Genomic DNA, 57,671 nt, shown 5'->3' with positions numbered 1-57,671 from the left:
GTTGGAGTGCACCACGGCAAGGTAGAAGCCGAGCGCGCCGGCATCCACGAAACCGGCAAGCTCGGGTGAGGGCGGGAACTGCGCGGTACGTTCCAGAGCGGCACGCATCAGCGCACGTCGACGCTCTTTCAGCGCCCCATCAGCGGCTTCTGCGTCCTGCGATGCATCATAGTGTGCGTCCAGGCGGGCGAGCTCCACCATAACCGACAGCATCGTGGAGGGCACCATCTGCTCCCCCACACTGGCGCGAATACGCTCAGCCGCGAACGCCATCGCGCGAGCCTCCGCGTGGGCGTACTCCAGCTTCACTTCGCGATGCTTCGGCAGGGAACCGCCAGCCAGCACACGCTCGTAGTCTGCTTCCAGGGCGCGCACGAGCGGCAGCTCATCGCCCGCGTCGCCGAGCTCCCGAGCGAGGTTCCCGGGCAGGAACCAGTAGCTCCTCACCGCCTCCAGCGCCCAAGCGCAAAGCAGGGTACCGGAGTTGCCGCGCGCCACGCGGGATGCACGCATAATCGCATGCTCGTAAATACCGCCCAGCTGAATCCACAGGTGGGCGAGGGTTTCTTCTTCGGAGGTGCCCGCCGCCTCGGGCACGCATGTGCCCTCCCCGCCGGGATTTTCGCCAGCGGGAAGAACCTCGCAGGGCAGAACCTTACTGGGCAGAGCCTCACTGGGCAGAACCTGTTCCATGCCCCGCTCAAACTCTTCGGTCAGGGTCAGCAGGGTGTGGGCGATATTGGAGCCGGTGTCCTTATCGGGCACGGGGAACCCGTTGAGCTCGTTGAGCGCATCGCGGTAGCGTTCGATGGTGGTGCGGGCGGCGGTGGACCACGCTACTCCGAAGCGGTAGGCGCGCACGCAGGCGCGGCGGTAAATCTCGCGTTCTTCGGTGCGCTGGTTCTGTTCTGCGTTCACGCTACCCTCCTCGTCAGTTTCGTCGGTTTCGTCAGTTTCGCGCGGTTCCCGACTGATTTCTCAGTGCCCGCGGCACGGGCAGAATCCAGCCTATTTCGTACTTCTATTCTAGGCAATTTCGGTTAAATGTACGGTATTGCCCGTCGTCTATCCCGCGAGCTGAAAACACCTCGCGGCACTCGGTGGAACTCCTACGCAGAAGCTCCTACGCGGAAGCCCCGTAGTGTTCCCAGCCCATACCGTCCAGGGAGCGGCCATCCATGACCACCGCCGCGCCGGTCACCGCATTGTGGCGGCGCTCGGCACCGTAGAGCTCGGCGCTCAGACCGCGCTCCGGGGCGTCCGCAACACAGGTGCCCAGGGGCACGAACTCTTCGGGCACCTCACCGGGGAAGGTCGCCAGCAGGCCGTGGTCCTCTCCGCCAACCAGCACGAAGGTGCGCGCCAGGGATGCGGGGCTCTCCCCCGCCTCGTTGCGCTCACCAATCGCCAGCAGCAGGCGCGCCAACGGTAGCAGCGGCTCGGCGAACGCATCCACGGCGGCACGGTCGAGGCGCATCTGCACCCCGGAGGCGGCGGCAACTCGCCCGGCGTCCTTGACGAGTCCGTCAGAAAGATCCAGCATGGAGCTTGCCTTATGCTGGCGTGCCACCTCACCGGCGGGGATGGGGCTGACCGGGTGGTGCTGCGATGCGACGGCGCGCTCGCAGACCGCAATCATGTGCGCGGCATCTTCCGGGGTGAGGGTGCGGGCAAGCTCGATGAGCCCTTCGGGAAGAGGAGCTGAGCCTTCAGCTTGCTTCTCAACATGCTTCTTTTCCCACGCCTGTCCCACCGCATCCAGCGCCGCTTCGACTTCCTGGCCTGCGGCGATGGCACGCAGCAGTGCCGTGGCGGGCAGGGAGAGCGGGTTGAGCAGCAGGCGCAGACCGGCATCGGACCAGGCAGTACACCCCGCCAGGGCGATAGTGTCGCCGGTGCGCGCACCGGAGCGTAGCACGGCGCGATCCGTGTAGCCGAGGGCGGTGACGGTCACCGACATTTCGGTGGAGTCGCCAATATCGCCGCCGCCAATCACGCATTCGGTGGCTCCGCAGGCGTTGATTCCGTCCACAATGCCGTGGGCGAAGCCGTCAATCCAGCCGTAAGGAGTGCTACCGGGCAGGCTCAAGGAGATGAAGAGGCTCGCCGGGCGCGCACCCATGGCGGCAACGTCGGCAAGGTTCTGGGTCGCGGCTTTGCGCCCCACATCGTAGCCGCTACTGCAGGCGGGTTCCAGAATGAGCTCACCGTCTTCACCCGCCCGTGCGATACCGCCGGGCCACAGGTTCATGAAGTCCTGGTCCTCGACGAGAGTGTCGGTGGTGACCACGGTACGCTGACCGGGCGCGGCGAGGACGGCACAGTCGTCGCCGGGGCCCACCTCGAGGGGTTCGATATGCCCCGCTTGGCGTGCCGCAGCGGCAACCTGCTCGTTGTGGGCGTTGATAATCGGCATAAAAGCGCGCAGAACGCGGGACTCGCCCAGCTTTGAGAGAGGTGTCTCTCGCATGGGGTTGTCCCGCGTTTCGCTAAAAGTCTGAGGATTCACATCCTCTATTATCGCGTATTCTTACGCGTTATGTTTGCCTTATGCTCCGCGGCTGAAGTAGCGGATTGCCAGAGCAATCAGCACCAAACCGATGAGCGAGAAGAGGATCAGCGGTGCAATACCGGAAAGTCCGGAATCGTCCGCGTCCGCGTTCTTCACGGCCTGCTCCTGGGCGGCGTTTGCGCCGTCAGCCTTTGCCACGCTCTTTGCGGAGCGGCTGGCGCTAGCCGAGGTGGAGGAGCTAGGCGACTTCGAAGCCGATACCGAGCTTGAGGAGCTCGAGGGGCTTACCTCGCGGGAGTGGTCCTCGTCGGTCTTATTGCGCGAGAGGTATCCAGCAACCCAGTCAGCCGCACCCGGAATGGAGTCATTCGAGCCGTTATTAGCTGCGATTCGTCCGAGGGTGGTGCCACCAGAACGCAACGGATCGTCATCCTCGCCATCAAGCCTGTCGCTCGGTGCCTTGCTCGGTGAAGAGCTCGAAGATCCCGAAGAGGAACTTGCGGATTCAGAGGAGTTGCCCGGTCGCGGAAGCTCAATGGAGATGATGACATCTTCCCCAGAGACTTCCTGACGATTGCCGGGGACGGTCACCGGGTTGTTCGCCGGAGGAATCGGAGCAACAGGTTCGGTCTCGATCGGGGTAACCGATTTGGAGTCCGAGCTGTCCTTGTTATCCTCTACCGGAGCTACCGGAATCACGGGGATGACCGCGTCCTTGGTCGGCTCGTTAGTCGGCTCCTGCTTAGCTTCCTTGGAGGGCTCCTGAGTCGGATCCTGAACCGGGGCCGGAACAACTGGAACCTGAGAGGGCTCCTGAGTAGGCTCCGGGGTTACGTCCTTAGTCGGCTCGGGAACCGGGACGGGATCCTGGGTCGGCTCCGGATTCGGTTCCGGAGCGGGGTCCTGGGTCGGCTCCGGGGTCGGTTCGGGAGTTACGTCCTTGGTCGGCTCAGGAGTGGGCTCCGGGTTCGGTTCCGGAGTGGGGTCCGGATTCGGCTCGGGAGTGGGCTCCGGGGTGGGCTCTACCGTAGGCTCAGGGGTCGGATCCTGAGTAGGCTCAGGAGTTGCATCCTTGGTGGGTTCCGCGGTGGGCTCCACAGTAGGCGCAACGGTCGGTTCCGGAGTGGGAGCAACAGTAGGTTCTGCCGTCGGCTGGACCGTAGGCTCCGCAGTCGGAGCTACAGTCGGCTCAACCGTCGGAGTTGCGGTAGGAGCAACACTCGGTTCGGCACTTGCGCTAGGAGCTACGGTCGGCGTAGCGGTAGGTTCAGCGGTCGCATCCTTAGAGGGCTCTACGCTAGGACTCGCCGTAGCACTCGGGCTTGCAGTCGCACTAGCTGAAGCGGTGGGCTCGGCAGTAGGCTGCGCGGTAGCGTTCGGGGTAGGAGTCGCATCCGGGCTGGGCGTAGCACTTGCGGAAGGCTCGGCGCTAGCGGTGGGCTGAGCGCTCGAAGAAGCGCTAGGCTGAGCGGTGGGCTCTGCCTGCGCTTTGTCAGTCTTATTGTCCCCCTGAGCGGTGGGCCATGCGCTCACGGTTGCGAGCGTGGGTACTGCCGTCTGAGAGGAAGATGCCGCGTTTGCGGTGGGGTCCAGGGTTTGGCTTGCGGTGCCGACAGGGTTGGGCGGAACCTGAGACGCTGCCTCCTGCACATCTTGAGCAAATGAGGCTACGTAGGGGCTTCCGGAAGCAACCAGTGCTGTCGCCAGACTCGCAGAGACCACCTTACGGTTTCGTTTTCCCAAAGGTTGTCCTTGACTTTCTGATACGTTGTGAGTGAATAGATACCCAATCGCTAGGGCAGATTGGATATACCTTCATCTATTCTACCGAATCGGCTTTTTCTTCATTACTCATTTTAGCGCTTTCATACCAATCTTTGAGCTTCAAGATGTGCAACGACCATCAACAACATCTTTTCATTACCTAGAAGCATCATTTCATGCACTTGTGAGCAGAATTACGTTTTGCCTTATCAATACCACTTTAAAACTTGCACTCCACCATCCAAGCGACCCCGAGGCGAATATAAGTGATTTTTCTCATGAGTGAAAAACGAGCGATTCTCATAAGCTTTTGGGGCTCAATATGTACCAATTACCCATCCCACAAAGGCATTAACTTGCCCACCGCGCAAAAAGCGCCCCGGCGCGAATCCCTCAAGAATCCGCACCGAGGCGCCTTACAACAGGGGCTACTCCCCCGCCGTTACGTATTCAATAACTGAGCGCAGTCAAAACGACGGCGCGCCCAAGAACTAGCGCTACCTCAAGAACTAGCGCAGACCCAGGGGGCGTTCCATCGCCAGGGTCAGCAGCTCGCTAATCAGGTCGGTGTAGGAAATGCCGGTGCTCTCCCACATGGTCTTGTACATCGAAATCGGGGTGAAGCCGGGCATGGTGTTCACCTCGTTGATGACCAGGCGGCCGTCCTCAGTGTAGAAGAAGTCCGCACGCGACAGGCCCTCGCCATCCAGCGCCAGGAACGCCTTCACAGCCAGCTCACGCAGACGATCCTGCACATCCTGCGGCAGGTTCGCCGGGCACACGGTCACAGCGGAAGACTCAGAAACGTACTTCGCCTCAAAGTCGTAGAAGCCGTGGTCCTCGTCCACAACCTCAATCTCGCCGGGGTAGGATGCGCGCGGCATCTCGCCGTGGTGGCCATCGAGCACAGCGCACTCGATTTCGCGGCCCACAATACCCGCCTCAATAATGATCTTCGGGTCGTGGCGGCGTGCCTCTTCAATCGCGGGCACGAGCTCCTCCACCGAATCCACCTTGGTAATACCGAAGGAAGAACCTGCGCGGGTCGGCTTCACGAACATGGGGAAACCCAGCTTCAGCACGCGCTCCAGAATCTGCTCGCGGTCCTCGTGCTCCCACTGGCGGTTGGTGACAACCTCGTAGGGGCCGACCTCCAGGCCAGCGGACTCGAAAGCAACCTTCATGAAGTGCTTATCCATACCCACAGCGGATGCGGTCACGCCGCAACCCACATAGTGCAGGTCAGCCATTTCCAGCAGACCCTGCACGGTGCCGTCCTCACCGAAGGGGCCGTGCAGCAGCGGGAACACAACGTCTACCGGTGCAGTGCGGGTAACGTTACCCTCAGCATCCACCAGGGTCAGGCGGGAATCGCCGGCGCCCATCGGCAGGAACACCTGCTGGGTCCCCTCGGGGAACTCTGCGGTACCGCGTGTGCCAGCAGTCAGCTCGGCAAGCTGCTGCTCATCGGTCAGGTACCAGCGGCCGTCACGGGTAATACCGATAGTGATGACGTCGTAGGCGGTGCGGTCAATAGCGCCCAGAACGCCGGTAGCGGTAATGAGCGAAATCGGGTGCTCAGAGGAGCGGCCACCGCACAGCAGGGCGACGGTCTTCTTCTCGGTCATATATTTCTCCCTGTTCGTTTCGGGGCGTACCCGCCCCACTTACAGCCCATTGTATCGTCTCTTACGGGCCTTTCTGACACTAGTACCCAAGCTGCGGTAACCGCAGATACCGGGGTCATGGCGCACGGTGAATACGCAGCACAGGCCCATCAAATAAGGCGGTAATCAGCTGATGCATGTGCGCATCGTCGGTGGTGAGAGTGGCGGTGCGGGGGCGCCTGGGGTGAGTTTTTACCGGTTCCATCACACCTGTACCCGCCAGATGATGAGCGGTAATAGTTAGCACCGCCACACGTTCACGCCGCGTTGGAAACTCAGTGTGCAGTATCTGCCGCAGATATTCAGACACGTTCATGGTGTCCTCGGCAGAACCTGCGGCTGCGAGCACTATAGCGGTTTGAGGCAGCAGGTATGCCCATCGGCGGAATGCCATGACCCCCGTCATCTCCTCGGGGCACGAATCAGCCTGTTCGCCCCAGGGAACCACCACAATATCGGCGCTCTCAAGAGCCTCGTATATATCGGTGGTGTAAGTCACCGGAAGCTGGTGCGCGGTTTCTCCCATATCGGCGGGTTCCCACAGGTATACCGGGCGATCGCACTCGGTTTTTTGAGCTACCGACCCTGTAGCTGCAGCACACAGCGCCCCATACCCTGCGGAGCCCAACACAGCGGTGGTTACCGAGCTCAGGTTCATTGCGTGCTCTTAATGCCCTTCATGTTTAAGGGAACGCCCCAGTAGCTGAGGCGCCAACTCCTCAATGCCAATACGGCCCGAAAGCACAGCCACCACAGCCTCAACAATGGGCATCTCCACGCCGTGACGACGAGCCAACTCAGCCACCACCGGCGCCGACTTAATCGACTCAGCGGTCTGGCTCATATGCTCGTGCAGGCGGTCAGGGGTAACACCCTGAGCCAGCAGGCGGCCCGCCGTGTGGTTACGAGACAGCGGCGAAGAGCAGGTCGCAATCAGGTCGCCCATACCGGCAAGACCGCTCATCGTCGCAGCCTCACCGCCCAACGCCACCGCCAGGCGGGTAATCTCCGCCAGACCGCGCGTCATAATGGACGCCTTCGAGTTATCGCCGTAATTGCGGCCCTCGCAAATACCCACGCAGAGGGCAATCACGTTCTTCACCAGGCCACCAATTTCAGTACCAACCACATCCGTGTTGGTGTACGGGCGGAAGTAACCGCACGCAATCGCGTGAGCAACAGCCTCAGCCACCGGCAGGGTACGAGCCGCAACCACGGAGGCGGTAGGTTCCTCCCCCATGATTTCCTTCGCCAGGTTCGGGCCCGACAGCACGCACACGCGGTGCGGAATATGGCCAATCGCGCGCAGATCAGCACCACGCAGAGCCATGGATTCTTCCAGTTCCTCGGTAATGACCTGCGACATGCGCAGACCCGTACCGGTCTCCAAACCCTTCGCCAAAGACACCAGCATGGCGTTCGGCTCAATATAGCGGGCGAAGCTCTGCAACTGCGAACGCAGAACCTGCGCGGGCAGGGCAAGAACCACAATATCCGCACCGGCAAGCGCCGCGGGGGCATCCGCCGTGAAGTGCATGTTATCCGGTAGCTTCATTCCCGGAAAATAGCGGGCGTTCTCGCGGGTGCGCTCGCATTCAGCCATCACCTGCTCATCACGACCGATGAGGGTCACGCGGGTGTCATCGCCGCGCTCGCGGGCAGCGTCCGCCGCGATCTTAGCGAAAGCGGTGCCCCAGCTACCGGCACCGAGCACCGCAATAGACTGTACGGTTGCCGGAGGGGTAAATTCAGGGCTTGCTGCGGGGGTGCGTCCAAAGAAGGTCACGAAAACACCTGCCTCTCTTCCTTGCGAGGTTATTGTGCGAGTCCCTGACAGGCGCCTCAGCAAATAGCCGCGGCTTCTGTCAGGGCCTCTACGATTTTCCCAGCTGGGATGCTACTTTTCGTCCGGTTCGCCGAGCGCACCACCAACCGGACCCGAGGGGGTACCGGGGGCTTCACGACGCTTCGTGCGGGGGTTCCAACGACCCTCAGGAGCCTTCTCGCCGCGGATCTTCTCCAGCTCGGCGGTAATAGCGTCCAGCATGGCGTCGGTGACCACGCCCAGTTCGGTGCGGGTGTGCTTAGCTTCGGGGCTGGCGTCCTCAACGAGGGAGGCGATATCCAGCGCCTTACCAACCTGCACTCGCACGGTCTTGCGCGGGAACAGCGAAATCTTACGCTTCTCCTTGATGCGGCCGTCCTCGCTAGCCTCATCCACGTAACCGAGAATCTGCTCGTCACCCCAGTGCGCCACCGGGTAGACGGGTGCACCAGTCGCAAGAGCCAGACGAGCCGCACCGGTACGCGCCTGCATGGGCCACAGCTGCGGATCGTGGGTAGTGGTGCCCTCCGGGAAAATCACGACGGCACCGCCAGCCTCAACAATCTTGCGGGCAGTAATCAGGGACTTACGCGCATCCACCGAACCGCGAACCACAGGAATATGCGCGAGCTTGCGCATAATGTAGCCGAGCACGGGAGCACGGAACAGCGAATCCTTCGCCAAGAAACGCGGCAGGGCGCCCTCAACGAAAGCAGGGAAAGCCACGGTCACCGGATCAAGCTCGGTGGTGTGGTTAGCCACGATAATGTACCCGCCGCTGGAAGGCAGATTCTCGCGGCCGGTAATCTCAACGCGCGCCATGAGCTTGTACAGCCCGCGTGCGGCGTTACCGAGCACCTTGTACAGAGCGTCACCGTAAGCGGTGGGCTCAATCTCCGGCAGCGCTTGCTTTCCCTGCTGTCCGCTCATTAACCCTGAACCTCAACTTCCTCGGGCTCAACAACGACGATTGCTGCATCGGGCTTGGGAGCCTTCGACGCCTTGCGTGCCAGCACCTCAAAGTTGGCACCCAGGCCCTTGAGCTTCTCCTCGAAGTTCTCGTAGCCGCGAGCAATCAGCTCAACACCGCTCACGTGAGAGGTGCCCTTAGCAGCCAGCGCAGCAATGATGTGGGAGAAGCCGCCGCGCAGATCCGGAACCTCAATATCAGCGCCGGTCAGCGGGGTGGGGCCAGAAATAATAGCGGAGTGGCCGTAGCCCTTACCCTCAAAACGGCAGGGTGCGCCGCCCACGCAATCGCGCATAACAACGATATCTGCGCCCATCTGCTTCAGGGCGTTGGTGAAGCCGAAACGCTCCTCGTACACGGTCTCGTGCACGATGGACGCGCCCTTAGCCTGGGTCAGCGCCACCACGAGGGGCTGCTGCCAGTCGGTCATGAAGCCGGGGTGCACGTTGGTCTCAAAAACGATGGGCTTCAGCTCTGCACCGGGGGTGCGCTGAGCCGGGTGGGTGAAGCGAATACCATCAGCGGTCACCTCGTACAGGCCGCCCATCTTACGGAACTGGTTTAGGAACGCAGTCATGTCCTTCTGAGCTGCACCGCGCACGAAAATGTCGCCACCGGTAGCCAGCGCCGCAGAAGCCCAAGAAGCGGACTCGTTACGGTCGGGCAGGGACGCGTGATCGTAGCCGGTCAGCTCGTCCACGCCCTCAATGACGATGGTGCGGTCCTCGTTGATGAAGATGATCGCGCCCATCTTCTGCAGAACAGCAATCAGGTCAATAATTTCGGGCTCAATCGCAGCGTTGCGCAGGATGGTCTTACCCTTAGCACGCACACCGGTGAGCAGAACCTGCTCGGTAGCACCCACGGAGGGGTAGTTCAGCACAATCTCTGCACCCTTCAGACCCTCTTCGGGAACAATCAGGGTGGTGCCGGTTTCGTCGTCCTTCTCAACGACTGCGCCGAACTTGCGCAGTGCAGACATGTGGTAGTCGATGGGGCGGTCACCGATCTTGCAACCACCCAGGTTGGGGATGCGTGCGGTACCGAGGGTGTGTAGCAGCGGGCCCACCATCAGAATCGGGATGCGGGAATTACCACCGAAGAGCTGAATCTCCTCTGCGTTCTTTGCGGCGGTGGTTGCATCCTGTGCGGGGTTGAGGGTCAGAACACCAGCTTCGCGGTCGTAGTCGACCTTTGCACCGTGCAGCTCCACGAGGGTGGTAACGATTTCGACATCACTCAGGTCGGGAACGTTACGCAGGGTCGAGGGGGTCGAACCGTGCAGTGCTGCGACCATCGCCTTGGGCACCAGGTTCTTGGCGCCTCGAACGTGAACCTCACCAACGAGCGGAGTGCCACCTTCAATGCGAAGCTTGCTGATGTTCTCAGTCATTAAAAATCCTTTGTGGAGTCGGCTGGTTTAGGCCGAACTTTAACTTTAACAGTGTGCCGATGCGCCGTGTTCTGTCGTGCCGCACCCTTGCCGGTAGCAGGGCGAAACGGGCGCATATATTCATCATTATTCTAAGCCCTGCGTAAAGGTGCTCCAAACACTGAAGAACCTTTGGAACTCGTGACTGAGATTTTGCTCTGTTGTGTATGTGAAAAACCGCTCTGACCCCTCCTCAGAATCAGAGCTGGAAAAGACAAAAAGATACACAAATATTCACACTAATGCAAACATTTTCTGGTTCTTCGCCAAAATTTGACGTTAGCTTCTTCTTTTTGACGCACAAATTTGAACTTGAGAGCAACCTCGCCCCTACAATAGCGTGCACACTCGTGACCGCTGAGCGGTGCCTCCACTCTCAAGGAGAAACCAACCAGCTCTCAACTGCGGCATCGGCGCCGGCATTGCCGTCACTCCATGCAGTACGGAGCCTCACGGCAGGGAACGGGCGTGCATTCACTGCATACAACCTTGCGATAACGCCCAACTAAAACGGTTCGGCTTCCTGCTTCACTTCAACTTCAAAAATTCACTTCAACATCACCGTAAATATTCGAAAGTCAACTAAAAACCACGGCGTATCGCAACCAACCACAGGTCACTTCGCGGCTGCATCCGCGAACTACCGGAGGACCCCAAATATGACACATCACAACACTGCATCACGCTTTTCACGCCGTCGCCTCGTACAGGGCGCGGCATGGAGCGCCCCCGTTATCCTCGCCAGCGCAACCGTCCCCGCATGGGCGGCAAGCGGCGAGCCCACCTGCTCCCCCGCCCTCACCCTCAAGCCGACTGTAACCGGCTACGACGACAAGGCAGGCGCATACACCGAATGGCTCGTCCCTGAAGGCGTTGGACGAGTACGCTTCGACCTCGTGGGAGGTGCCGGCGGTGCCGCAACCTCCTTCACTCCCCAATACCTGACCGATGTCACGAACGCGGCCCTGGCTGGCGGCGGTGCCGGTGCACAGCTCAGCGGCGTTCTGGCGGTTAAGTCCGGCGACATCCTGCGCGTCTGGGCGGGTAACGGCGGCGTCGGCTCTGCATCCGGCGCGGAGCCCGCACTCGGCGGCGAAGGCTACGCGGCAGGCGGCGACTCCACCGGTTCCAGCAAAGCAACCGGTAGCGCGCAGGTAGTGGGCACTGATAGCGGCTACGTGTACGGCGCGTCCGGCGGCGGTTCCTCCGCGGTCGAACTCGTTCGCGACGGCGCAGTCACCATTGTTGCTGTCGCAGGTGCCGGTGGTGGCGGCGCACAGCTCGGCACCCTCACCACCCACCAGGGCGTCTTCGATACTCAGCCCAAGGACCAGCTGAACCCGGCACTGCGCGTAGCGCTGGACGGCCGTGACGCATCCACCACCGCAGGCGGTAGCGCAGGCGGCGACCTGGGCACCGACAACACCGGTCAGGGTGGCATGCTCATGGCAAGCCCCTACCAGGAGTTCAAGCCCCTCGACGAGGACGACAAGACCCTCGACATGCGCTTCATGGTCACCGGCGGTACCGCTGGCCGCTCCGGCGTGGCGGGTACCCTCGGTGAGGCGCTGGTCGGCGTTCTCGACGAGAATAACGAGCTGAAGCTCATGCCCATGTCCGACCCTTGGTTCGAAACCTACGACTTCCCTCGCTACTACATGTATGAGGGTGACTCCGTGGTCGAGGGCGAGAAGGGCACCGGCGGCGCGGACGCAACCGGCTCTTACCGCGGTAAGGGCGGCTCCGGCGCGCTGCTTTCCCGAACCCACGGCAAGCTCTCCCTCACCTCCGTAGCATCCGGTGGTGGCGCCGGCTACGGCGGCGGAGGCGCAGGCCTGAACATCTGGACCGTTGGCTCATACTACGAGGGCGTTTTCGGCCGTCAGGTGCAGTTCGAGGGCGAAGGCAACATCTACTCGCTCAGCGCCCTGAGCAGCGGCGGCGGCGCAGGCGGCAGCTACATTAACCACGAGGTGGTTTCTGACTTCGCTCTTGCCACCGCACAGAACGCAAACCCGACCGCGGGCGTGCGCTCCCCCGGTTCTGCAACGCTGTACGGCTGCACCGAGAACGCAACCCTGAACACCCCCATCACTGAGGGTGCCTAAGCTCTAGGTCGTCAATAAATGCGCCTCCCCGGAAGCTGATGCTCCGGGGAGGCACATTCATATGTGTGCTAGGTTTTTGGGTACAGAAAAGCTCGAAGGCGGCAACTGAATCAGTCGCCGCCTTCGAGCTTTATATCTCTAGGTTTTAGAGCTCTCGGCTTAGAGTTCCTGAGTACGGGGCATCCAGGAGGGGCGCTTCGCCTCGTACGCTTCAATAGCTTCGAGGTTCTGCAGGGTCAGACCAATATCGTCCAGACCCTCCATGAGGCGCCAACGCACGTAGTCGTCAATCTCGAAGGGAACAACCAGCGCACCCACGGTTACGGTCTTGGACTCCAGGTCAACGGTGATTTCGGTGCCGGGCTCGTGCTCCAGCGCCTTCCAGATCAGCTCGATATCGTCCTGTGCAACCTGCGCGGTAACCAGGCCCTGCTTGCCCGAGTTGCCGCGGAAAATATCGGCAAAACGAGCAGAAATAACGACCTTGAAACCGTAGTCGCGCAGCGCCCACACGGCGTGCTCACGCGAGGAACCGGTACCGAAGTCCGGGCCCGCAACCAGCACGCTACCGTGCTTGTAGGGCTCCTGGTTCAGGATGAACTCGGGGTCCTTACGCCAGTTAGCGAAGAGGGCATCATCAAAGCCAGTCTTGGTCACTCGCTTGAGGTAGACGGCGGGGATGATCTGGTCGGTGTCAACATTCGAAGAACGCAGCGGCACGCCAATGCCGGTGTGCTTAATAATGGGTTCCATAATGGCTCCTTAGCTATAGCGGCGTGCTAGGCCACGACGTCGGACGGGGCGGACAGGGTACCGCGCACAGCGGTTGCGGCGGCGACCACCGGGGAGACCAGGTGGGTGCGGCCACCCTTGCCCTGGCGGCCCTCAAAGTTACGGTTCGAGGTGGAGGCGCAACGCTCACCGGGTGCCAGCTGGTCGGGGTTCATGCCCAGGCACATGGAGCAGCCGGCAAAGCGCCAGTCGGCACCGAAGTCCTTGAAGACCTTGTCCAGGCCTTCTGCTTCTGCCTGCGCGCGGACCTTCTGGGATCCGGGCACGACCATCATGCGCACGTTCTCGGCGATGGTGCGGCCACGCACGATGTCTGCGGCGGCGCGCAGGTCCTCAATGCGGGAGTTGGTGCAGGAGCCCAGGAAGACGACGTCCACGGGAATTTCCTTCATGGGGGTGCCCGCCTTCAGATCCATGTATTCGAGGGCGCGTTCTGCTGCGACCTTGTCGTTCTCGTCCTCGAAGTCGTCCGGGGAGGGAACGGCGTGGCTCAGCGGAATACCCTGACCGGGGTTGGTGCCCCAGGTGACGAAGGGTTCGAGCTCGTCAGCGTTAATGAAGATTTCCTTGTCGAAGACGGCGCCTTCGTCGGTGGGCAGGCTCTTCCAGTACTCGACTGCCTTGTCCCACTCTTCACCCTTGGGTGCGTGCTGGCGACCCTTGATGTACTCGAAGGTGATCTCGTCGGGGGCGACCATGCCGGCGCGTGCGCCCGCCTCGATGGACATGTTGCACATGGTCATGCGGCCCTCCATGGAGAGGGAGCGGATCGCGGAGCCGCGGTATTCGAGCACGTAGCCCTGACCGCCGCCGGTGCCGATCTGCGCGATGACGGCGAGGATGATGTCCTTCGCGGTCACGCCGGGCTTGAGGGTGCCTTCAACGTTGATTGCCATGGTCTTGAAGCGTGCCAGAGGCAGGGTCTGGGTTGCCATGACGTGCTCCACCTCGGAGGTGCCGATGCCGAACGCGAGAGCGCCGAACGCACCGTGGGTGGAAGTGTGGGAGTCGCCGCAGACGATGGTCATGCCGGGCATGGTCAGACCCAGCTGCGGGCCGACCACGTGTACGATGCCCTGTTCCTGGTCGCCGAGGGAGTGGATGCGCACGCCGAACTCTGCAGCGTTGCGGCGCAGGGTCTCGATCTGGGTGCGGCTGGTCAGGTCGGCGATGGTGCCGAAGATGTTGTCGGTGGGGGTGTTGTGGTCCTCGGTGGCGATGGTCAGGTCGAGGCGGCGCAGGGGGCGGTTCTCGATGCGCAGGCCTTCGAATGCCTGGGGGGAGGTCACTTCGTGCAGTAGCTGCAGGTCGATATAGAGCAGGTCGGGCTTGCCGTTTTCGCCGGGGACGACGACGTGTGCGTCCCAGACTTTTTCTGCCAGGGTGCGCGGACGGGTGCCCGCGGTGGTTGCGTTCTGTTCGCTAGTCATGCTTTCTCCTGCTTGATGCGTTCCTACGGTGGATGCGTTCGGTGTGGTGCGTGCCGCAAGTTTGCGGAGTTAAGGGGCGGATTATGTACCCGATGGGACCCTCAAATCGGTATTTCCCTGCGGCGTGTCGCATATTTTTTCACGGATTCTTAGCCTGTGAGACGGCCTAGAAACACCCCGAACTAGCGAGTGTTTTTATGTGGGTTTACTCTATGACTCCAGGGTAATTTTGCGGGATTGCGCGCATTTCCCTGCGGCTTTTTCACACATTTTCACCCATAAACACACATAAACACTTATTATGAAAAACTCATAATTTATCCCGTAGGGGGTGATTCCATCTTCAGCTGTGCACCCGAAAGAGTCCACGAAGTCCGGGGTATCTTTCATATTCTGAGATAGAATATAAGAATGACTCCTTCCGCTTCACGTTTTAACGCACACGGAATGCGTCACCCCAACGCATCCACATACCACAACGCACCGATTGTCGACCCCGTCAAGCCGCCCGAACACATGGCCGCCGACGAGCAGATGGTAGAGGTAAACTCCCACGGCTCCTCCGGCGTTGGCGTGCTCGACAAGGCGACCCTCATTCTTGATTGCCTCGAGGCAGGACCCGTATCTCTGGGTGACCTCGTCAAGGCAACCGGTCTGGCGCGCCCCACCGCACACCGCCTCGCCGTGGCGTTGGCACACCACCGCCTCGTAGCCCGCGACGTGCAGGGACGCTTCATGCTCGGACCCCGCCTGACCGAACTCGCATCCGCAACCATTGCTGACGAGCTCATCACCGTGGCAGACCCGATCCTGCAGAAGCTCAGCCTCGAAGCTGACGAGTCCACCCAGCTGTACCGCCGCCAGGGTGACTGGCGCGTGTGCGCAGCCACCTCCCCCCGCCCCTCCGGCATGCACGAATCTATTCCGGTCGGCACCCAGCTGTCCATGCAGGCTGGTTCCGCCGCCCAGGTTCTGCTGGCTTGGGAAGACCAGAACCGCATTGTTGAAGGCCTGCGCGACGCCCACTTCAGCGCCGCCATGCTCGCGGCTGTGCGCCGCATCGGTTGGGCGCAGTCCGTGGGTGAGCGCGAGCGCGGAACCGCCTCGGTCTCTGCTCCGGTGCGTGCGCCCGGCGGCAAGGTGATTGCGGCAGTGTCCATCTCGGGTCCGATTGACCGCATGACCCGCCAGCCGAACCGCAACTACCCTGAGCTGGTCGTTATGGCTGCTCAGGCGATTACGGACGGTCTGCGTGAGCTTGCGGCGTCTCAGCAGGCTCCCTGCGGTGAGAGTACTGAAGAGGACTAAGCTTCAGTAGCGTGTAGATTTAACGAAAAGAATCCCTCCCCGCCTCGATTGAGGTGGGGAGGGATTCTTTTGTGCGCTCTTAGTTTGATGCGGTTTCTCGGATGATACGCCGCTAAATGTCCAGCGCCTTGCGGTAGGCGTTGAGGCGCTTTGCTTCCTGCTGTACCGGGGCGACCACGCAGGACTGCACTGCCTTCTCCACGCCGGTCTGCAGGCGACCCCGCAACTTACGTGCGTAGTAGCGTGAACCCATGGCGGTAAGTAGCCTGCCCACACCCGCCGAGGCGATACCAAGCAGGATACCCAGCAGCAGAAGCAGGGTCGGCAGGGGCACCGGGGAGCCTTCGGGGGTCGGGGCGGGCGGCAGTTGAATCTGCAGGTACGCCATGCCGGAGATGAGGGTCAGCCAGCCGACGCCTACCAGGGCACTCAGTAGCGCGATCCACTGCAGGGCGTTGAAGATGACCCAGGGGGCGCGGGTGCGGCCCAGACCGTAGTCGATGCGCACCATGTCGCGTTCGAGCAGTTCGGGTAGCTCCGCCTCGCGGGAGAGGGCGGCTTCCTTCATGCTGCGCTTCCACGGCTCGTCGACGCGGGCCGCCATCTGCTTGCTGTACTGGCGCACGGCGTTTGCCATGCCTGCCTTCTGCGCGGCGCTCAGCGGGGGTAGCGAGGATGCCACCAGCTCGGGTGCGTTCTCGCTATCGGAGCCGAGCATGCCCGAGGACTTCTCGGCCTTAGATGCACTCTTCGTTTCGTCCTGCTGCCCCAGGTGCAGGCGGCGCAGGGGGTCAGCTTTCAGACGGCTCATCCAGCGGGTGAGGATCCAGCCGGTGTGCTGACCTGCGGCGCGGCGGTAGGAGGCGGTTGCCGCCTGCAAAACCTGCTCTGCCTGGCTGGAGGTGTAGCACGCCTTCGCGAGCTTCTGTTCCGCTTCGAGGGCGTAGGCTCCAGCGAGAACGGCGCCCTCTCCCCCGGCGTAGGTGCGCAGCTGGGAGGCGGTGGCGTGTAGCTGCGCGTCGGTTCGTTGCAGGGACAGGCTCTTGGCGGCGGCTACCTGCGCGAGCAGGTCGCGGAGCGCGTCCACGCCCTCACCGGTTCGGGCGGAAACGGCGATGGGTGCGGCGAGCAGGTGCGCCTCGGTACCCTCAGCCTGGAGCAGGCGGGTGAGGGATGCGAGCACGGCGGGCACCTCGGCGGGTGCGAGTTTGTCCGCCTGGTTGAGCACGCAGAGCGCCTGCGCGCCGGAGGTGGCAAGCGGCACCATGAAGTCGCGGTGGATGACGGCGTCGGCGTACTTTTGGGGGTCGACAACCCAGACGAGTACGTCCACGTAGCGCATCATGCGGGCGGCGAGGTCGCGGTTGGTGGTGGTGACCGAGTCGAAGTCGGGCATGTCCAGCAGGATGAGGCCGCCGGTGCGGGTGCGCATTTCGCCGCGTCCGCCTACTGCGCGGCGGATGCGGTTGAAGAGTCCGGGCGCCGGTTCGGTGACGGTATTGGGTGCCGCTACTCCCCCGGTTGCCTTATTACCCTCGGTTGTCTCTCCTTCGGCGGCGAGCGCCTGAGTTTGCGGGTAGACGCGCTTGTCGATGCCGAGCCAGTCAAGTAGCTCTTCGCTGCCTTCGGCTTCCCAGATTGCCGCCTGCACGGTGGAGGTGGTCGGGCGTGTGGGAGCGGAGAGGGCAATGTTCTGCCCGGCGATGGCATTGAAGAGGGTGGATTTGCCGCTGCCGGTCGCGCCGAAGAAGCCGATGACGGTGTGCTCGGTGGAGAGCTCGCGGCGCTGGCTGAGGCGTTCGAGGGTTTCGGCGGCGTCGAGCAGCACGGTTTCGGGGACTCGTCCTTCGCCGTAGCTGATGGCATCCTTGAGGGATGCAACGGAGCGCGCGAAGGGCGAGGTCGCCACGGCGGGGGTGGCGCCTCGCTCGGCGTTGCGATCGGTGTTGCGCTCGGCGTTCTCGAGTTTTTTCTCGGGGGTAGTCATAGTGCGTTATTTCTTCGTCTGTGGTGCGGGGTGCCTGCCCGGAGTGGTTTAGCGGGCAACCGTGCCGTTAGTGTGGGCTGCGGCTTGGCGCTGTGTGGTTTGACTCTGGGTGCTCATTTCTGCGGCGATTGCCTGTACCTGTTCGGCGGCGCGGTGAATGTCCTCGGCATCAGCCTGCGGGTCGGTTTCTTCCAGCACGGCGGTGAAGGGCTGGGCGTGCTCGGTGAGCAGATCCGCCATGCGTTCGAGCAGGTCGGTGCGGGCGCGGGTTGCCATGCGGCGCACCGCGTCTTCACCGAAGATGGACTCGAGCAGCTTGGTGCCGACCACGCCGCTACCGCCCGCAATACCCGCTTCAATACCGGTAATGCCGCCGGTGAGGCTGAACGCGGCGACCATGAGCATCACGGCGGTAGCGTTCACGCCCAGGGAAAGGAAGCGAGCACGTTTGCGCTTGTCGGCGCCTTCTTCGCGAATCATTTCGAGCACTGAGCCCTGCCAGAGGCGAATCTGCTCGGCAACAGCGGCGGAGAAGATGTCTTCGGCGGACTGCACTTCACCCTTCGCTTCGTTGCCCTTCGCCTCACCGTTTGCGCCTGCGTTCTGTTCGGGCGCCGCGGCGGAGGCCGTCTGCGGCGCAACAGAAACAGCCTGCAGCACATCCAGACGCGCCAGCAGGGAGCGTCCGGCGCGGCTGGCACGCCAGCGGGTGCGGGTGTTTTCGGAGGCGCGGGCGGCGGCATCCAGCACGACGGCGTGGATGCCGCTTTCGAGGGCGTCTTCTACCTTCTGTGCGGCGGCGGGCTGGCCTCGCAGGGCGGAGCTGACGCGGTCGCGCAGGCGACCGATGGTGCTGTCGAGGGAGCGGAAGAAGTCGCCGGTTCCCACGAAGTCGTGCCAGCGCGAGAGCACTTCGCCGCGCAGCAGGGAGCCGTCGGAGAGTGCGCCGTCGATGGTGGTCAGCGCGTCCTCGTATTCTTCGGCGGTGATGGTGGCAAGCGACTGGTGCGCCGCCTGCTGGCGTGCCTGTTCGGCGGCGAGCACCTGCAGGTTACCGGCGAGGGTTTCGACGGCACCGGCGAGGGTCTGCCGGGCGATGGCGGCGCGGGCGGGTGCGTCGGCGCCGAGTTCGCGGATCCACAGGGTCAGCGGGGCGAGGCTGACGGGGGCGAGCATGCCGCTTTCGTCGCGGGGCTGTTCGGTGACGGTGTGAATCAGGACGGCGTGGATTCCGGCTTCGTCGAGCATGCGTCGCAGGTCGTTTTCGATGGCTTCTTCGTCGCCTTCGGGCACGCGGTTGAGCACCACGGCGATGGCGATGGAGCGTGCGGCTGCTTCGTGGAGCAGTTCCCAGGGCACGGCGTCGGCGTAGCGGTTGGCGGTGGTGACGAAGAGCCACAGGTCTGCGGCGGAGAGCAGTTCCTTGGCGAGGGTGCGGTTTTCCTCGGAGACGGAGTCGATATCGGGTGCGTCGATGAGCGCGATGCCCTGCGGTAGCGCCGAGGTAGTAATAGGAATGAGGGCGCGCGCAATCTTCGGGTCGAGGCCGGGTAGTGCCTGCGATCCGGCGTTCATGCCGGAGGTGCGGGTGCGCGGCAGGGTGGGCAGGAAGCGTTCGGGTGACAGCGCCGCTTCGTCTTCTGCGCGGTGCAGGAGTACGGGGTGGCGGGTGGTGGGTCGAATCGCGCCGGACTGGGTGAGCGGTTCGCCGAGCAGGGTGTTGACGAGGGTGGATTTGCCGGCGCCGGTGGAGCCTCCGACCACGATGGTGAGGGGATTGTCGACGCTGGCGCTGCGCGGCAGGATGTAGTCGTCGAGTTGGCGTGCCATGGCGGCGAGCAGGGTGCGCGCGGTGGCGGTGCCGTGCTCGGCGGTGCCGTCGTGGGTGACGGTGTAGGGGGTGCCGGGGGTTTCGCCGGCTTCTACGTCGAGCGGGAGGGGGATTCGAGTGAGCAGTTCGCGAGCTGCTTTGAGCTGCGCATAGTCGGTGGTAGTCACAGCGCTATTGTCCCATAGGGTGCACCTGCTTCATGCCATGTGTAGGCGTTGTGGTGGGCACGTTGCGATTGCGGGTTGTTTGGGGGCTCATGTTGAGGTGTTTTTGATAGGTGTTTGGACAACCTGAAGAGGTTGAGATACTACTTGCACACTTGGTGCAACAACTCCAATTTATGATTTATTCACAAGAAGAACAGGTTGGAAAATCCTTGATTTTCCGCAGGAAATCAGCACGTTTCAATGCGGTTACCCGGAACACATTGGTACGTTTTATAACCCGCATAAAACGGGCAAATATTAAGATTTGATAACTTTTTACGCTCAAGCGCAGATATGGTCATTGTGAACCTGAAAGTACGCTTAGAATCATTGAGCACGACAACCAGGCAGGTCATAACCCATACCGATTCCTTCAGGTGGCTTCTGACCTGCCCTTTCTATCGCATCCGTACTCACCACGGTATGCCACACCCCTCGGGAACGCTCACCGACCCCTCACGCAACTGCAATCAACTGCCGTTGAGGTTCACTGCATCCGAGCTACCCATTACTGCCTGCCCCTCTTTACTCTTGCGAAAGGTTGCGTATGTTCGGTTCGCTGTCACGTCGCCATCTTCTTGCTCTTTCTTCCGGAGCAGCATTGAGTGCACTCGCAAGCGCTTGCAGCCCCAGCGCAGTTTCTCGCCCTCAACCACTCGCTAACCCTTCCCCTACCAAGTTTGCTCCTCAGAGCGCCCAGACTAATTCTGCGACCACCACGCGCAGTATTACGTATGCCGAGCCTCTGCCCGCATCGGCTCTGGATGGTCGCGGACCGGCTCTTTTGCCGGATCAGTTCTTTGAGCGTTCCGGAAATTTCTCAAACGGCACCCTGAGCCATCGAGCCGTCAATGTCCCCCGCCCCACCATGCCCCCGGAAGCTAAAGAGCGCACTGTCGAGGGTCTGCACGCCTTCCTGCAGTACTGGGGTGCGGCGCAGAACTATATGCTCCTCACTGGTGACACCAATCCCTTCATGGATCTGCCCGGCCAGGAGCACTTTAGTCAGATGGCGCAGATGTACCGCGATATCTACCGCTACAACATTGGCTGGCTGGTCTCTAAGAACAACCACCCCATGTGCATTAACCTGAGCTCCCCTCAGCCGGTGCCCGCTACCGAGCAGGACGTCTACTGTTGGAAGGCGACCCTGAAGGTGGACGAGAACGCGTTCCTGTTCAACCATGAGACCCGTCAGCGTGAGCAGCTCACCGGTATCTACGGCAGCAATCAGAAGGCGGATGCGTACGTCTACTTTGGTGAAGAGGGCTGGCAGATGCTGGAGGATCCGAACTCTTCCCCGAGTGCTACCGCCACCCCTGCGGCTACCGCTGAACCGTCCGCGAATATTCCGAGTGCGCACCCGACCCCGAATGAGAGCACCTCTTCTAAGGCGACTCGTTATATTCGAGGCTCAGCCTAAAGCTTCTTTACATCCGTGCCTCAAAGAACCCGTCATATTGGGTGATATGAGGCACGGATGAGAGCTTTTATTTGTGTGCCACGCGTGAAATCTATAGGCTAGGGCTAGATGAGGTCCGCCCATTTTCGCCTCAATACGCGTCTACCCGCCCTGCGGGTGACTGCTTCGCGCCCTCCTGTAGGGGCGTGATGTTAGGCTGAGAATTAGAGCGTGAGCTCTTCACTTATCACCGATACTTCCGCATCACAGCACATTCAAGGGGATCACTATGATTCACAGCCGCCGCCACTTTATTGCGCTTACGGGCACCGCCGCCCTGGGTGCGATGCTTGCCGCTTGCGGTTCCAAAAAGACTGAGGAGGCGACTGCCTCCCCCACTGCTTCCGCTTCGATTGCGGGTGCCTACGACAATCTGTCGGGCGAGCTGAAGTGGACTAAGTACATTGCGGGCAACGGTGCGGCCCCGATGAGCAGCACCGACCCGGAAACCGGTCAGGTGTACACGATTGAGCCGACTGCCGGCCCGGCAAGCGTTGATTCTAAGGCGAGTGCCGTGCCCATCCCGATTGAGGATGAGAGCATGTACGACAAGAACGCCCGCGGTCTGCGCGCCACTTTCGCGTATTTTGCGGCGGCGGTGAACTATGCCCGCATGACCGGTGACCCGGGTCCTGCTCTGCAGGTGGTTCAGGCTCAGAACTCTACCAACCGTGCGGCGCTGGAGAAGCTGCGCGTGTTCTACGCGACCGGCACGAACTGGCTGGTGGGCGGCGAGTGGACTTTCCGCCTGACCGATAAGCAGCCGACGACCCGCGGCACGAAGTATTCGTGGGCGTGCACCGTGACTCAGGCACACGGCATGCGGGTTGAGAAGGCAACCAATACGACCAAGCCTCTGGAGGACACTGAGGCCCCGGAGATTAAGGCTCTGTACGCTGAGTACGATGAGGAGGCGAAGCGCTGGGTCGTGATTTCGCCTCAGCAGTACGATCCTGCGTTGGCTCCGAAGCCGACTCAGACTCCGCGCGCGCATCCTTCCTCGACCTATACCCCGACGGTGACTGATGACAGCACTGTGGCGGCTAATGCTGGTGCGAATGCCGGCGCGAATACTTCGGGTAACGGCGCGCCTCAGGGCACTGCTCAGAATGGTGCCGCACAGAACGGTGGTGCGCAGGCTCCTGCCGCCCAGAATGGTGCAGGTCAGGGCGGTTCCCGTCAGTACACTGGTTCCCAGAATGGTGGCGCACAGACCGGCACCGGTCAGGGTGGCGCGGCTCAGGCTCCTCAGCCTGCCGCTACCCAGGCGCCTGCGGCTACCGCTCCCGCGCAGCCCGTGGCGACTCAGCCTGCAGCTGCGACGGCTCAGCCGACCGTAGCGCCCGGTGCCCCCGATGCGGGCGGTGCTGCTGGCGGCGCTGAGGCACCTGCCGGCGTTCCCGGTGGTGTTCCCGGTGAGGGCGCCCAGTAGCCCCTAGAGACCGAGTAGCCCCTCCCCCTATAGACGATGAACGCGTCCCCTCTTTCACCCCATCCGGTGCGATGCTCCCGCTGGTTCCACTAAGTTCCTAGTCACGGTAAGTTCGCTGATGGGCGGCATATCACGCTCGTTTGAGCGCTGGTACGCACGGGTGTGAAGGCGGGGGCGCGTTATACTTAGGACTGTCTCTAGAGGGATGTCCGCGTGTGATATCCGCTCGTCGAGGCGTTCTCTCACTCGTCTCTCACCAGAGAGTCTCACTCGAAAGGTATTCCGTGGCGCTTTTCCCCATGACCTCCGGGCTTCCCAGTTCCACTACCGGCATCAGCCGCCGTTCTGCTCTGCGTTACGCGGGTGCGGGCGTTGCGGGCGTGTCTTTGAGCGCCCTACTGGTTGCGTGCGGTGGTTCTTCTTCTAGCGAGAACGCTGATGCGGATACCCCTCAGATTTCCCCTTCGGCTTCTGCGCGTACTGATTTTAGCGGCGAGGTCACCTTCGATAACTATGAGAAGAAGGGCACTTTCGTTCCAGCGACCGAGTCTGCTCCCGCGCAGAACGTGCCGTTCCCTAAGCGTCCGGCGAGCGCATCGGAGAACTCGGTGCAGGGTCTGTACGATTCGATTGCGTTCGTGTATGCGGCGATTAATTACCTGGTGCTGACCGGTGATGCTGGCCCGTTGCGTGAGTCGAAGGCTGATGAGAAGTTCGTTGCGTCGTTCTCATCGTTTATGGATGAGTCGAATGAGAGCTCGCAGAATCATGACTGGTATGTGTCGCCGAAGGTGACCATGTCTGCGTTCACTGCTGTTCCTGCTCTGGTGAAGAAGAGTGTGCAGTGGACCTTTGACTTGGTGATTGATTTGGGTCCGACCGTGGTGATTGACGGTGCTCCTGCGGAGATGTCTGAGAAGGTGCGCCGCACTGAGCGTGGCTTGGTGGTTACCGGTGTGCGCCACGATAATGATTGGACTTTGACTATTCAGGATGAGTATGAGGCACAGGCTTCGGCTCAGCCTAAGAATGGTGGCGCTAACGGTGGTAATGCTGACAATTCCGGTAACTCCGGTAATGACGGCAATTCTAATGGTGACAACCTTTAAGCCCTCAGATGGATGAGGCATCATGCCCTAACTCGCACTCGGGTTAGGGCATGATCTGTTTTACTCTGGTAGTAACGAGCTTTCCTGGATTCAAGGTTTTTCTCTTATGTCTTCTTTTTCTCAGTCTTTCTCTCGCCGCTCCCTGATGCGCCTGGGTGTGGGCGTTTCTGCTGTTGCCGGTTCTGCGGCGCTGTTGAGCGCTTGCGGTTCGGGTGGATCTAGCCAGCAGTCTGGTTCTCAGGGTGGTAGCCTGAACGGTTCGAAGTCGAGCGCTAACCCGAATGGGTACAGTGATGATGGTAAGAACTATTCGGGTCTGGTGGAGTACACCCACTATGAGGGTGCGGTGAATTATGAGCAGGGCACGGTAGAGCATCCGCCGCGTAATGCTCCGAAGCCGAAGGTGACTGATGCTCTGTCGGCGAATACGGTGACGGGTTTCCATGAGGCGATTGCTTATTTTGCGGCGGCTATGGATTATCTGGTGAAGACCGGTAGCACGGATGCGTTCTCGACCGGCATTCAGCTGTCGTCGAAGACTCGCTCTGAGGTGGATGCTCTGTCGGCTTCGATTCTGGCTGGTGTGGAGAAGGGTTCCTGGTATGTGAACCCATCGGCTTCTTATGCTCTGGCGAGCGCTCAGCCGTCGATTATGAGTGATGGCAATCTGCTGTTTAAGGGCAAGTACACTCTGGACTTTGGTGCAGAGGCGGTGGCTGAGGGCAAGATTCAGCCGGTGGTTGCCTCGGCGAGCGCTTCGGCTTCTGCTGAGCCTACTGAGCCGTCCGAGGATGCGCTGGTGTCTGATGCGGCGTCCCCGAGTGCTTCTGCTACTGCCTCTGCTTCTGCTGCGGGTCCGGCTTCTCAGGTGACGGTTCAGGAGTGCGATTTCCGCGGCCGCTACCACGCTGATTCTAAGATGTGGGAGCTGAGCGTGGCGTACGGTGCCACTGTTCAGGGTAGCGCTGCTCAGGGTGGTGTTTCCTCTGCGAGCGCGGCAGCATCCGGTTCGGCTTCCCTGCCCTCTTCTGCCGCCGCTTCTGCTGAGGCGTCCGCCACTTCCGCGGCGTCATAGTTCGTCATAACGCTTTTATCTGCGAGGCGCTTCTCACGCTTCGTCCACTCAACTCTGTATCCTGTTGGGTTTGCGGCTAAACTGGTTGCAATCACCGACTGACTGAAAGGTATCACTATGTCCGAGAACCTGACCCGCCGCGCGGCGCTGGGTGTACTGGGCGTCAGCTCTATGGCTTTGCTGGCGGCTTGTGGCTCTAAGGCTACTTCTGAGGCGTCTGCTTCCGCTTCTGGCTCTGAGAGCGCTTCTGCTGCTGCTTCTGAGTCTGCTACCGCTTCGCCCTCTGCTTCTGCATCGGCGTCTGCTTCCCCTTCCGCTTCTGCTTCGGCTTCGGCTACTGCAACGAACTCTCCGCTGCCTAACGACAATAAGGATTACAGTGGCGTAGCGAAGCTGGAGAAGATGGAGGATCACGGCGAGTACCAGCCGGGTAACGCTGAGCCCCCGCCGCAGAATGTTCCTTCCCCGATCGTTCCGGAGGCTATGCACCAGAATTCGGTGGCTGGCTTTGCGGCGGCTCTGGCGTACTTCGGTGCGGCATTTGAGTACCTGCTGCGTACCGGCGATATGCACTACATGAACGAGGTCAGCACCGACCAGGAGACCCTGGCGGCGATGAAGAAGTACGCGGACTCCACCAAGGCCGGTATTGATGAGAAGAAGACCTGGTACGTGAACCCGACCGCTACCCTGACTATTGGTACTAAGCAGCCGGTTCTGGCTCAGGGCGCGTACAACTGGACCGTGACTCTGAACGTTGATCTAGGTGAGAAGCTGTTCAAGGACGGCAAGGAGCAGACCGTGGCGGCTGATAAGCGTCACGTGAAGATGTTCGGTGAGGCTGTTGGCCGCTACCTGAACAACAAGTGGGACCTTCACATGGACATCAACTAGTCCTCTGAGGCTGGTTCTCTCCCCCGCTTTTAGCGTTGTGCCATCTCAGGATGCGGTTTTTCACTGTTTTTTCCATTGATGGCAATAAAATTTGTGGCTCCAGCTTGCGGTGAACAGAGTTCATCACTACTCTTATATACAGAGGTTGTCTTTTGGGCTACATAATGTTTCTAGAGAGCGCCGCACATTCATCATCCTTTGTCGAGAAAGGGTTTGTGCGGCGCTTTTCTGTACCCTCTTTCTGGACCTCGTTCCTTGAGGTTTTTCTCTGGCATTATTACGAACTGTGACCGCAGGTTTAAACCTGCCGCCGGCGAGTAGTAGAGTTGCCACGTAACCGATTATTCATTGCGGAGACCCCGTCGCGGCTGGCCTCCCCTAAGCTCATGAAGGAGCACCCCATGGCAAAGATTCTCAACAGCATTGTTGAAGCAACCGGCCAGACCCCCCTGGTTAAGCTGAACCGACTGGACGAAGGTCTTCCCGGTAACGTAGCGGTCAAGCTTGAGTTCTACAACCCCGCTGGTTCGGTCAAGGACCGTATCGGCCGCGCCATCATTGACGCTGCTGAGAAGTCGGGTGCGCTGAAGCCCGGCGGCACCATTGTTGAGGGCACTTCCGGTAACACCGGTATTGCGCTGGCTATGGTGGGTGCTGCTCGCGGTTACCGCGTCATCCTGACCATGCCGGAGACCATGTCTGCTGAGCGTCGCGTGCTGCTGCGCGCTTACGGTGCTCAGATTGTGCTGACCCCCGGTACCGAGGGTATGCGCGGCGCTGTGGAGAAGGCTAAGGAAATCGTTGCGACCACCGAGAACGCTATCCTGGCGTCCCAGTTCTCCAACGAGGCGAACCCCACCATTCACTACAACACCACTGGCCCCGAGATTTGGGAAGCAACCGACGGTAAGGTCGACATTTTCGTGGCGGGTATTGGTACCGGCGGCACCATCTCCGGTACCGGTAAGTACCTGAAGGAGCAGAACCCGGACGTGAAGGTTGTTGCGGTTGAGCCGAAGGACTCCCCGCTGCTCTCTGAGGGTCGCGTTGGCCCCCACAAGATTCAGGGCCTGGGCGCTAACTTTGTTCCCGACACCCTGGACCGCGGCATCTACGATTCCGTGACCCCGGTCAGCGCTGAGGATGCTATGCGCACCTCCCGCCTGCTGGCTACCCAGGAAGGTATTCTGGGCGGTATTTCTTCCGGTGCGGCTGTATGGGCTGCTCTGGAGGAGGCTAAGAAGTCTGAGAACAAGGACAAGCTGATTGTGGCTATCGTTCCCGACTTCGGTGAGCGTTACATCTCTACCGCTCTGTACGAGGACATCCGCGGCTAATTGAGCTTCTGAGCCCCCACTATCGGGAGGCGTCAGGTTTATAGTGCTACGCCCCGTCTGCCGGTTGCATACACGGCGGGCGGGGCGTTTCTATGCCCTCTGCGAACTGTACGGCGAGGAGCTGAGCTGTTCCGCCGCTCCCCTGTTGGTCCCCGGCTGTTCTTTTCTGCCGTCCCGTGTGCATCCGCCGCGGTTGAGCAGTGACACGGGCGGGTGCGTCCATCATATTGCTGATTGCGGTGGGAATAGCCGAAAGGGCCCCGTTGTTGGTACCTTTGGAAAGGTCGCATACACAGAGCACGACCGATGAGGGAAAGGGAACCCATGAGTTTTATTGCGCGTCTGCGTGAAGATATTGAGAACGTCCGCCAGCACGATCCTGCTGCGCGCGGCGCTGTCGAGATTGCGCTGAACTATTCGGGTATGCACGCCATTTGGGTTCATCGTCTGACCCATAAGCTTTGGCAGAAGGATGAGACGAAGGCTCTGGCTCGTACTCTCTCGCAGTTTGCGCGTTTTCTGACCGGCGTGGAGATTCACCCCGGCGCGACCATTGGCCGCCGTTTCTTCATTGATCACGGCATGGGCATTGTCATTGGTGAGACTGCTGAGGTTGGTGACGACGTGATGCTGTACCACGGCGTGACCCTGGGCGGTCGCTCCCTGGAGAAGGTGAAGCGTCACCCCACTATTGGTGACCGTGTGACCATTGGTGCCGGTGCTAAGGTGCTGGGTCCGGTGGAGATTGGTGCCGATAGCGCTATTGGTGCGAACGCCGTGGTCGTCAACGATCACCCCGCCGATTCGATTATTACCGGCATTCCGGCGAAGCACCGCCCGCGTACCCCGGAGAAGAAGAAGCCGTTGGTGGACGCTGTGGAGTACATTGACCCCGCCATGTGGATTTAGTGCTTGTTAGCGTTTTGAGCCCGTAGAGGCGCGGCTGGAGGCTCCTCACGAGGCTCCGCGCTCCTCACCAGGCTTACACAGGTCTTCTCCCCTGCTATGCCCCTCAAGATATCCCTGAGGCATCTCGGGGGTACCCCATCAAGACATAACGAAAGCCCGCCCCGGTTGGATTCTCATCCAGCCGAAGGCGGGCTTTGACGTATTCAGCTACGGGAGCTTAGTGAACGTGAATGTCCGCTGCGTTCACCTCGGAACGGTCACCGCTCCACATGGTGTGGAAGGCGCCCTCTTCGTCAATACGACCGTAGGTGTGTGCACCGAAGAAGTCACGCTGACCCTGAATCAGGGATGCGGGCAGGCGGTCGCGGCGCAGGCCGTCGTAGTAGGACAGTGCGGAAGCGAATACCGGCACGGGGATGCCCAGTGCGGTTGCCTTAGCCACCACGCGACGCCAGGAAGGAACGAGCTCCTCCATGAGGTTCTTGAAAGCGGGTGCCAGCAGCATGTTTGCGGGTGCTTCGCCTGCGTAGGCAGCCATGATGTCGCCCAGCAGCTCGGCGCGGATGATGCAGCCTGCACGCCACAGCGATGCGATGGTGTCCAGCTTCAGATCCCAACCATATTCCTTACCTGCGCGGGTGAGCAGGTCCATGCCCTGTGCGTACGCAACGAGCTTGGATGCAAAGAGTGCACGGCGCACATCCTCAACGAACTCGGGGTCGCCTGCACCGATGCCGGTGGTTGCAATCAGACCTGCGGGCAGTTCGCGCTGTGCCTGCTCGCGCTGCTCACGCTCAGAGGAGGAGAGGGCGCGTGCGAACACGGACTCTGCGATAGCGGAGACGGGGGAACCGAGGTCCAGGCCAGCCTTAGCGGTCCACAGGCCGGTACCCTTCTGGCCAGCTGCGTCAACGATAACGTCGACCAGGGGCTTGCCGGTCTTTGCGTCAACCTGTGCGAGCACCTCAGCGGTGATTTCGATCAGGTAGGAGCTCAGGTCGGTCTTGTTCCAGGTCTTGAAGATTTCTGCCTGCTGTGCGGGCTCGATGCCTGCCACGGAGCGGAGAATGTCGTAAGCCTCGCCGATCACCTGCATGTCGGCGTATTCGATGCCGTTGTGGACCATCTTCACGAAGTGGCCCGCACCGTCGGTGGAGATCCATGCGCAGCAGGGTGCGCCGTCCTGGGGTGCCTTCGCTGCGATCTTCTCGAGCATGGGGCCGAGGTGCTTGTAGGACTCTGCGGAACCGCCGGGCATCATGGAGGGGCCCCAGAGAGCGCCCTCTTCGCCGCCGGAGACACCAACGCCTACGAAGTGCAGGCCCTTTTCAGCCAGGGCGTGCTCGCGGCGGATGGTGTCGGGGAAGTGGGAGTTACCGCCGTCAATAATGATGTCGCCCTCATCGAGCATGGGGGTGAGCTGCTCGATAACAGCGTCGACGGGTGCGCCCGCCTTGACCATAATCAGGATGCGGCGGGGAGACTCGAGGGAGTCGACGAGTTCCTGCAGGGACTCGGTGCGGATGAAGTCGCCGTCTGCGCCGTGCTCAGCCAGCAGTGCGTCGGTCTTCTCTACGGAACGGTTGTGCAGTGCCACGGTGTAGCCGTTACGTGCCAGGTTGCGGGCGAGGTTTGCGCCCATGACAGCAAGGCCGGTGACACCAATCTGTGCCTTCTTGTTTTCAGTCATGTATATAAGGATACGCGCTGAGGGCAGGCTATATATAGGTGGAGTGCACTTTTATGCTCTGAAGAGTCGCCCTTCTCACTCTTGGAGAAATATAGCGCGTGGAGAAAGTGCTTAGAACGGAAAAACCCCGGTACCTTGCGGTACCGGGGTAATTGGTGGGTCCTACCGGGATCGAACCGATGACATCCACGGTGTAAACGTGGCGCTCTACCAGCTGAGCTAAAGACCCGTAGTTCTCACTGTTTCGTTTGACGACCCAGTGGCGAACACAAGAAAAAACTATACGGGCTTTCGATATGACATGCAAATCCACGGAGCGTGTTCTATGTCTCAGTATTTTTTTCCTTTTCCCACTGCACCCCACACCAAGCCACACCAAGCCATAGTTGACACTCTCCCCTCAGATGGGTCGCACCCCCTCGTTCCGCGCCATTCCGCCAACCCCACCATTCCGCGCCATTTAGGTGCAAAAAGACCCTAACTAGTACTTTTGATGCGTATTTTTCCCACTCAGATAGTCACAATACGAAACCCACACCACAAAAACCCTCATTTGAGACCAAGAGCCCCAGCTTTAGGTCTAAGATAGTAGAGATAAGAAGCGATGTGGGTCTTACGGACCTATAGCGCTTAAACACAAAGATTGTTCGACAACGCAACATCGCGGGGCGGGCGATCTCACAACCGCACAGAAGAGAGGTTGGATTAGTTTGGCTAACGTACCGAACGAGCACTCCCTGAGCACCCTTCTCGATGGCTTCAAGGACATCGACGTAGAAGAGACCCAGGAGTGGGCCGAGTCCCTCGAGGACCTTATCAAGACTCACGGCACTGAGCGTGCAGAGTACATCCTTCGCGCACTGCTCAAGGAAGCTGGCGCAAAGGGCGTTAAGGTCCCGACTCTGGTCAAGACCGACTACATCAACACCATCCCCGCCGACCAGCAGCCCGAGTACCCCGGTGATGAGGAACTCGAGCGCCAGTACCGTGCATGGATTCGTTGGAACGCAGCAATCATGGTTCAGCGTGCCCAGAAGAAGGGCATCGGCGTTGGCGGTCACATCTCCACCTTCGCAGGTGTGGCTGACCTCTACGAAATGGGCCAGAACCACTTCTTCCGCGGCCGTAACCACCCCGGTGGCGGTGACCAGGTCTTCTTCCAGGGTCACTCCTCCCCCGGTGTCTACTCCCGCGCATTCGTTGAAGGCGTCCTGACCGAAGAGCAGATGGACGGCTTCCGTCAGGAGAAGACCAAGGGCGCAGACGGTATTCCTTCGTACCCGCACCCCCGCTGCATGCCCGAGTTCTGGCAGTTCCCGACCGTTTCCATGGGTCTGGGCCCCCTGAACGCTATCCACCAGGCATCCTTCAACAAGTACCTGCACAACCACAAGATCAAGGACACCTCCGAGCAGCACGTCTGGGCATTCCTGGGCGACGGCGAGATGGACGAGCCCGAGTCGCGTGGTGCACTGCAGCTGGCTGCAAACGAGCACCTGGACAACCTGACCTTCGTCGTCAACTGCAACCTGCAGCGTCTGGACGGTCCCGTTCGTGGTAACGGCAAGATCGTTCAGGAGCTCGAGGCATTCTTCCGCGGCGCAGGCTGGCACGTCATCAAGGTCCTGTGGGGCTCCGACTACGACGAGCTGCTCAAGAAGGACAAGAGCGGCAAGCTCATCCAGCTGATGAACGAGACCCTCGACGGTGACTACCAGACCTTCCGTGGCGAAGACGGTGGCTACATCCGCGAGCACTTCTTCGGCAAGTACCCCGAAACCAAGGAACTCGTTGCAGACCTGACCGACGAGCAGATCTTCAACCTGCGCCTGGGTGGCCACGACGACAAGAAGCTCTACGCAGCCTACAAGGAAGCTATGGAGACCAAGGGCAAGCCCACCGTCATCCTGGCACAGTCCATTAAGGGTGCAGAGCTCGGCCCCTACTTCGAGGCACGTAACTCCACCCACCAGATCAAGAAGTTCACCATGGAAGCACTGAAGGGCTTCCGTGACCACCTGAACATCCCCATCTCCGACGAGGAGCTGGAGAAGGATCTGTACAACCCGCCGTACTACCTGCCCGAGGCAAACCACCCGGCACTGCAGTACATGCAGGCACGCCGCAAGGAACTCGGCGGTTACATCCCCGGCCGTGCAAACACCCAGCCTGAGATTATCCTGCCCGAGTCCAAGGTCTACGCACAGACCAAGAAGGGCTCCGGCAAGCAGACCGCTGCTACCACCATGGCGTTCGTCCGCCTGATGAAGGACCTCATGCGTGTGAAGGGCTTCGGTCACCGTATCGCTCCCATCACCCCCGATGAGGCACGTACCTTCGGTATGGACTCCTTCTTCCCCTCGGCTAAGCTGTACAACCCCAACGGCCAGAACTACGTGCCCGTTGACCACCAGCTCATGCTCACCTACACCGAGTCCCCCGAGGGCCAGATCGTTCACGTGGGTATTAACGAGGCAGGCGCAACCGCTGCGTTCATCGCGCTGGGCTCCTCCTACGACACCCACGGCGAGCCGATGATCCCGATTTACATCTTCTACTCGATGTTCGGCTTCCAGCGCACTGGCGACGGCTTCTGGGCTGCTGCCGACCAGCTGTGCCGCGGCTTCGTCATCGGTGCAACCGCAGGTCGTACCACCCTGTCCGGTGAGGGTCTGCAGCACAACGATGGCCACTCCCCGATTCTGGCGTCCACCAACCCGGCGTTCAAGATCTACGACCCGGCTTACGGCTACGAGATCGCTCACATCGTGGAGCGCGGTATCGAGCAGATGTACGGTACCAAGGACGAAGACCACAACGTCATGTACTACCTGACCGTGTACAACGAGCCGATTCACCAGCCTGCTGAGCCGGCAAACGTTGACGTTGAGGGCATCATCAAGGGTATCCACAAGATTAGCGAGTCCCCGCTGACCTCCGGCCCCAAGGCACAGCTGCTGGCATCCGGCGTTGCTGTTCCGTGGGCTGAGAAGGCTCAGCAGCTGCTGGCTGAGGACTGGGGCGTCTCCGCAGACGTCTGGTCTGTCACCTCGTGGACCGAGCTGCGCCGCGACGGTATTGCCGCTGAGGAAGAGGCTCTGCTGAACCCGAACCAGCCCGCTCGCGTTCCTTACGTGACCCAGAAGCTGGCTGGCGCTGCTGGCCCGATCGTCGCGACCACCGACTTCGCTTCGGATGTTCCCGACCAGATCCGCCAGTTCGTTCCGAACGACTTCGCAACCCTGGGTGCTGACGGCTTCGGCTTCGCAGACACCCGCCCGGGTGCACGTCGCTTCTTCCACATCGATGCAGAGTCGGTTGTTGTCCGCACCCTGCAGATGCTGGCAAAGCGCGGCGAGGTTGCAGCAGACGTTCCCGCGAAGGCATTCGCTAAGTACGACCTGCTCAACGTGAACGCTAACTCCGAGCTGGAGCAGCACTAAGCATTTAGCTGTAGAACCCCGGTTCTGCGTTAGACGCTAAACGATGCCCCCGGTTGATGATTCATCAACCGGGGACATTCTATCTATTGGTTTTTGAGAACCCACTCTTTATATCGGAGATAAACTTCTGATAGCTGCTTTCGCTGTTCTTCTAGTTTTGTTTCATTATCCCGGATGAGCGGTTTTTGATACGAAGCTACAAGATTAGCAAGACCTTGAGCCATTCCTGTATCTTTACTGCATTGTGCTTCAATGACGCTGAGTCGAATTTCTTCTTCTGATGCCGGGGCATTATTATCACCGCTAGCACGAGTTGCATTTGATAGTTCTTTTGTACCCCATTCTTCGTCGCCTTTTCGTGGCGTTAGACCTTTATCCGATAGGCATTTCCACCATGCTTCACGGTATTTTTTCCATTCAGGATGATTCATGGCAGCTGCATAGGATTCGCCGTGGATTCGACGATAGGCTTCTGTGAGGCCACTTTGCTCTTCGAGGCTGATGCCCGCGATCTCTTTCAACGTGGCTAAGATTTCAGGCATGCACTGTTCCATGATTTTTGTGTCATAGCCCCCGGATGATGGTGCATTCCCTCGCTTGTAGTTTCCATATTTGGCGGCGTATTCGGGGGTTCCAGAGGCCAAACTCGCGACCGGACGAAAAGAATTTCCTATCTTCTACATCCGGGATATATATTTCATAGGATTGGCCGTGTTTTGCGAAACAGCGCTGCCTGAGAATTTCCAAGGCTCGAGTGTAATACTGGGAATTTTCATCTAAAAGGTCATTGTATTCTTCGAGTGGAGTAATGATTTGGTTGTTTTTATAGTCTAGAGTTGCTTGGGCTGTTTCATCACGTTCTAGTTGCGGGCCTGTAGAACAGGATGTGCAGGCTAACGTGAATGCAAACGTTATAGCCATTGCGGGTTGAAAGAATTTCTTGAGGTTCATAATTCTCCCTCCTTAATTGGATAAAGAATATGCGGCAGTAAAGAAAGCTGGGTTATGCTCTGGCGATAATCACCATGTAGTGCCCAGTAATACGGGTGCTTATGGAATCAGTTATTTATGCTGAACCCTATGCTGAACCAACGTTCAAGCAGGGCTTCGGGTATTGGGGAGTACCTGCTAGCTTGGGAGCGCACCCGTGGCGAAAGGATCAAGCCGCTATGTGCAGACAATACACAGGGGGTCTGCAGCGTCATGACTACTAGGAGAATGTTCTAGAGCTTCATCGTAAACTCCTAGTGTTTTGAGAAGGATGTCCTTCTGTATGAGTGAGATACGTTTCAAGACCTGGTGTATACCAAGTCGTTCTCTTAGATGCGAATCCTGTCTATGTAATCGGAATCATATTTAAGAGGTGGCTACAATCTAGCACTCATTAAGGAGTCTTTTCAAGCAACAAATGAGTCATGTGTCACAAAATTTAAGAGTGTATGTGTATAATAAGGTCTGTAAAATTTGGCATTTTGCGCCATTTGTGTACCGATAATTTTTTACACAAATCTTTTATATGACTAAAATCACCTAAAAGATACTCTTTATGATAAGAACACGCATGCATGTTTTAACCGATGTAGCCCGGAGGTAACGACTATTACCTCCGGGCTACATCAGTTATAGAGGGTTAGCCGGCGAAGTGGGCGGTCACCTCCGCCAGACGCGTCGGATTCACCAGGTCAGGGTGCGTACCCTCCAGCAGCACCGAACGGAACGACGAGGCATGCGCCGCCCAACCTTCCGCATCCAGGTACGGCTGATCCTCATGCGGCACACCCACCAGCAACACGTCCCCTTCAAAGAACGCCTGCTCAGCACCACGCATCAACGCCGCCGAAGCACGCATACTACCCAAGCACACGCCCAACTTCTCCTCCGGTAGGTAACCCATCGCCGAACCCGCCCGCTGCAAACGCTCCAACGTACCCGGCAGGTCAAGCTGCTCATCAGCGGCAGGCTCCGGCAAACCGCCCATACGCAACAGCGCACGGAAGCTCTCCTGCTCATCCGGCGCAGGCACGCCCTGCCACTGCTCCGAAGGATACGCATCCAACAGGATGACACGCTCAACCTGCGCACCCGCAGCCTGCGCCAACGCCGCAACCTGCACCGCGGCAGTACCACCTACAGACCAGCCCATCAGGGCAAAACGACGCGGCAACGAACGCTCCGCCAGAGTCTTCTCAATCAGCTTCAGATAGCCCTCAGCCAGCTCCTGCAGGCTCGACGCAAACCCAGCCTGCGGGTCAGAGAACGCCTCAGCCTGCACAGCATACACACCCTGCTGAGCAGGAAGATGCGAGAGATACCCCGCATAGCACCAGCCCAAACCACCCGCAGGCGGCAGAATAAACAGCGGCGCGGGGGCATCGGTAGCGTCATGCGCGGTAGGTTGTTCTCGCAGCGGCAGAACCGGCGCGAACTCCGCACCCTCGCCGCGCTCGCCCGCAATGGACGCCGCCAAAGCCTGCACGGTCGGATGTGCAAAAAGCGCACCGATGCTCACGCGCAGACCCAGCTGCTCCTCAACCGCGGCAATCACCTCAAGAGCCGCCAACGAATGACCGCCCGAGGCAAAGAAATCCTCGTCCACGCCGAAACGCTCACGACCCAGCACGCCCGCAATGATCGAGCACAGCTGCTGCTCCAGCAGGCCGTGCGGACCCTCAGCATCAGAAGTCTGAGGGGTCAGGTCCAGGGACGCCAACAGCTTGCGATCCGCCTTACCGGAGGGGCTCACCGGCAGAGCAGGCAGAGTGTGCCACAGGGTCGGAACCATGTAGTCTGGCAGAACCTGCGCACAATGCTCACGCGCCGCCTCCACCAGCTGCTCGGCACGCTCAGCGGGCACGTCGCCGACCTCCAGCACCGCCGCCAGGGCAGGCTCACGCAGACCGCGGTACAGCAGAGCCACCGAAGCGCTCACACCCTCAACCGCGGCAAGAGCCATCTCAATATCGCCCAGCTCCAGGCGCTGACCGCGCACCTTAATCTGGTAGTCCGTGCGGCCTCGGTAGCCAATGACGGCGCGACCATCGGGAAGAATCTCCCAGCACGCCAAATCGCCCGTACGGTACAGGCGCTGACTCTCACCGTCCAGCAGCGCGAGCGCACCGGCAGGAGCCTGCTCCACGAAAGCCGCCGCGGTCGCCTGCGGGTTGTTCTTGTAGCCGCGCGCCAGCTGCACACCCGACAGGTGCAACTCACCCGTCACACCCACCGGCACGGGGTGGCCGGTCGGGTCAAGAATCAGGGTGCCAGTGTTCCAGACCGGCTCGCCAATGGGCACGCTCTCGCGCTGCGGGTCGTTGGACGTCTCCCAGAAGGTCACGTCCACCGCAGCTTCGGTCGGGCCGTAGAGGTTCAGCGGGTACACGCCCAGAACCTCGCCCGCAGCCTGCACCTGGTCCTTCTGCAGCGCCTCACCCGAGCAGACCACGTAGCGCAGGGGCTGCTCTCGGTCCTGACCGAAGCCAGCATCCGCCAAGATGCGGCGCGCCGCCGGCGAAGAGGTCAGCGCCGACAGCATGGTCGGCACAAAGTGCACCGCCGTGACGGACTGCTCGGCAAACACGCGCGCCAGGTAGGCGGGGTCGCGGTGACCATCCGGGGCGGCAATGACCACGGCGGCACCCTCGGCGAGCGGCCAGTACAGCTCCCACACGTGCACGTCAAAGGAGATGGGGGTCTTGTGCAGAACGCGGTCGCCCTCCCCCACCGGAATCTGGTGCTGCTGCCAGCGCAGGCGGTTATCAATCGCGCGGTGGCTGATGGCAACGCCCTTAGGCCTGCCCGTGGAGCCGGAGGTGAAGAGCACGTAAGCGTCCTCGTCCAGGCCGGTTTTCGTGCCCGGAAGCTCCTCGGCGGCGGGTGCCTGTACAGCTTCCTCGATGGTCAGCTGCGGTAGGGTGTGCTGCGGCAGGTTCGCGTGACGCTGCGGCTCCTGCGGGTTCAGCTCTTCCGCGCTCAGGGGCTGCAGACCGGGGCCGTGCAGCAGCAGGGAACATTCGGCGTCCTCCATCATCACGCCCACACGCTCGGCGGGCAGATCAGGAAGCACCGGAACGTAGGTGGCGCCAGCGTACAGCAGGGCGTACAGCGCCACGTACTGCTCGGCGCCGCGGTGCACACGCAGACCCACTGCGTCGGAAGGGCGAACGCCCCAGTCCAGCAGCTGCGCGGCAAGCGCACGGGCGCGCTCGTCCAGTTCGGCGTAGGTGAGGGCGCGGTCAAAAGCGTAGGCGCGCTCCGACTCGGGGGTGAGCACCTCACCGGGCGCGGGGGCAGAATCCAGCACCGCGAGCGCCTGCGGATGCGCCGCCACCGCATCACGGAAGCGACCCAGCAGGGTCTTGTACTCCATCGGGTGCTCGGTAAGCGCCGGGGCGGTCAGCTCGCGCAAGGTCGCAAGCTCCGCCTCGGTCGCCAAACCGAGGTTGTTCAGGGAGGCACCCTCGCGCTGCGCCTCCGCCGCGTAGGCGGGTAGCCACTCGCTCAGGCGGGCGGCGTGGCGTTCCAGCTCCTTAGCGGTGTAGAGCGCCGGGTTCATGTCAATCTCGCAGGAGATGCTGTTGCCGCGGCCGGGCATGCCGCGCAGGGTGAAGGTCGCGTCAGCAACGGGACCGGCAGAGATATTGTGAATGCGCGCGGTCGGTACCGCGGCTCCGGACTCGTCCTTGGAGGGTGCCGCCAGCGGCAGCACCGCGTCAAAGGGCACCACGTTAATCTGCGCGCCAAATAGCCTGGACTGGGCGTTACGCGCGGTACGCTCGAGGTCTTCCTGACGAGTCAGCGGATGCTCCGCATTGCGGGCGTACTGTTCCTTCACCGAGTGCAGGGACTCCGCAATGGGGCCGGTCGCCGCAACCTGCACCGGCAGAACGTTCACCGCGGTACAGCCGGTCTGGGCGCTCGCCGTACCCAGGGCGCGGGTCGCCTCCGGCAGGGTGCGGGCGAACATGCGGTTCATCTGCGGCACGCCGAACGAAGCCTGCGGGTAGCCGCCCACACGCGCCAGGTACGAGCCGACGGCGGCGGTCGCCAGCACCGGCCAGGAGACGGCGTGCTGCTTTGCCGCATCCAGCAGGGCCTGCTGGGTGGGTACGTCAATGCTGAACGCCAGGCGCACAGACTGCGCCGACGGGGAGGCGGTACGACCCGCCAGGGAGGTGTCTTCCTGCTCCAGAGCGCCGCTCGCCTCCCAGAAGGCGACGTCTTTGTCACGGGCGGTGGAGGCGGCATCGTCGGCGTCGAGCAGCTGCTGCAGGCTCATGCGACGGGTTGCCGGAACCGGCTGACCGGCGGACAGGGCGCGGTATATCGCCGCCACGCGGGAGAGGCCGTTGAACGCGGCGAACCCGTCGGCAACCACGTGGGAGAAGGAATGGTACAACCAGAGGAACCCGCCGTAACGCGCCACTGCGCTGCGCACGGTCACGCCCTCATCGGTGGCGAGGGGCTGGGCGAGCAGGCGCTGTGCCCAGGCGCGTACCGGCGCGGGCAAATCAGAGTCGGGCAGGGCTGATTCAGGCAGGTCAGAGGCGTTCTCCTCCCCCGCCTCAGCGGTGCCGCTCAGCTCACCCTCATCCACGAGCAGGTCAATGCCCGACAGGAACGCCTCAACCGGCAGAATCTGCTGGGAGGCGGCACCATCAGCAATGCGGGTGCGCACGCGGAAACCCTCGTTCTCGCGGTAGAGCTGTTCAAAAGCCTCACGCAGCAGAGCGAGGTCGGTGTCTGCGGGGCATTGCAGAACCTCCGCGGTGTTGTAGCAGGGGTTCGTCGGGTCAATCGCGGCGGCAAAGTAGATGCCGCGTGCGTTGGTGGTCAGCGGTAGCCAGGGGCTGTCAGCGCTGTGCTGTGCGGAGGGGTTCGCGGCGGTGCGAAGGTCGGAAGCAGTCCCGAAGCTAGCGGGTGCGGTAGTATCAGCTACGCCCATGGTGGCCTCTCAAAGGTCTGGATTAGGGGTCTGGATTAGGGATGATATGCGGTGTGTTAAAGGTAGGTGTGAAAGGTAGGCTACTGCCCCGCCGCTTCACGCTGACAGAAGTGCGCTGACAAGGGTAAACGCAGCTACACAACACGGCGTAAAACCGGCGCAAAGAAAAACGAGGCGAGTAGCAAACACCCCGGGCGCCCGCCTGCATTCGCGGCAGGCGGGCACTCGGGGTGCGGTAACGCTTAGCCCAGGCGGGAGGCGATGAACTCCACGGTCGGGTTCTCCACCAGCTCGGTAAACTCAATCACGGCGCCCTCAGCGGCAAGGTCGTCGAGCAGGGCGAATGCGCCCATAGAGTCCATGCCTAGGGAGAACAGGTCGGTGGTCGGCTCGTCAAAAGCGGTCTGCAGGGAGTCGGGCTCGACGATGTACTTCTCCATGATGGGGCGCAGGGTCTCAAATGCGGACATTTTTCTCCTCAATAGGGGTAGGAATAAGGGCGTACGGTTTAGCTGAAAATGGTCAGCTCAAAGGGTTTAGCCGAAAATTTCGGCAAGCTTGGCGCGCAGTTCGCGGCGAGAAATCTTACCCACGTTCGTGGTGGGTAGCTCCTGCAGAACCTGCACTCGCTCCGGAATCTTGAAGTCGGCGAGCTTCTTCGAGGTGAAGAACTCGTGCATCGTGCGGCGCGGGTTTTCGCCCAAGTCGGCGCCTTCCTGCGGCACAATGACCAGGCCCACGCGCTCACCCACGGTCTCATCCGGGATGCCCAGGACCACGGCGTCAAAAACGTCGGGGTGGGTCAGCGCCAGCTCTTCGATTTCGTCCACGGCAATCTTCTCGCCATTGCGGTTAATCTGGTCCTTCGCGCGGCCGGTCACCTCAAGGTACTTGCCTGCGACCAGTCGCACAATGTCACCGGTGCGGTAGAAGCCGTCCTCGGTGAATCCGTAGCGGTTCGCGTTCTCCTCCAGGTAGTAGCCGCGAATCGTGTACGGGCCGCGGGTGAGCAGGTGGCCGCTCTCGCCGCGCTTGACCGGCTGGTCCTGATCATCAACGATTAGGATTTCGTCGTCGGGGCTAATCGGGTAGCCCTGGGTTCGCAGGCGTAGCTCAATCATGTCGGTCGAGCGGGTGTAGTTCACCAGACCCTCAGCCATGCCGAACACCTGCTGAACGGTGCAACCGAGCACCGACTCGATCTTGCCCGCAACCGCCGGAGCCAGCTTCGAACCGCCCACCTGCAGGGTCTGCAGGGACGGCAGGGACACGCCGCGCTTTTCCGCGGAGGCGACCCACGCCTGAGCCAGCGGAGGCACCAGCGCGGAGGTGGTCACACCCTCCATCTCAATGAGGTGGAACGCGGTCTGCGGGGACGGATCCGCCGCAAACACCAGCTTGCCGGAGGCGCACATGACGCCCAGGATACCGGGCGAGCTCATCGTGAAGTTGTGCGCGGCGGGCAGCACCACGAGCATGGTCGTGTTGTTGTTCAGCTTGCAGATATCGACCGAGCCGCGCACCGAGTACAGGTAGGCGGCGTGGGTGCGAGGAATCAGCTTCGAAATGCCGGTCGTACCGCCGGAGAGCTGCAGGAACGCCACCTGCTCGCTCGCACGCAGGTTCTCGGTGTTCTGAATGACGCCGGGCACGAACTCTTCAGCGAGCTCCTCTTCGGTCAGCGGGGTCAGCGGCTCCGCAACGTCGATAGCAACCGGCGGCTCCAGGGAGTTCTTGCGCAGCTCGGCGGCAACGTCCTCGTGCAGGGCGGTGAAATCCGCGCCGGGGGTCAGCGAAGAGAACACGTGCGCCGCCGCGTCGGTGCGGGTCGCGAAGTGCACGAGCTCGGTGGTGCGGTGCTGCGGCAGGCAGAATACCGGCAGCGCAGCCGCCCAGAAAATACCCAGCAGGTACACCAAGTACTCGGCGGTGTTACCCAACTGCAGCAGCACGCGGTCACCCGGCTGCACGCCCGCCTTCACGAGGCGCGCCGCAGCGGCACGGCCTGCCGCCTCCAGCTCACCGTAGGAGAGGCGAATCTGCTGGGGCTTGCCGTTCTCATCGAGCTGCGCGTGCGAAAGCGCCACCAGCGCCGGGAAGTGCGGCTTGGCGCGGCAGGCGTCCAGCAGGAACTCGGGGATGGTCTGGTCAATCCAGTAGCCGGCTTCGCGGTACTTCGCGGCAAAAGACTCGGGGATGAGCGGCGTGGGGGCCAGGGGGCTACGTTCTACGGTCATCTTCTCTCGATTTCTGTGTCGTTTGCGGTTTCTATAGCGCTCACGTGCTGCGTGCGTTCGCAGCGTGATGCCATCTCGTCAATGAGGGCGGGTGCGCAACCTGCGCCGGGTACCCTTCGGCACCCCTCGCGGCGCGGTAGTGTTGCACTTCTCTTAGGCTGTACTTCTCTAGGATACGGGCGCGGCGGTGTTTACCCTAACGGGAACCGCGCACGCCCACCATGCGGGGTGTGCTCTACCCGTGCAGGATCCCTAGGCGATCTCTCGCTACTCCTCAGCTAAGCTCCGCTCAGCGCGCTCAGCCTCCCGGCGGGCAGCAATAATACGTTCCAACGCCGGCACAATCGCACCGCGCCAGCACGCATAATCGTGACCGCCGTTGAAGGCCGTGCAACGCGCATTCTTCAGGCCCAGCTTTTCCAGGCGCTCCTTCAGCTCGCGGTGAGGCGGTACCAGAACCCACTCCTGCTCCCCCACCTCAATCTCAAGCTGCAGGTGGCGCAGGCGATCAATCTCGCCCGCCGCCTCCAGCTCGTCCAGGCGGTTCATGACCTGCGGCTGCCACAGCGACGAAGACTGCGCGATCGCGCCGCCAAACGCCTCCGGGCGGCTCAGCACCGCCAGCAGGGAGGACAGACCGCCCAGCGACTGACCGTTAATCACAATGTTCTGCGGCGCGGTCTTAATGCCGTGCACTGCCTCCAGGTGCGGGAACGCGATCTCTACCAGGTAGTCGGCAATCGGGTTGTCGCCGTTCAGCTCCTTCCAGCGGTTCTCACGACCGCCAGAGTGCAGGAAGAACACGTGCATCGCCGGAATACGGCCCGCCTCGTGGGCGCGGTTGAGGGTGTGCTCCATACCCTGACTGAACCACATCTCACCGTCGAACTGGATGAACAGCGGCGCATCCGGGGCGGGGTCACCCACGCGACCGAGCACATACTGGTGACCGTCAGAGGTCTGCATCCACTCGGGGGCGGGCAGCACGTCAATCTCTTCCTGAGTCAGGAGGAACTCCTGCACCGGCGCGTGCTCAAGCTGCACCACACCCATGCAACGACCGATACGGTTGCACGCGGTCTCGGGGTTCAGCGGGTCGCCCTCGCCGGAGTCCAGGGCGGCGCGCAGGCGCACCTGGTCGTCATCGCCCAGCCAGGCGGGGCGCTCGCCGGGCAGCGCCGGCAAGAAGTTGTAGGAGGCACGCCAGGTGGTTTCCATCTGCATGCTCAGCTGCCACCAGCCAGTGCCCTCGATGCGGGCCATGAGGGAACGGTCAAGGTTCTTCTCATCGGTCAGACGGTTGATGAACATGAGCACCTGCTCCGCCTGCTCGTTGCGGTACAGGAAGGTAACGATTCGCTCGTTCTCACTGATGCTGCCGTCTTCGCGGTGCACCGGCTCGATGATGGGGGTGCCTTCAGAGACGACCTCAAGGATGCGGGCGTTCAGCTCTTCGGGGCTGACCGCCTCGGCGATAATGGCGCTGATGAGGGGGCTGTCCACGCGCGGTGCCGGTACGGGGCGCGGGGTCTTGGGAGGGGTCGGGCGCACGGTCGGTGCAACGGTACGCGGCTGCGCCGAAGTAGCCTGTTCAGAAGTGTTCTGTGCAGAAATACTCTGCGCGGGAACGGTCGCGGTGGGTTCGTGCTCGCCCAACGGTTCCTCCTTGGTCTGTGGAAACACTCAATCGGTGAGAATCGGTGAGGAGGCGCATTATCATTAGTTAGCCTCTACTACCTCACTCTATGGTATCCCTTACCCAAACTCCAGCCAAAGGAAAAAGCAAAAGAACCACAACATGACATTCATGACAGTGAGCACACGCTAATAAAACCCAAGCACAAAGCCGCCACAACCCCGCCCAGCCCCACCTAAGACCAGCCCAGACCCAGCCCAGAAGTTAAAAGAGATGAGGCACCGAGACCGTGCATCAAACCTCTCAAGTCGCAACTTTCAAAGTCTCATGCGGCAGTCTCGGTGCCTCATCTGCGGGTTCCCAAAATGGAACCTACCCAGTGCTCGGATCCGTTCATGCGTCAAAGACGGGCGAGCACCGGGTAGGCGCCCTACGCGCAGGGGATCCTGGGTCCCTCAGATCCTAACGTTCGCTGCTTGGCGCAGTGCCGAGCTTTTCCACCCGTACTGAGACGGTTGGTGCTAACTCCCACGCGGCTTAGGGGCGAAAACTACTCGCTTTCGCGGGCCGCCGAAATAGCATCAGCGGCAATATGAATTGTTTGGTTCTCCTTCGGAATAACCAAAGGGGTACCAGTGCATGGATCAGGAATAATGACCGATTGCAGGTCAAAAACTTCCTGAATAAGTTCCGGTGTAATTATCGCACGCGGATCACCCTGAGCGATAATCCGGCCCTGCTTCATTAACACAACATGAGTAGCATACCTGAAAGCAAGGTTCAGGTCATGCAACACCACGGCTACCGTTCGCCCTTCGGAATGCAATTTCTTCGTCAGGTTCAGCACCTCAATCTGGTGCGTGATGTCCAGGTAGGTGGTCGGCTCATCGAGCAGAATCAGCGGGGTCTGCTGCGCCAGGGTCATGGCAATCCACACACGCTGACGCTGACCGCCCGAAAGCGCCTCAATGGGACGCTCAGCAAGCTCCAGCACATTCGCCGCCTGCATCGCCTCCACGCAGGCGCGCTCGTCCTCATCAGACCAAGAACGCAGCAGCGACTGGTGCGGGTAGCGGCCGCGCGCCACCACATCCGCCACGGTCACGCCGCTAGGCGCCTCCGGGGTCTGCGGCAGCATCGCCAAGATCTTCGCGATAGCGCGGGACTTCATCTGCGGCAGCGGGGTGCCGTCCAGGCGAACCTCACCCTCCTTGAGCGGGTTCACGCGGGCAAGAGCCTTCAAGGTGGTCGACTTACCGCAGGCGTTCGGGCCTAGGATAACGGTCAGCTCCCCCTCCGGCACCTGAAAATCTACCCCGTTGAGCACCGTATGCTCACCGTAGGCAACCACCATGTTCTCGCCTTCAAGGCGGGTCGTCACACTAGCGTTCACTAGCTCTTCTTCCTTTCGAGGTAAATCAGGTAAATCAGGTACAGGCCGCCAATCGCGCCGGTCACCACACCCACCTGAATGATGCGTCCGGGAACAGCGAATCGGCCAATCAGGTCAGAGCCGAGCACCATGAGCGCACCCATAAGTGCCGCGGAGGTAAGCCCCACCCCGCCGCTACGAGACAGGGTCTTCGCGATGTGCGGTGCCGCCAGGGCGACAAAGGCAATCGGGCCGGTCGTCGCGGTCGCCAGCGAAACCAGAAGCACACCGATAAACAGAGCCGCCACACGGTACGCGTTCACGCTCACACCCAAACCGGATGCCACCTGGTCACCAAAACGAATCGCACCCAGCGGGCGGACCAGCATCAGCAGCAGCGGAGTCACCACGAACAGCAGACCCAGCAGTGCGTAGGTGCGCTCCCACGTGATGTCATTGAGCGAACCGGCAAGCCAAGACGCCGCGGTCTGCGCCTGAGTCAGCGAAGCACGCACCACCAGCAGCGCGTTGAACGCCGCCAGGGTCGAACCCACACCAATACCGACCAGCACCAGGCGGAAGCCATGCAGGCCCGTGCGGCGCGTCAACAGCCACACCAGCACCGAAGTCGCCAAGCCACCAACCACAGCACCCAGAGCAACCTCAACGGGGCCGGAATTGAAGACAATAATCTGCAACAGCGCACCGGTCGCGGCACCATTCGTGAAGCCGATAATATCCGGTGAACCCAGGGCATTACCCGAAATCACCTGGAAAATCGCACCCGACAGACCAAGCGCCGCACCCACCAGAAGCGCCGCCACAATACGCGCCGCACGCTGCTGAGCGAAAGTCACAGCAATCTGCTTACCCTCACCCATCAACGCCGGAATGACCTTCTCCGGGGCGAGCTTATAATCACCCTGCAACATGCCCCAAAACGCCAGTGCCGCAATCAGCACCACCAGTGCCACATTCAGGATCAGCACACGCCACGGCACCTGAGCACTCAGCGGACCGCGCACAGTCAACACCGGGCGGCCGCCCAAATCTCGGCCGCTACGACGCGCAGAACGATTAGCGGAGCTGGTGGCAGTCGCCGTCGAAAGAGCGGAAGAATTCGACATTAGAGAGCCTCCACCTTACGACGAGTCATCAAGAACAAGAACACCGGGGCACCGGCAAGAGTCGCCACAATACCCACCTGAGTCTCCTGCGGAGCCACCAGCACACGCGCCAACACGTCAGCGCACAGCAGCCACACCGGACCCAACAGCGCCGAACCATAATTCACCCAGCGCACATCATTACCGAGTAGGGCACGCACCACAAACGGCACCGCCAAACCCACAAAACCAATCGGACCCACCGCAGCAGTTGCCGCACCGGCAAGCACCGTCACCGCCAGCAACGTCAAATTCTGGGTCGTACGCACACTCACGCCGAGGCTAGTCGCCGCTTCCTCGCCCATACTCAGAGCATTAATCGCAGGAGCCACAAAGAACGCCACCAGCATACCCAGCACAATCACCGGACCCACCGTCGACGCGATATCCATACCGCGGCCCTCCAGCGAACCGGCAACCCACACACGGAACTCGTTATACGCATCCTGATCAGCCAAAATCAGGCCCTGCGCAATCGCCGACAGCGCCGCAGAAATCGCCACACCCGCCAGAGCGAGCTTCACAATCGATCCGTCACGGCCACGACCCAGCGTATACACCAGCACCGCAGCCAACGCGCCACCAATCGTCGCAGCAACCATGTACTGCCAAATACCCATCACACCAAAAACCACCACGGAGCCAATCACAGCCACCGCAGCACCGGCATTCACACCCATCAGGCCGGGCTCAGCCAACGGGTTACGAGTCAACGACTGCATCAGAGAACCGGCAATAGCCAACGCCGCACCCGCCGCAAGACCCACCAGGGTACGCGGAATGCGCTGCTCCATCACAATCGTCTGCGCCTGCTCAGAAGCAGTGCCATTGAAAACAGCCAGAACCTGATCCGGCGGAAGATTATTCGACCCGAACAGCAAAGAAGCAGCCACAGCCCCCACCAAAAGCACCGCAAACAAGAACAGAAAAGCCAGGCGCTTACCCAACTTCTGCCCCTGAATCACAGAACCCTGACGGGACGTACTCTCCTGCTGAACATCTCGGGACAATGAGCTCGTGCGGGCCACTATGCTCCTTATGTTCGATACAAGAAAACAGGGAGGCGCACCCGGCGCACCCACACCACGCGAGGGGCACCCGGCACACCGGTAGATAATGAGAGAAACGCCGGAGCGGGCGGGTTACTCCCCCACCCGCATCCGACGTTAAGTCTTAGCGCTTACGGGTCAGCAGCAGCGCAGCGGCACCCACAATGCTTACGCCCAGAACCACCACGCCAATCCACGGGAACGCAGCACCGTAAGTCACGGTCTGAACGGTGGATGCGGTGTTAGCGGAGTTCGAAGCCGAAGCGCTCGGGTTCGACGCAGTACCGCGCGCAGCAGCCGAAGAAGATGCGCTCGCCGAAGCGGTTGCCTTCTTCTGCGTATTTGCAGAAGCCGAAGCAGCAGGCGCAGCGGAAGAACCGGAGGTACCGGAAGAGTCAGCTTCCGCGTTCAGGCGGTCGTACTCCTCCTTAGTGATGGTGTTGCCGTCAGCGTCGGTGTACACGGTCTCAGCCTCAGCCGCGCCACCTGCAGAACCATTCGAGGAGCCGTTCGACCCACCATTGGACGAGGACTCGTTGGAATCGTTAGAGCCCTGAGCCTCGTCTGCAGAGTCTGAGTTGTTAGAGTTCGAGCCGCCATTCGAGGAACCACCGTTGCTCTTCGAGCTGGAAGAGCCGCGGTTCGAGGAAGAACCCGAAGAGTTCGAGGAGGAATTATCCGAACCGCCCTCACCCACCACGGTGAACTCGGGGCTGCGGTTGCTGTACGCCTCGGTGCCCAGGTACTTGCCGTCCTTGTCACGCTTCTCACCAGTTGCAAGGAAACGCAGAGTGTGGGTGCCAGCGCCAACATCCGGCAGAACGAAGGAACCGGAGACGTTACCGTTGCCATCGGTCTTCTGCTGGTGCACCACGCAAGCGCCCTGTGCCGCATCGGAGGGGCACAGGTTACCGTCGTCCACCTTCACGGACACCACAGTGTTCGCGGGGAAGCCGCTCACGCTAAAGGAAATCACGCCGTGCTCGCTCACAGACGAAGAAACGGTCGAGGAAGTGCCGGGAGTCGATGCCTTCGCACCGCCCGGAGGCAGAGCGGATGCGGTGCCAACACCCAAGCCCAGCGCCAGGGTTGCGGCAGCGCAGGCGGTCAGCGCCTTAGAGGTCAGGGATGCCTTCGGGGCTCCCGAAAAAGGTGCACGCATGGTGGTCCTTTCAAAATTACCGGGGTCGAAGCTGAACGCTACCGGGTTCGTGGAGGTGCAGTTCAGCGGGTCGTGACCCGAGTGGTTGGAGGCACCCGATCCACGCCCCTGTTCAAGGGTGCAGGGTCAAAAGTGTGGAGCGTGGACCGGTGCCGATGTGAATATGTGGTCAGAGAGCTTACTTCTTGGAGGTGCGCAGCAGCAGAGCCGCAGCCAAAACCACCAGGCCAGCCGCCGAGAGCAACAGGTTATTGGCGTTGTTGACCAGCCACTTGGTCAGACCGGTCAGCTCAGTACCCTCAATGGTCGGGCCCTGTGCCTTGGTGCCAGCGGCGGAGTTCTGGGAGCCCTGCGTGTTCTGCGAGTTCTTCGAACCGGCTGCGGCCTTCACAGCCTTCTTCGCCGAAGTGTCGGCCTTCTGCAGGTTGGTTGCCAGGTTCTTCTGCGCGCTCTGAACCTTCGCCTTAGCCTGCACGCGGTTCACGACCGGAGCGGTGCTCTGCGAGAGCGCGGCGAGGGATGCATCCACGTCGGTGGCGCGGGTGCTGATGCGGCCGCCCGCGTTACGCATGGGAACCGGCGCGGTAGAGGTGCTGGTTGCGGGGTTCTCGTTCAGCTCTTCGACCAGCTGGTCGGTGGCGTCCTGCTCATCGCGAGAAACGTCCTGACGAGGGGTAACAGCACGTTCCACGGTCATGTCAGCAAAACCGAGCACCGCATTTTCAGCGCCCTGGTTGCCGTTGTGCACAACCACGCGGTAGGTTGCGGCGGGCATGCTCACGCTGGTTTCGTAGCTGAAGCTGCGGTTGCCATCCAGACGCTTCCAGCCGGAGCCGTAGAGGGTCTGCGGGGAGTTACCGAGGTAGGTTGCGGCGTACACCCAGGTGCCCGGTTCAGCGTTCGGCACGGTCACGGTCACGGTGGAGCCGTCACGGCTCACCTGCACGCCATTACCAGCGGTCAGTTCGGAGGCGTTGACCGGCTCGGGTGCGTCACCGGGGGCGTACTCACCGATGGTGAAGGTGGTGTTGATGCCGCCCTGGCTGTTGGCGCCGCCGTAGGTTCCGGATCGGTCGCCCTCACGCAGGCTACCGGTCAGCAGGCGCAGGGTGTGCTCACCGGAGGCGTACTTTGCCGCGTCTTCGTCATTCTTGAAAGCTGCGTTATCGCGGGTGGGCAGGTCAATCCAGGCGTCGATGTGGCCGTTTTCGTCGGGGGTGACGATAGCCCAGATGGTGCGGTTGTCGTTGACCGCGGTGGCGTCGTTACGGGATACCTTGCCGTCGTCAATCTTCAGACCGATAACGGATGCCTTCTTGTCTTCGGGGTTGCACCAGCCGTCACCGGTCAGGTGCAGCTTGCCACCCTGAACCGCCTTGGGGTTCTCGATGGTCAGGCGCGGGGTGAAGGAGTCATCGGCGGGGGCGCAGGTTTTCGAGTCTTCGCTGGGCGCGGGGGTCGGCTCTGCGGTAGGTGCCGGGGTGGGTTCTGCAGTTGCACTGGGCTCAGCGGTAGGTGCGGGGGTGGGTTCTGCAGTTGCGCTAGGGTCAGCGGTAGGCTCGGCAGTCGCAGAAGGCTCTGCAGTTGCACTGGGCTCTGCGGTCGGTGCCGGGCTCGGAGCAGGGTCGCTCAGCGTAATATTCTGCGACACAGATGCACGACGGTCGTAGGTGTTACCGTCCGCATCCGTACCACCCAGGGAGCCGGAAAGCACCTGAATACGGTGGCTGGTACCCTCCACGGTCCAGCCCTTGTTCTTCAGCTGCTCAGCGGTCAGACCGGTGTTTTCGGGGGTCGGCAGGGACACCTCAACCTCAAAAGTGCCGTCCTCCTTGGCGGTTGCCATGAAGTTCGCGGGCGAGTTGCCGCCCTTCTTGGTGATCGGGTTAATCGCCTGGTGCGCTTCATCCGGCAGGGCGTCGAGGAACTTCACGGCGAACACTGCGCCGCGACCGGGTGCGGTGCTGGTAAAGCCGGTGCCGCGCAGCACGAGCTTACCTTCGCGCCACTTCTCGGTGGAGATGGTCACGGCAGCCTTAGCTTCCTGCTGGGTGGCGGCGGGAGTATCCGCGAATGCGAGAGTGGAGCCGGTCAGCGCTGCTCCGGGGGTGATGAGCGCGCCGGCGAGAGCCACGACGGCACCGTAGCGGGCTGCGGTGCGCACGGGTCGAGTTTCGGTCATTGTGGTCCTTGAGGATGGTGTGGTGGGTCGTGCATCCCCTTCCCGCCGCGGTTTTTAGGTCGCGGCGAGAAGGGTGGCGGAAGCTTCAGCGGGTGATTGCTTCACAGGGTATTTAGAACGGGATGTTTAGAGCGGAAGCGCCTTCTTGACGTCTTCGATAATGCCCTCGAGCAGCAGCGGGCCGCCGGTGGAGGTCCACTTGGAGCCGTCCACGAGAATCACGTGGTCGTCCTTGACTGCCTTTAGGTTGGTGAAACCGGAGGTTTCCTTCGCCTTATTCAGTGCTTCTTCAGCGCCCTGCAGACCTGCGGTACCCTGTGCGTTCGGGTTCTTCTGGCTTGCGCCGCCGAGGGTGCCGAGGAACATGTAGTCCGCGTCGATGGTTGCCAGGTTCTCCAGAGAGACCGGTTCGGAGTGGCCCTGGCCGTTGCGGTCCTGCGCCTCGGGGCGCTTGAGGCCCAGGTCGTTGAGTACCTGGCCGGCAGGCAGTTCCTTGAGGATCAGGGCGGGGCCGTTGCCTGCCCAGCGGACGATGGAGAAGGTCTTGTCGCCGTACTTGGGGGCGAGCTGATCCTTCAACGTTGCGGCGTTTGACTCGTATGCCTTGATGACTTCTTCGCCCTTGTCGACCATGTTCATAGCGTTGGCGACGTTGCGGAAGTTGATGCGCCAGTCGCCGCCCGCGTAGCCGCAGTAGACGACGGGAGCGATCTTCTTGAGGGTTTCGAAGGCCTCGGAGCGCTTGTCCACGCCGGTGGAGTCGACCAGAATCAGGTCGGGATCAAGGTTGCCAATCTGCTCGTAGTTGACCTGGGCGACGGTGCCGATAATCTGCACGCCCTTGGCGCGGTCGGCAAGGTAGTTGGGCACGCCGGACTGGCCGCGACCGGAGACGGAACCGACGGGGGTCACGCCGAGGGCGAGCAGGCCGTCGAGGGTGGGTTCGGAGAGGACGATAACCTTCTTCGGGTTGGCGGGAACTTCTACGTTCTCGTCGTCAATGTCCTTGATGGTGCGGGTGCCGCTGTTGCCGCCGGAGGTGGAACCGCCGGAAGTGGTGGTCGTGGTGGTCTCGCTGCTGCATGCCGCGAGGGCGAGAGCAGCCGAGGAGGCGAGCGCCAGGCCGAAGAATGCGCGGCGGTTAACGCCCGATGCGCCGTGGTTTTCGGCGTCGGTCAGCTCGGTTCGGTTGAAAGACATAGTTCCCCCTAGATTTAACTAAACTATACCTAACCTTACAGATATCTGAGTGTTACATCAAGATGTGTTCTGTTTGCCTTCTCTGACCGCCAGGATACCCGGTTTTGCCGCGGAATTGCGCGGGGTAACATATATCACCCTTTGTCATAGTCTTGCTGACACTATGTCGCTTAAACAGGTATCTCTCCCCTGCTGATACCTCGCTATAAATCTGCGGCGGTTGAGAAAGCATGGCACGCAAAACGCCCCGCCGCGAAGAGCCGCGACGGGGCGCAATCTTCGCAACGGGGCGTTGATGTTTATAGATGCGGGGCGCCGTTACCGGCGAGCACCGCTAGCAGCCGCAACCGCAACCGGCGCCGGAACGCTTGACCGAGGCTGCCGCCGCACGCAGGGAGGCGATGGCCGCCTCCGGACCGCCGAGCGCCTCATCCACACCGTAGACCGAGCTACCGGCAACGAAGCAGGTTGCGCCCGCCTCCGCGGCACGCAGGATGGTCTCTTCGGTGATGCCGCCATCCACCTGCACGGTCACCGGCAGGTTCGCGCCCTCAATCGCCTTGGCGGCGCGGGCGATCTTTGGCAGGGTCACGTCCAGGAACGCCTGGCCGCCGAAGCCGGGTTCCACGGTCATGATCAGCAGCATGTCCAGTTCGCCGAGCATGTCCAGGTAGGGTTCCACGGCGGTTGCCGGGCGCAGCGCCATACCCGCCTTCGCGCCCTCAGCACGCAGGGTGCGCGCCAGCTTGATGGGGGCGATAGCCGCCTCCGCGTGGAAGGTCACCGATTCGCAGCCCATGCTGGCATATTCGGGTGCCCAGCGGTCGGCGTCCTCAATCATCAGGTGCACGTCGAACGGCACCGGGGAGATTTCGCGCAGACGCTTGACCACCGGCGGGCCCCAGGTGAGGTTGGGGACGAAGTGGTTGTCCATCACGTCAATATGCGCGGCGTCTGCGGTGGAAATGCGCTCCAGCTCGCGCTGCAGGTTCGCGAAATCCGCCGAGAGAATCGACGGGTTAATGGCAATACCCATGGGGTTCCTTTCAAATCCGTGCCGTATGGCGGGTGATGCTAGGCGGTGAAGCGGCTAGTTCTTACGCAGCAGGGCGAGGAACATGGCGTCGGTTCCGTGTACGTGCGGCCACAGCTGCGCGGTGGTCGGGTTCTCCGAAGCCTTCACGACCGGCGCACCCTTCTTGACCTTAATCTCGGGGGTGTGACCGGGGTCCTTCTCCCCCGCCAGCACGCTCACGGGTTCGCCGTTCGCGCCGTCGGTGTGCAGGGCGACTTCGCGCAGTGCGGCGGCGGAGTCGAGCAGGCTGACCGCGCCGCTTTCGAGCACCTCGGCAACAATGTTCTGGGTTTCTGCCGCGTGCGGGGAGCAGGTCACGTAGGCGATGACGCCGCCGGGACGGGTCGCCTCAATGGCTGCATCCAGGAGCTGACGCTGCAGGGGCAGCAGCTCGGCAATATCGCGCGGGGACTTGCGCCAACGCGCCTCGGGGCGGCGGCGCAGGGCACCCAGACCGGAGCAGGGCACATCCACCATCACGCGGTCGAAAAGCTGACCGGGCTCAATGGATCCGGGCAGGCTGGAGGCGTTCTTGCGCAGGGTCTCGCGGATCTGGCGGCCGTCGCCGGTGAGTACCGTGTAGCTGTCCTCGGGCAGGGGGCGCATGGAGGATTCCACGAGCTGCGCGCGGTGCGGTGCCGCCTCGTTGGCGACCAGGGATGCGCCGCGCTGAATACCGAGCGCGCCGAGCAGCGCCGCCTTACCGCCGGGGCCTGCGCACAGGTCGAGCCAGGCGGTGTCGGTGCCGTCCAGGGGTGCTGCGGCGAGCGCGCGTGCCACCAGCTGGGAGCCGGCATCCTGCGCGCGGACGGTGCCTTCACGTACGGATTCCAGGCGTGCCAAGTCGCCGGAGGCGTACAGTGCCGAACCTTCAACCAGCTCGCCGTCGACTGCGCCCTGTTCGCGTGCCTCGTCGAGGCTACCCAGGCCGGGCAGCGCAACCAGGTTCACCACGGGGGCGAGGTTGTCCGCTTCGAGCAGCTGCTCAATTTCGGAGGCGGGGCGGCCGTGCGCGACGAGTGCCTGGCGCATGGAACGCACAATCCAGCCGGGGTGCGAGGCGAGCAGCGCCATGCGCTCAGTGTCGTCCTTCGCGTCCTCGATGATGAGTTCGTACCACTCTTCGGGGGTGCGCTCGGAGACGCGGCGCAGCACCGCGTTAATGAAGCTTGCCGGGCCCGCACCAATCTTTTCGCGCGCCAGGGACACGCTCTGGTTCAGCGCCGCGTGGGCGGGAACGCGCATATTCAGCAGCTGGTGCACACCCATGCGCAGCACAATCAGGGTGGTGGTGCCGACCTTCTCGAGGGGGCGGTCCACGCAGTGGCGCAGGATTGCGTCGTAGGTGCCCTGGTGGCGCAGCGTGCCGTAGGTCAGCTCGGTGGCGAAACCTGCGTCGCGGTGGTCGAGGCGGTGGCTACGAATCGCCTTGGGCAGCACGAGGTTCGCGTAGGCATCAGATTCGGCAACAGAGCGCAGTACGTCGAAGACGGTTGCGCGGGCGGTGTCTGCGGTACGCGAGCGTGCGGAGGGTGCCGCCGCGGAGAATTCGCGGGCGGACATGGAGCGGCGGTTGCGTTCGTGGCCGCTCTTATTGCGCTGGGAGGTGCCGCCGCCACCGCGTTTGGTGTCGTCGTGCTCGGTCTTAGCGCGGCGTGCGGCGCGTTCGACGCTGGTCAGGCCGTCAAAGCGGCGGCCGGTGCGCGATTCGGTACGCGATTCGCCGCGGGAGTTGTCGTCCCACTTCTGCGGGCGGCCCTGAGAGCGCTGGTTCTGGGACTGCTGGCGGTTCTGCTCGCTCACACCCGAACCGGAGCCGTTGCCAGCACCGGAGCGGCGGCGACGCTTACGCTTCGCACCGCCCTCACCCTGGCCGCTACCCTGGCTGAACTTGCCGTTGCCGGGCTTGCCATTACCAGCGTGACCGGGCTTGCCGTGTCCTCCCTTGTAAGGGCGCTTTTCGTTGCTCATGCGAGTACCACCAGGCCTTCCGCCATGTCCTTGCCAGCGCCGCGAGCCCACGCGGGCGCATCCATCATTTTCTTACCGGCAGGCTGAACCTGCAGCAGCATCAGGGGTTTGGTACCGGTGCCGACCAGTACCTTCTTCGCGTGCAGACGCACCGCACCGGGTGCGAGGGGGCCGCCGTTCGCCTCGGTCAGGGACTGCACCAGGCGCTCATCGGCAACCGCCAGACCACCAATCTTGAAGCGGTTTTCGCCCAGTTCGCACCATGCGCCGGGTTCGGGGGTCACGCCGCGGAAACGTGCCAGGATCTGCTCGGCGGGTTCGGTCCAGGTGAGGCGGCCGTCGGCAATGCTCATCTTGGAGGCGTAGCTAACAGAGTCGTCCTCGACCTGCACGGTGCCGTTCTCGCCCGCTTCGAGGCGTTCGAAGGTGCGTTCAAGCAGTGCGCCGCCGCTGGTTGCGAGGCGCATCAGCACGGTGCCTGCGGTGTCGTCGGCGGCTACGGGAGTGGATTCCTGTTCGAAGGTGGGGCCGGTGTCCAGGCCTTCTTCGAGCAGGAAGGTGGTGGAGAAAATTTCCTGCTCACCGGCGATGAGGGCGCGCTGTACGGGGGCGGCGCCGCGCCATGCGGGCAGTTTGGAGAAGTGCAGGTTGACCCAGCCGTAGCGCAGGGATTCGAGCGCGGGCAGCGGCAGCAGGGCACCGTAGGCGACCACGGCGGCTGCGTCAGCGTTCAGCTCAGCGATGGCTGCGGCGGCTTCGTCGTTCCAGCGGTTTGCCTTCACGATGGGCAGGCCGAGCTCCTCGGCGCGCTGCGCGACCGGGGAGGGGGTGAGCACGCGCTTGCGGCCCACGGGGGCGTCTTCGCGGGTGATCACGCCGACCACGCGCACCTTATCGGAGTTCGCCAGGTAGTCGAGCGGGGGCACGGCAACGTCGGGGGTGCCTGCGTAAATGATATTGAGCATGTGAGTCTACTTTCCGAAGCTACCGAAGGAGGAACCGGCAGAACCGGCGCCGAACACGCCACCGCCGCCGAAAGCACCGCCCACGCGGGTTGCACGCTCGGTCACGGTCTTCGCGGCGACAGTGTTGTAGTCTGCGGCGCGCAGGGCGCGCATCACGCGCTGGCGGTCTTCACCCACGAGGCGGTCGATGAACAGCTTGCCGTGCAGGTGGTCGGTCTCGTGCTGCAGCATGCGCGCGAACAGGCCCTCACCCTCCAGCACGAGGGGTTCGCCGTGGCGGTCCACGCCGGTCACGCGCGCCCAGTTCTTGCGCGGGGTCGCAGACTTCTGACCGGGCACGGACAGGCAGCCTTCGCCGCCTTCCTGGTCTTCTTCGCCGACTTCGAGCACGGGGTTGATGATGTAGCCTTCGCGGTCGTCAATGCCGCCGAAGGTGAAAATCTGCTTGGAGATGCCAATCTGCGGGCCGGCAAGGCCCACGCCGCCCACGTCGTACATGGTTTCTAGCATGTCGTCGATGAGTCGTGCCAGGTCGTCGTCGAAGACGGTGATGGGGTCGCAGACGCTGCGCAGCACCGGGTCGCCTACGGTGCGGATGCTCAGGATGGTCATGGTTCTCCTTTGCCGACGGAGTGCCGGGAATGTGCTTACGGATTTCAATATGGCGGCAGAACTGCACCGATAGAACCTCGCGGGTAAAACTGCGCTGGCGGGCTCTCTCGGCAGGAGGGTTCTCCCAGTAGCGGGTTCTTCACAGCGGGTGCGCGGGCGCTGTTCTGTCTATTGTTCTATTGTCGCCGATTCAGTAGCGCGAATCTAGAACGAATCGAGGCGCTGGGGGTGGAGGCGGCAGGGTGAGGGCTGAGCCTCACCCCCCCTGGGCTCATCTCCCCCAGGGGTTTGAGCCTCTCCCCTCTACCCGCTACTCCCCTATGCCACCCAGTCTTCTAGTCGGCGGGGGTACTGGCCTATGCCGCGGGCGGCGGCACTACGGGCATGAGCGCGGGGTCTTCAAATTCTTGGACCTGGCGGTCGAATTCCCAGACGCGGCGCAGGGCACAGAACTTGTACCAGTTGCGTTCAAGCACGGCGGGGTTTGCCTGCTGCGGTAGCACCTGCGTTTCGCCGAGGGCTACGCCCATGAGGACGGGTGCGTCGCCGTATTTCCAGGGTTCCCAGGTGCCTTCGTCGGGGTCGACGATGGATTCTTCGGCTTTGAGTCCGGCGACGAGCTGCATGACGACCTTTTCGTCGAGTGCTTTGACGCGGCCGCGTTTGTCGGTGCCTTTGGTTTTGTAGTCGATGATGCAGGTTCGGCCTGCGATTTCTGCGACGAGGTCGAGGGTGCCCGCGTAGCCGACGGTGTCGTTCCAGATGGTGACTTCGGCGGCGAGGGGGCGGGGTTTGAACGCTTCCCACCATTCGTCGAAGCGGTCGGCGTAGGCTTGTTCGCCGTTGATGATGAGCTGTTCGCGGCTTTCGTCGAGGTTGTGTTCGCGGCCCATGGCGCGCAGGGCGACGGCTTCGGCGTAGTTGTGGACGCGGTCGCCTCGGGCGGCGGCTGCGTCGCGGTATCGTTCGGATGCGCTGGCTGCGTCGCGGATGATGGCGAATTTGAGGCCGTGGGATCCGGTGGCGCGGTAGGCGCGCTGGTCTTCGAGGGCGGCTTTGGCGGCCATGTACCCGTGCCAGCCGCTGAGGTCGTTGGCGTGCTGCCCGATGACGGTGGTGATAGAGGGGACGAGGGGTTCTCCTCCGCGGACGCGCGCGTACATGCGTCCGTAGTCGGTGGCTGCGGCGAGTTCGGGTGTTGTCACGGGGTACCTCATTCTCGGGTGGTTGTGTCCGCTGCGGTGGACTGTTGCCGGTGGGTTTGACCCGGTGGGCATAATAAAACCCCCGTTCCTTGAAACGGGGGTTATTGGTGCGTGATACTGGGTTCGAACCAGTGACCTCTTCGGTGTGAACGAAGCGCGCTACCACTGCGCCAATCACGCTTACGGATAAGACTATACCGAGGCTTGGCGTGAAGGTCAAATTTTGCGCTCGCCTTTTTTCTTCCCGTTCCCTTCTCGAGGAGTATGCGGCGGCACCATGGAATCTAAAAGATCATCCCACCAGAGGTGACTGCAGGTTCAGTAATGACTTATGAACTCTGGTCATGAGGTACGGACTTTGGGGCTGGGTTAGCGTTTTGAGGGATAGCTTTTAACCATGGCTGAAGTCGCTAAGTCATTACCGAATCTCAGTCCGGTTTCACTGGATAAACAAAAAAGCCTGGCTTCCGAAGAAACCAGGCTTTTTTCCTAGTGTGACCCCAACCGGTTTGTAACGGTGACGGAGGGGCATGATGCCGAGCGCGCGAGGAAATCCATCATGCCCCGGAGTGCCGCGACGTAAGGAGCGGCGCCGTGAGAGGCTCACGGCGGCACCGTAGAATCTAAAACCAGTCTTTACCGGATAAACAAATAAACCCTCAGCCAGAAGACTGAGGGTTTATTTCTAGTGTGACCCCAACCGGATTTGAACCGG

General features: G+C 61.6%; 40 protein-coding genes and 2 tRNA genes (1 of these 42 cut by a window edge). 10 read left to right on the top strand and 32 right to left on the bottom strand.

Features of this window, described 5'->3' with window-relative positions:
- The 8 genes from HMPREF2928_RS05480 to murA form a co-directional block, all read right to left on the bottom strand.
- A protein-coding gene (locus tag HMPREF2928_RS05480) for a DAK2 domain-containing protein (RefSeq protein ID WP_070687603.1) crosses the window boundary here: on the bottom strand, positions 1 to 918 show its 5' portion. The gene continues 423 nt to the left of window position 1, outside the view; only the first 918 of its 1,341 coding nucleotides appear in the window; it begins with the start codon at positions 916 to 918; its stop codon lies off the left edge, out of view.
- Positions 919 to 1,123: 205 nt separating this feature from the next.
- Positions 1,124 to 2,470 (bottom strand): thiamine-phosphate kinase, encoded by a 1,347-nt coding sequence (locus HMPREF2928_RS05475; protein ID WP_070687602.1) that lies wholly within the window; start codon positions 2,468 to 2,470, stop codon positions 1,124 to 1,126.
- Between the two features lie 78 nt (positions 2,471 to 2,548).
- Complete coding sequence (locus tag HMPREF2928_RS05470; protein ID WP_070687599.1) at positions 2,549 to 4,255, bottom strand: PT domain-containing protein; 1,707 nt, start codon at positions 4,253 to 4,255, stop codon at positions 2,549 to 2,551.
- A gap of 530 nt (positions 4,256 to 4,785) precedes the next feature.
- Positions 4,786 to 5,904 (bottom strand): D-alanine--D-alanine ligase family protein, encoded by a 1,119-nt coding sequence (locus tag HMPREF2928_RS05465; RefSeq protein ID WP_070687596.1) that lies wholly within the window; start codon positions 5,902 to 5,904, stop codon positions 4,786 to 4,788.
- Positions 5,905 to 6,019: 115 nt separating this feature from the next.
- Complete coding sequence (locus tag HMPREF2928_RS05460; protein WP_141752172.1) at positions 6,020 to 6,469, bottom strand: hypothetical protein; 450 nt, start codon at positions 6,467 to 6,469, stop codon at positions 6,020 to 6,022.
- A 141-nt stretch (positions 6,470 to 6,610) separates the two neighbouring features.
- Positions 6,611 to 7,729 carry an NAD(P)H-dependent glycerol-3-phosphate dehydrogenase gene (locus HMPREF2928_RS05455; protein WP_070687594.1) on the bottom strand — a complete coding sequence of 373 codons (1,119 nt, stop codon included), beginning with the start codon at positions 7,727 to 7,729 and terminating at the stop codon, positions 6,611 to 6,613.
- Positions 7,730 to 7,840: 111 nt separating this feature from the next.
- Positions 7,841 to 8,698, bottom strand: coding sequence for a lysophospholipid acyltransferase family protein (locus HMPREF2928_RS05450; protein WP_070687591.1), 858 nt, complete (start codon positions 8,696 to 8,698; stop codon positions 7,841 to 7,843).
- Positions 8,698 to 10,131 (bottom strand): UDP-N-acetylglucosamine 1-carboxyvinyltransferase, encoded by a 1,434-nt coding sequence (gene murA / locus HMPREF2928_RS05445; RefSeq protein WP_005505632.1) that lies wholly within the window; start codon positions 10,129 to 10,131, stop codon positions 8,698 to 8,700. Before murA ends, HMPREF2928_RS05450 begins: the two co-directional genes overlap by 1 nt.
- A gap of 698 nt (positions 10,132 to 10,829) precedes the next feature.
- On the opposite strand from murA, the gene HMPREF2928_RS05440 reads away from it, so the two are divergent.
- Entirely contained in the window at positions 10,830 to 12,278 is a 1,449-nt protein-coding gene (locus tag HMPREF2928_RS05440; protein WP_070687589.1) for a transcriptional initiation protein Tat, read from the top strand.
- Positions 12,279 to 12,437: 159 nt separating this feature from the next.
- On the opposite strand, the gene leuD is transcribed toward HMPREF2928_RS05440, so the two are convergent.
- Positions 12,438 to 13,031 carry a 3-isopropylmalate dehydratase small subunit gene (leuD, locus tag HMPREF2928_RS05435; protein ID WP_005505627.1) on the bottom strand — a complete coding sequence of 198 codons (594 nt, stop codon included), beginning with the start codon at positions 13,029 to 13,031 and terminating at the stop codon, positions 12,438 to 12,440.
- A 26-nt stretch (positions 13,032 to 13,057) separates the two neighbouring features.
- A complete protein-coding gene (leuC, locus tag HMPREF2928_RS05430; protein WP_012903327.1) occupies positions 13,058 to 14,500 on the bottom strand; it encodes a 3-isopropylmalate dehydratase large subunit in 1,443 nt (480 codons plus the stop codon).
- Positions 14,501 to 14,911: 411 nt separating this feature from the next.
- Here leuC and HMPREF2928_RS05425 point away from each other — a divergent pair, with 411 nt between their 5' ends.
- Positions 14,912 to 15,808, top strand: coding sequence for an IclR family transcriptional regulator (locus HMPREF2928_RS05425; RefSeq protein WP_371325931.1), 897 nt, complete (start codon positions 14,912 to 14,914; stop codon positions 15,806 to 15,808).
- Positions 15,809 to 15,920: 112 nt separating this feature from the next.
- Here the strand turns inward: HMPREF2928_RS05425 and HMPREF2928_RS05420 are convergent, their stop codons facing one another.
- Complete coding sequence (locus tag HMPREF2928_RS05420; protein WP_070687587.1) at positions 15,921 to 17,795, bottom strand: GTPase; 1,875 nt, start codon at positions 17,793 to 17,795, stop codon at positions 15,921 to 15,923.
- 48 nt (positions 17,796 to 17,843) lie between these two features.
- Positions 17,844 to 19,793 (bottom strand): dynamin family protein, encoded by a 1,950-nt coding sequence (locus HMPREF2928_RS05415; protein ID WP_070687585.1) that lies wholly within the window; start codon positions 19,791 to 19,793, stop codon positions 17,844 to 17,846.
- Positions 19,794 to 20,433: 640 nt separating this feature from the next.
- Here HMPREF2928_RS05415 and HMPREF2928_RS05410 point away from each other — a divergent pair.
- From HMPREF2928_RS05410 to epsC, 7 genes are all read left to right on the top strand, one after another.
- Positions 20,434 to 21,255, top strand: a complete 822-nt coding sequence (locus HMPREF2928_RS05410) for a DUF6318 family protein (protein ID WP_236146106.1) — start codon at positions 20,434 to 20,436, stop codon at positions 21,253 to 21,255.
- Positions 21,256 to 21,523: 268 nt separating this feature from the next.
- Positions 21,524 to 22,726 (top strand): DUF6318 family protein, encoded by a 1,203-nt coding sequence (locus HMPREF2928_RS05405; protein WP_070687581.1) that lies wholly within the window; start codon positions 21,524 to 21,526, stop codon positions 22,724 to 22,726.
- A 284-nt stretch (positions 22,727 to 23,010) separates the two neighbouring features.
- Positions 23,011 to 23,835 carry a DUF6318 family protein gene (locus tag HMPREF2928_RS05400; protein WP_070687579.1) on the top strand — a complete coding sequence of 275 codons (825 nt, stop codon included), beginning with the start codon at positions 23,011 to 23,013 and terminating at the stop codon, positions 23,833 to 23,835.
- Between the two features lie 106 nt (positions 23,836 to 23,941).
- A complete protein-coding gene (locus tag HMPREF2928_RS05395) occupies positions 23,942 to 24,910 on the top strand; it encodes a DUF6318 family protein (protein ID WP_070687577.1) in 969 nt (322 codons plus the stop codon).
- Positions 24,911 to 25,027: 117 nt separating this feature from the next.
- Entirely contained in the window at positions 25,028 to 25,804 is a 777-nt protein-coding gene (locus tag HMPREF2928_RS05390) for a DUF6318 family protein (RefSeq protein ID WP_070687575.1), read from the top strand.
- Positions 25,805 to 26,205: 401 nt separating this feature from the next.
- Positions 26,206 to 27,141 carry a cysteine synthase A gene (gene cysK / locus HMPREF2928_RS05385; protein WP_070506037.1) on the top strand — a complete coding sequence of 312 codons (936 nt, stop codon included), beginning with the start codon at positions 26,206 to 26,208 and terminating at the stop codon, positions 27,139 to 27,141.
- Between the two features lie 324 nt (positions 27,142 to 27,465).
- Positions 27,466 to 28,050: a serine O-acetyltransferase EpsC gene (gene epsC / locus HMPREF2928_RS05380; RefSeq protein ID WP_005505599.1), complete on the top strand. Its 585-nt coding sequence runs from the start codon at positions 27,466 to 27,468 to the stop codon at positions 28,048 to 28,050.
- A gap of 217 nt (positions 28,051 to 28,267) precedes the next feature.
- Here epsC and gndA read toward each other — a convergent pair whose 3' ends face one another.
- The gene (gene gndA / locus HMPREF2928_RS05375) at positions 28,268 to 29,740 is read right to left on the bottom strand and encodes an NADP-dependent phosphogluconate dehydrogenase (RefSeq protein ID WP_070687573.1); all 1,473 of its coding nucleotides are present in this window, start codon (positions 29,738 to 29,740) and stop codon (positions 28,268 to 28,270) included.
- Positions 29,741 to 29,893: 153 nt separating this feature from the next.
- Positions 29,894 to 29,969, bottom strand: a tRNA-Val gene (locus HMPREF2928_RS05370).
- Positions 29,970 to 30,450: 481 nt separating this feature from the next.
- Here HMPREF2928_RS05370 and aceE point away from each other — a divergent pair.
- Positions 30,451 to 33,183 carry a pyruvate dehydrogenase (acetyl-transferring), homodimeric type gene (aceE, locus tag HMPREF2928_RS05365; protein ID WP_049349019.1) on the top strand — a complete coding sequence of 911 codons (2,733 nt, stop codon included), beginning with the start codon at positions 30,451 to 30,453 and terminating at the stop codon, positions 33,181 to 33,183.
- 83 nt (positions 33,184 to 33,266) lie between these two features.
- On the opposite strand, the gene HMPREF2928_RS09265 is transcribed toward aceE, so the two are convergent.
- The 18 genes from HMPREF2928_RS09265 to HMPREF2928_RS05280 form a co-directional block, all read right to left on the bottom strand.
- Positions 33,267 to 33,725 (bottom strand): hypothetical protein, encoded by a 459-nt coding sequence (locus HMPREF2928_RS09265; protein ID WP_246823567.1) that lies wholly within the window; start codon positions 33,723 to 33,725, stop codon positions 33,267 to 33,269.
- Between the two features lie 22 nt (positions 33,726 to 33,747).
- Positions 33,748 to 34,134 carry a hypothetical protein gene (locus tag HMPREF2928_RS09260; RefSeq protein ID WP_070687572.1) on the bottom strand — a complete coding sequence of 129 codons (387 nt, stop codon included), beginning with the start codon at positions 34,132 to 34,134 and terminating at the stop codon, positions 33,748 to 33,750.
- 679 nt (positions 34,135 to 34,813) lie between these two features.
- Positions 34,814 to 39,124, bottom strand: coding sequence for a non-ribosomal peptide synthetase (locus tag HMPREF2928_RS05355; protein ID WP_210399873.1), 4,311 nt, complete (start codon positions 39,122 to 39,124; stop codon positions 34,814 to 34,816).
- Between the two features lie 242 nt (positions 39,125 to 39,366).
- Entirely contained in the window at positions 39,367 to 39,594 is a 228-nt protein-coding gene (locus HMPREF2928_RS05350; RefSeq protein WP_005507422.1) for a phosphopantetheine-binding protein, read from the bottom strand.
- A 66-nt stretch (positions 39,595 to 39,660) separates the two neighbouring features.
- Positions 39,661 to 41,361, bottom strand: coding sequence for a (2,3-dihydroxybenzoyl)adenylate synthase (locus tag HMPREF2928_RS05345; protein WP_070687570.1), 1,701 nt, complete (start codon positions 41,359 to 41,361; stop codon positions 39,661 to 39,663).
- Positions 41,362 to 41,628: 267 nt separating this feature from the next.
- Positions 41,629 to 43,017: an enterochelin esterase domain-containing protein gene (locus tag HMPREF2928_RS05340; protein ID WP_070687568.1), complete on the bottom strand. Its 1,389-nt coding sequence runs from the start codon at positions 43,015 to 43,017 to the stop codon at positions 41,629 to 41,631.
- 530 nt (positions 43,018 to 43,547) lie between these two features.
- Positions 43,548 to 44,390: an ABC transporter ATP-binding protein gene (locus HMPREF2928_RS05335; RefSeq protein WP_049349016.1), complete on the bottom strand. Its 843-nt coding sequence runs from the start codon at positions 44,388 to 44,390 to the stop codon at positions 43,548 to 43,550.
- Positions 44,390 to 45,496: a FecCD family ABC transporter permease gene (locus tag HMPREF2928_RS05330; RefSeq protein ID WP_070687566.1), complete on the bottom strand. Its 1,107-nt coding sequence runs from the start codon at positions 45,494 to 45,496 to the stop codon at positions 44,390 to 44,392. Before HMPREF2928_RS05330 ends, HMPREF2928_RS05335 begins: the two co-directional genes overlap by 1 nt.
- Positions 45,496 to 46,563 carry a FecCD family ABC transporter permease gene (locus HMPREF2928_RS05325; RefSeq protein WP_080974469.1) on the bottom strand — a complete coding sequence of 356 codons (1,068 nt, stop codon included), beginning with the start codon at positions 46,561 to 46,563 and terminating at the stop codon, positions 45,496 to 45,498. The genes HMPREF2928_RS05330 and HMPREF2928_RS05325 overlap by 1 nt, the downstream gene beginning before the upstream one ends.
- A gap of 145 nt (positions 46,564 to 46,708) precedes the next feature.
- The gene (locus HMPREF2928_RS05320) at positions 46,709 to 47,746 is read right to left on the bottom strand and encodes a plasmid partitioning protein (protein ID WP_070687564.1); all 1,038 of its coding nucleotides are present in this window, start codon (positions 47,744 to 47,746) and stop codon (positions 46,709 to 46,711) included.
- A 178-nt stretch (positions 47,747 to 47,924) separates the two neighbouring features.
- On the bottom strand, positions 47,925 to 49,928 hold the full coding sequence (locus HMPREF2928_RS05315) for a peptidase (RefSeq protein ID WP_070687562.1): 2,004 nt from the start codon (positions 49,926 to 49,928) through the stop codon (positions 47,925 to 47,927).
- Between the two features lie 126 nt (positions 49,929 to 50,054).
- Entirely contained in the window at positions 50,055 to 51,128 is a 1,074-nt protein-coding gene (locus HMPREF2928_RS05310; protein WP_070687560.1) for an ABC transporter substrate-binding protein, read from the bottom strand.
- Between the two features lie 334 nt (positions 51,129 to 51,462).
- Complete coding sequence (gene rpe, locus HMPREF2928_RS05305; protein ID WP_070687558.1) at positions 51,463 to 52,164, bottom strand: ribulose-phosphate 3-epimerase; 702 nt, start codon at positions 52,162 to 52,164, stop codon at positions 51,463 to 51,465.
- Between the two features lie 54 nt (positions 52,165 to 52,218).
- Entirely contained in the window at positions 52,219 to 54,174 is a 1,956-nt protein-coding gene (locus HMPREF2928_RS05300) for an RsmB/NOP family class I SAM-dependent RNA methyltransferase (RefSeq protein WP_070687556.1), read from the bottom strand.
- Complete coding sequence (fmt, locus tag HMPREF2928_RS05295) at positions 54,171 to 55,139, bottom strand: methionyl-tRNA formyltransferase (protein ID WP_070687554.1); 969 nt, start codon at positions 55,137 to 55,139, stop codon at positions 54,171 to 54,173. The genes HMPREF2928_RS05300 and fmt overlap by 4 nt, the downstream gene beginning before the upstream one ends.
- Positions 55,140 to 55,145: 6 nt before the next feature.
- On the bottom strand, positions 55,146 to 55,751 hold the full coding sequence (gene def, locus HMPREF2928_RS05290; protein ID WP_049354595.1) for a peptide deformylase: 606 nt from the start codon (positions 55,749 to 55,751) through the stop codon (positions 55,146 to 55,148).
- A gap of 356 nt (positions 55,752 to 56,107) precedes the next feature.
- On the bottom strand, positions 56,108 to 56,956 hold the full coding sequence (locus tag HMPREF2928_RS05285) for a PD-(D/E)XK nuclease family protein (RefSeq protein ID WP_049347458.1): 849 nt from the start codon (positions 56,954 to 56,956) through the stop codon (positions 56,108 to 56,110).
- 105 nt (positions 56,957 to 57,061) lie between these two features.
- Positions 57,062 to 57,136 (bottom strand) — tRNA-Val (locus tag HMPREF2928_RS05280).
- Positions 57,137 to 57,671 lie beyond the last annotated feature (535 nt).

It is taken from the genome of Rothia sp. HMSC072B04 (assembly GCF_001813725.1).
Classification (GTDB): domain Bacteria; phylum Actinomycetota; class Actinomycetes; order Actinomycetales; family Micrococcaceae; genus Rothia; species Rothia mucilaginosa.
This window is presented reverse-complemented; position numbering and strand designations above follow the sequence as displayed.

What these genes read in the sequence shown, in the direction of transcription:
- HMPREF2928_RS05475 (WP_070687602.1), bottom strand. Translation starts at nt 2,470, where the DNA reads ATGCGAGAGACACCTCTCTCAAAGCTGGGCGAGTCCCGCGTTCTGCGC.
- HMPREF2928_RS05465 (WP_070687596.1), bottom strand. Translation starts at nt 5,904, where the DNA reads ATGACCGAGAAGAAGACCGTCGCCCTGCTGTGCGGTGGCCGCTCCTCT.
- HMPREF2928_RS05460 (WP_141752172.1), bottom strand. Translation starts at nt 6,469, where the DNA reads ATGGGAGAAACCGCGCACCAGCTTCCGGTGACTTACACCACCGATATA.
- HMPREF2928_RS05450 (WP_070687591.1), bottom strand. Translation starts at nt 8,698, where the DNA reads ATGAGCGGACAGCAGGGAAAGCAAGCGCTGCCGGAGATTGAGCCCACC.
- murA (WP_005505632.1), bottom strand. Translation starts at nt 10,131, where the DNA reads ATGACTGAGAACATCAGCAAGCTTCGCATTGAAGGTGGCACTCCGCTC.
- HMPREF2928_RS05440 (WP_070687589.1), top strand. Translation starts at nt 10,830, where the DNA reads ATGACACATCACAACACTGCATCACGCTTTTCACGCCGTCGCCTCGTA.
- leuD (WP_005505627.1), bottom strand. Translation starts at nt 13,031, where the DNA reads ATGGAACCCATTATTAAGCACACCGGCATTGGCGTGCCGCTGCGTTCT.
- leuC (WP_012903327.1), bottom strand. Translation starts at nt 14,500, where the DNA reads ATGACTAGCGAACAGAACGCAACCACCGCGGGCACCCGTCCGCGCACC.
- HMPREF2928_RS05425 (WP_371325931.1), top strand. Translation starts at nt 14,912, where the DNA reads ATGACTCCTTCCGCTTCACGTTTTAACGCACACGGAATGCGTCACCCC.
- HMPREF2928_RS05420 (WP_070687587.1), bottom strand. Translation starts at nt 17,795, where the DNA reads ATGACTACCCCCGAGAAAAAACTCGAGAACGCCGAGCGCAACACCGAT.
- HMPREF2928_RS05405 (WP_070687581.1), top strand. Translation starts at nt 21,524, where the DNA reads ATGATTCACAGCCGCCGCCACTTTATTGCGCTTACGGGCACCGCCGCC.
- HMPREF2928_RS05395 (WP_070687577.1), top strand. Translation starts at nt 23,942, where the DNA reads ATGTCTTCTTTTTCTCAGTCTTTCTCTCGCCGCTCCCTGATGCGCCTG.
- HMPREF2928_RS05390 (WP_070687575.1), top strand. Translation starts at nt 25,028, where the DNA reads ATGTCCGAGAACCTGACCCGCCGCGCGGCGCTGGGTGTACTGGGCGTC.
- cysK (WP_070506037.1), top strand. Translation starts at nt 26,206, where the DNA reads ATGGCAAAGATTCTCAACAGCATTGTTGAAGCAACCGGCCAGACCCCC.
- epsC (WP_005505599.1), top strand. Translation starts at nt 27,466, where the DNA reads ATGAGTTTTATTGCGCGTCTGCGTGAAGATATTGAGAACGTCCGCCAG.
- gndA (WP_070687573.1), bottom strand. Translation starts at nt 29,740, where the DNA reads ATGACTGAAAACAAGAAGGCACAGATTGGTGTCACCGGCCTTGCTGTC.
- HMPREF2928_RS09265 (WP_246823567.1), bottom strand. Translation starts at nt 33,725, where the DNA reads ATGCCTGAAATCTTAGCCACGTTGAAAGAGATCGCGGGCATCAGCCTC.
- HMPREF2928_RS09260 (WP_070687572.1), bottom strand. Translation starts at nt 34,134, where the DNA reads ATGAACCTCAAGAAATTCTTTCAACCCGCAATGGCTATAACGTTTGCA.
- HMPREF2928_RS05355 (WP_210399873.1), bottom strand. Translation starts at nt 39,124, where the DNA reads ATGGGCGTAGCTGATACTACCGCACCCGCTAGCTTCGGGACTGCTTCC.
- HMPREF2928_RS05350 (WP_005507422.1), bottom strand. Translation starts at nt 39,594, where the DNA reads ATGTCCGCATTTGAGACCCTGCGCCCCATCATGGAGAAGTACATCGTC.
- HMPREF2928_RS05345 (WP_070687570.1), bottom strand. Translation starts at nt 41,361, where the DNA reads ATGACCGTAGAACGTAGCCCCCTGGCCCCCACGCCGCTCATCCCCGAG.
- HMPREF2928_RS05330 (WP_070687566.1), bottom strand. Translation starts at nt 45,496, where the DNA reads ATGTCGAATTCTTCCGCTCTTTCGACGGCGACTGCCACCAGCTCCGCT.
- HMPREF2928_RS05320 (WP_070687564.1), bottom strand. Translation starts at nt 47,746, where the DNA reads ATGCGTGCACCTTTTTCGGGAGCCCCGAAGGCATCCCTGACCTCTAAG.
- HMPREF2928_RS05315 (WP_070687562.1), bottom strand. Translation starts at nt 49,928, where the DNA reads ATGACCGAAACTCGACCCGTGCGCACCGCAGCCCGCTACGGTGCCGTC.
- HMPREF2928_RS05310 (WP_070687560.1), bottom strand. Translation starts at nt 51,128, where the DNA reads ATGTCTTTCAACCGAACCGAGCTGACCGACGCCGAAAACCACGGCGCA.
- rpe (WP_070687558.1), bottom strand. Translation starts at nt 52,164, where the DNA reads ATGGGTATTGCCATTAACCCGTCGATTCTCTCGGCGGATTTCGCGAAC.
- HMPREF2928_RS05300 (WP_070687556.1), bottom strand. Translation starts at nt 54,174, where the DNA reads ATGAGCAACGAAAAGCGCCCTTACAAGGGAGGACACGGCAAGCCCGGT.
- fmt (WP_070687554.1), bottom strand. Translation starts at nt 55,139, where the DNA reads ATGCTCAATATCATTTACGCAGGCACCCCCGACGTTGCCGTGCCCCCG.
- def (WP_049354595.1), bottom strand. Translation starts at nt 55,751, where the DNA reads ATGACCATCCTGAGCATCCGCACCGTAGGCGACCCGGTGCTGCGCAGC.